Origin of the sequence: Lentzea aerocolonigenes, from assembly GCF_000955955.1 — a bacterium.
Classification (GTDB): Bacteria; Actinomycetota; Actinomycetes; order Mycobacteriales; family Pseudonocardiaceae; genus Lentzea; species Lentzea aerocolonigenes_A.
In genome coordinates this window covers 1-55,523 of record NZ_JYJG01000099.1, presented here as the reverse complement: position 1 = coordinate 55,523, position 55,523 = coordinate 1, and the positions used below count along the sequence as shown (strand labels likewise).

The window sequence follows — 55,523 nt, the reverse complement described above, 5'->3', positions numbered from 1 at the left end:
TGGGCACGGCCGCTCTGGAAGACCCGGAGTGGTGCGCGAAGGCGATCGCGGCGCACGGCGAGAAGATCGCCGTGGGCCTCGACGTCCGCATCACCGAGCAGGGCCACCGGGTGAAGGGCCGCGGCTGGACGTCGGACGGCGGCGACCTCTGGGAGGTCCTCGACCGGCTCGACCGCGACGGCTGCGCGCGTTACGTCGTGACGGACGTGTCGAAGGACGGCACGCTCACGGGCCCGAACCTGGAGCTGCTGAGCGAGGTCTGCGCCCGCACCGACGCTCCCGTCATCGCGTCCGGCGGTGTGTCCACCGTGGACGACCTGGTGGCGCTGGCGAAGCTGTCCCGCGACGGCGTGGAGGGCTCGATCATCGGCAAGGCCTTGTACGCCGGGGCTTTCACGCTCCCGGAAGCACTTGCTGCGGTCCGTTGACGACCTTTTCGATGTGAGCGGCCGCGGCCGCGTGCGTGACTCCGGTGGAGTGCAGCACGCCGGCCGCGGTCCCGTCGTTCTCCAGCAGCAGGCCGAGCAGGATGTGCTCGGTGCCGATGAACATGTGGCCCATGCGCAGGGCTTCGCGCACGGCCAGTTCCAGCGACTTCTTGCAGTGCGTCGAGTACGGCTGCTTCTCCGGGCGCTGCTTGGCCTCGTTGTCGAGCCGGTGCAGCGTCGCGATGCGGGTGCTGCCGTCGCCGGACTCCAGCTTCGCGATGGTCTTGGCCGCGAGCCCGGCCGACTCGTCCAGCAACCCCAGCAGCAGGTGCTCGGTGCCGATGCGCTCGCTGAACCGCGCGTGGTGCCTCGCGAGCGCGATGACCCGGCGTGAGCGCTGGGTGTAGCGCTCCATCGACGGCTTGGTGAGCTCCGGCGACTCCCTCGGCACGAACCGCTTCTGCGCGGCCTGCTTGGTGACGCCGAGGCTCTCGCCGATCTCGGCCCAGCTCGCGCCACCGCGGCGGGCCTCGTCGACGAAGTGGCCGATGAGGTGATCGCCGAGCTCGTTCAGCTGACCGCTCATCTCGACGGCCTTCGCGAGGCGCATCAGGGCGTCGTCGGCCTCCTGGGCGACGGTGACGATGAGGTCCGTCAACTGGATCATGCGTCAACTTTAGGTTGACGGCGTGGATGGGGTCAACCTCGGGTTGACGCTCAACGTTGACAGGTTGACGAGGTTGATCGCGTCAACGTCGCTGCGAGCAGTCCACGTTGAGTCAACATTGACGCGCCCGATCAACATTGACGCGCCCGATCAACGTTGACGGTGACAACGTTGTCATCGACCCCTGCCGGTATTGATCCACGTTGATTTGCGGTGTCGACGTAGAGCGTCAACGTTGAGTCAACATTGATCGGGCGGCGTCAATGTTGACGCTCGTGCTCAATGTTGATCGAGGGCGCTCAACGTTGACGGGAGTGTTGACGGGAATCAGGCGGGCGTGATGCGGATGCCCACCGAGCCGGTCCGCCCGCGGCGCAGCTTGCTGCCGAACACCGTCAACCACCCGATGACGCCGTACTTCCGCATGATCCGAGAGCGGATCTCGTCGCTGGCGTCCTGCTCCAGCAGCACCGCCCGCGCCTTGATCGACGGCCCCTTGGGGTTGCCGCGCACGTCGCACGGCCCGACCTCGACGTCCCCGTTGCGCCGGATCCGCTTGACCTTGCCGGTGTCGACGGCGCTCCAGGCGTAGATCGCGTCGTCGTTCTCGCCGGTCACCACCCAGACCGGGGTGGACACGGGGGTGCCGTCCTTGCGGAACGTCGTCAGCAGCAGGTACTGGCCGCGGCCCAGCTCGGTGATCATGGCGCCGCAGCCTAGCCCGGCCGGTGCGAATTTTGTTTTTCCGCGGACTTTGTAGACAACTGGACCGTCACCAGCGACCTCTCTCTTGAAGGCGCTTCGAAGGGACGGCACGGATGGGCAACGGCTGGATGTTGGCGCTCGGTCTGGTACCGGTCGTGCCCGTCCTCGTCCGCGAGCTCGTCGCGCTTCGCCGCTACCAGGTGCGGAGGAAGAGCATCGAGAACGTCGTGCGGCAGCTCGGCCCCGGAGGCCGCGTCGTGGACCAGGATCCTGGCGGTGCCGTCATCGAGGTGACCGTTGATAGATGGTGACTCAGCCACCTTCGGAGCGTTCTACGAGAGCACGGCGGCCCAGGTGACCGCCACCGTGTGCCGCATGACCAAAGGGGACCGGGATCTCGCCGCGGATGTCGTCCAGGAGGCCTACCTGGCGATGTTCGGGTGCTGGCCGGCACGAGAACGCCTGCACCGGGAGGACAACCGCAGGTACGTGGTGGGCATCGCCGCCAACAAGGTCTGCGACGTCTACCGGCGCCGGCAGAAGCACGTCGAGCTGGACGACGAGCCGGACGTCCACTCGTTCGAGGATGACCTGGTCAGCAGGCTCGACGAGGTCGCAGCACTCGCCGCGGTCAGAGAGCTGATAGAGCGGCAACCACCTCGGCGGCGTGTGGTCGTCGCCATGTACTTCATCGAGGGGATCGAGTACGCGGACATCGCGAAGGCCGTGGACATCACCGAGTCGACGGTCCGGACGCAGGTGGAGCGGTTCTTCAAGCAGCTGAAGCCGCTGGCGGACAGGTTCACCGATCCGCGAGGAGGCGAGCGATGACCGATCGGCACCACGACGCCGCCCGTGACCTGGTCCGGCGCGCCCACGAGGCAGACCCGCAGCACGTCGGGCTTGACACCGCGGCCGGCCTGGCGGCACTCGTCGGACGGACCCGGAGTTCCGCGGAGGCCGAGATCAGGCTGCTCCGCACCGCGGGTGGCGTCCGGTCCATCGCCGCCCACCAGACTCACGGCACTGCGGCAGCGGCACTCGACCACCAGGCACCGCACGACGGCGGCTCACGCTCCGCGCTCGTGCAGGCGTGGGCACGCCGGATGAGTGATGCGGACTTCATCCCGTTGAGCGGCAACGACCTCGTCGAGGAGCTGAAAGCGATGCTCGACGAGCTGTGCGACGTACTGCACGAGTCGAGGTTCGCGGTTGAGCCGGTCGAACGGATCGGCGAGCACCTCGCCGCGCTGAGTGTGGCTCCACATGGTCTGAGGCAGACGACCGAGGTGCTTGGCCAGGGCTTGCCGGTGTTGCCCGAGTTCCAGCCGGCGGGCCAGTACACGGGACGGATCGCGCAGGCGCTCGGCGCGCTCGGCAACGGGTTCGCCACGGCGAGCAGGCAGATCGTGCTCGAGCAGCAGGAGGCCGTGCAGCGTTCGTTGCTCAAGGCGGTGCGCAGCGCCAACTGGCAGCTCAAGGAGGCCGAATCCCGGTTCGACGAGGTGGTCGCGTCGTCGGGGAGCGGGATTCTGATCCTCGGCGTGGACGGGGAGGTGGTGCACGCCAACGACGCCACCGTCGACATCCTCGGTCGCACGATGGGAGAACTGGTCGAGTTCCTCGGCGAGGTGTTGACCCCGCTGCGTGACGGCACGTCCGACCAGATGCGGCAGACGCGCCAGGTGGTGCGCGGGGACGATGACGTGGCAACGGTTTCGCTGACCGCTTCGGTGCTGCGCGGTGAGAACTCCGAGCCCACCAGCTACCTCGTCATGATCGAGGACAACACCGAGCTCGTACTGCTCCAGCGCGCGCTCGCCCGGCAACAGTCGCATGACAGCCTCACCGGCCTGCCGAACCGCGAGCAGTTCCGCGTCAGCCTGGAATCGATGTTGCGACAGGCTGATCCGAGGCGAGGCATCACGCTCATCCACCTCGGCCTCGACTCGTTCGACCTGATGCGCAGCCTCGGCACGCGGGTCGCGGACAGTTTGGTGGTCCACGTCGCCGCACGGCTGCGAGCGGTCGTGGAGCGCTGGAACGCGACGGTGGCGCGGTTCGACGGCGGCGAGTTCGGGGTTCTCGTGCGGAACTCCCAGGAGATGCCGGACATCCCCGCGCTCATGGAGGAAATCAACACAGAGCTTGCCGAACCGGTCTACGTGGACGGCCACGGCCTCGCGGTGTCGGCGAGCGCGGGGGTCGTCCACCGGCCGTCGCACGACATGGACGCCGACGGGTTGTTGCTCGCCGCGGCGCTGACGTTGCACCGGGCCAGGACGGGCAGACGCGGCCAGTGGGAGATGTTCCAACCGGGTTCGGGGGTGGACGAGCTGCGCGACTACGCGTTGGCCGCCGTCATGCCGGGCGCGTGGGAGAGCGGCGAGATCAGCGTGCGCTACCGGCCGGTGCGGCACCTGGAACGCGACGTCGTGACGGCCGTCGAGGCGGAGCTGTGCTGGGACGTCGCCGGACTGCCACAACCGCTGCCGCACGCGAGGTGCGTGGAGCTGGCCGAGCAGACCGGGCTCATCCTGCCGCTGGGTGAGTGGCTGCTGCGGACCGCGGGCGAGGAAGCGCGGTCGTGGCGGCGGTTCGACCTGCGGCTGTCGGTGCGGTTGTCCGCGTACCAGGCGACCGACGCGGATCTCGTCGGCCGGATCGGGCGGGTGATGAACGCGACCGGTGTCGAGGGGCATCGGTTGATGCTCGGAATACCCGCGAGCGCTCTGCCGATCGGGGACGCGACGGACAACCTCGCCGCGTTGGCGGACATGGGTGTCTACACCGTGCTCGACGACTTCGGGCGGGGATCGCTGGACCTGGCCGCCGTGCAGGACCTGCCGGTGAGCTGCGTGCGAGTGGCGTCGAGCCGGGCGTCGCACGCGCTGGCGCTTCTTCCGCTGGTGCGGGAGGCGGGGGTGGCCGTCGCGGTCGACGGGATCGACTCGGCTGAGGAAGCCGGGTGGTGGCGCTCGAAGGGGGCCGAGTTCGGGGTGGGCGGCTTCATCGGCGCGGCGAGCACGCCGCCTGAGCTGGAGAGGCAGCTCGAACTCCGGTGAGCGGCGGCTTGTAGGCTTTCTCGCATGTCAGTGGCTGTGCGCGTCATCCCCTGTCTCGACGTCGACCGGGGCCGGGTGGTGAAGGGCGTCAACTTCACCAACCTCGTCGACGCGGGCGACCCCGTCGAGCTGGCCAGGGCGTACGACGCCGAGGGTGCCGACGAGCTGACGTTCCTCGACGTGACGGCCAGCAGTGGCGACCGCGAGACGACGTTCGACGTGGTCCGGCGCACGGCCGAGCAGGTGTTCATCCCGCTCACGGTCGGTGGCGGCGTGCGCAGTCCCGAGGACGTGAACAAGCTGCTGCGCGCGGGTGCGGACAAGGTCAGCCTCAACACGGCGGCGATCGCGCGTCCGGAGCTGCTCAAGGAGTGCTCGGAGCGGTACGGGGCGCAGTGCATCGTGCTGTCGGTCGACGCGCGGCGCGTGCCCGGCGGCACCGGCTTCGAGGTCACCACGCACGGCGGGCGCAAGGGCACCGGCATCGACGCCGTCGAGTGGGCGGCGCGTGGTCAGGAGCTGGGCGTCGGCGAGATCCTGCTGAACTCGATGGACGCCGACGGCACCAAGGCCGGGTTCGACCTGGAGCTGATCGAGCTGGTGCGCCGCGAGGTCGACGTGCCGCTGATCGCGAGCGGTGGTGCCGGCGCGATCGAGCACTTCCCGCCGGCCGTCGCGTCCGGCGCGGACGCCGTGCTCGCGGCCAGCGTGTTCCACTTCGGACAGTTGCGCATCGGCGAGGTCAAGGACGGCCTGCGCCAGGCGGGTGTCGTGGTGCGATGACGCCGGTCGAGGTGCGGGTGGCCTCGACGGTCGCGCTGGGCGGGGCAGCGGTGTTCTTCGTGGTCGGCCTCGTCCTGTGGCGCGCGACCGGGGACACGGATGTGCTGAAGCTGCCGTCTTTCGTCGCTCTCGTCGAACTGCCCGTGGCGGCGGCTTTGTTGCTGCGGCTGCGGTTCATGCACTACCCGGCGATGGTGGTGTTCATCCTCGTCGCCCTGCTGCACCTGGTGATCGTGCTGGCCGACGGCCCGTCGTGGGCCCGCGTCGCGTCCGGCGTGCTGTCCGCGGTGCACATCTACGGAGTGGTCCTGCTCAACACCGGACCCGCTCGTGAACACCTGGGAGGACCCCGTTGAGCAGCCCGCTCGATCCCGCCGTCTCCGCCCGGCTCAAGCGCACGCCGGACGGCCTGATCTGCGCGGTCGCCCAGCAGCGCGACACCCGTGAGGTGCTCATGGTCGCGTGGATGGACGACGAGGCGCTGCACCGCACTCTCACCACGCGCCGTGCCACCTACTACTCGCGCAGCCGCCAGCAGCTGTGGGTGAAGGGCGAGACGTCCGGCCACACCCAGTACGTGCACGAGGTGCGGCTCGACTGCGACGGCGACACCCTGCTGCTGATCGTCGACCAGGTGGGCGCCGCGTGCCACACGGGTGACCGCACGTGCTTCGACGCGACGGTGCTGCTCGCGGACGGTCAGTCCAGCGAGCCCGTCAGGTAGCGCTGCAGATTCGGGCCGATCGCCTTGACCACGGTCTCGACGTCCACCGACGCCAGCGGTTCGAAGTGGACGACGTACCGGACGATCCCGAGCCCGACCATCTGCGTCGCGCACAACGTGGCGCGCAGCTCGCGTTGCTCGGCGCCGATCTCGGTGAGCAGGTTCTTGAAGATCGCGTTGACGAAGAACGACTTCAGCGCGTTCGCCACCTCCTGCTGGCTGGTGACGCTGCGGATCAGGGCGGCGAACGTGCCGCCGCCGGTCGCGTCCCACACGCCCACGAAGGTGCGGATGATGCGTTCGCCCGCCTCCTCGACCGGGCCGTCCACCAGGCGTTTGAGGATCTCGGCCGGGTCGAAGGGCAGTTGCAGGACGGACTGGGCGAAGAGGCCTTCCTTGCCGCCGAACCAGTGGTTGACCATGGCGGCGTCGACGCCGGCGCGGGCGGCGATCGCGCGGACCGTGGCGCCGTCGTAGCCCTTCTCGACGAACGTCTCGCGCGCGGCGGCGATGAGTGCGGCCCTGGTGTCCTCGCCCGCGGCGCGGCGGCCTCGCCGTTTCTGGTTCACTTGCTCCACGAGGGTCATAGTTCAACAGATGTTGAATTTATGCAACAATTACGCCCATGGTGAGCGTCATCGGGGCTGTGGCCGCCGCTGGTCTTGGGGCCGTGAGTCCAACGCGTGAGGAGTTCCGCGAGCTGGCGGTCAACCGCCGGGTGATTCCGGTGGTGCGCAGGTTGCTGGCCGACGCGGAGACGCCGGTCGGCCTCTACCGCAAGCTGGCCGCTGACCGGCCTGGCACGTTCCTGTTCGAGTCGGCCGAGAACGGGCGCTCGTGGTCGCGATGGTCGTTCATCGGCGTGAGGTCGTCCGCGGCGCTCACGGCGACCGGTGGCGAGGCCTACTGGACGGGCACGCGGCCCGTCGGGCTGCCGGACGGGGGCGACCCGCTGCAGGCCCTGCGCGAGACCATCGAGGTCCTGCGCACTGACCCGTTGCCCGGCATGCCCCCGCTGACCGGCGGCATGGTCGGCTACATCGGCTACGACGCGGTGCGGCGGCTGGAGCGGCTGCCGGTCATCGCCGAGGACGACCTGCAGATCCCCGAGCTGGTCATGTTGCTGGCGACCGACCTCGCCGCTTTCGACCACCACGAGGGCACGGTCACGCTCATCGCCAACGCGATCAACTGGGACGACTCGCCGGAACGCGTGGACGCCGCCTACGAGGACGCGGTGCGCAGGCTCGACGAGATGACGACGGAGCTGCACACGCCCGCGCCGCCGACCGCCGCCGTGTTCAGCAGGCCGAGGCCCGAGTTCCGGCGCCGGCGTTCGCAGGCCGAGCACTTCGCGGCCGTCGAGAAGGCCAAGGAGGCCATCCGGGCTGGCGAGGCGTTCCAGGTCGTCGTGTCGCAGCGGTTCGAGATCGAGACGGACGCGGACGCGCTCGACATCTACCGGGTGCTGCGCGCGACCAACCCCAGCCCGTACATGTACCTGCTGCGCCTCGACGGGTTCGACATCGTGGGTTCCAGCCCCGAGTCGCTGGTCACGGTGCGCGACGGCAAGGCGACCACGCACCCCATCGCGGGCACCCGCTGGCGCAGTGAGGACCCGGAAGAGGACGCGCTGCTGGAGAAGGACCTCCTCGCCGACCACAAGGAACGCGCCGAGCACCTGATGCTGGTCGACCTCGGCCGCAACGACCTGGGGCGCGTCTGCAAGCCGGGTTCGGTGCACGTCGTCGACTTCTTCAAGGTCGAGCGGTACAGCCACGTCATGCACATCGTGTCGACCGTGACCGGTGAGCTGGCCGAGGGCAAGACGGCCTACGACGCGGTCGCGGCCTGCTTCCCGGCCGGCACGCTGTCCGGTGCGCCGAAGCCGCGCGCGATGGAGCTCATCGAGGAGCTGGAACCCACCCGTCGTGGCCTCTACGGCGGCGTTGTGGGCTATTTCGACTTCGCCGGGGACGCGGACACCGCCATCGCCATCAGGACCGCTCTCGTGCGCGGCGGGGTGGCCTACGTGCAGGCCGGTGGCGGCATCGTGGCGGACTCGGACCCGCTGGCCGAGGACAACGAGTGCCTCAACAAGGCGGGCGCGGTGCTGGCCGCGATCGCCACGGCCCAGACGATGCGGCCCGCCGTTGAAAGCTAGTCCACTGTGGATCGCCGCACTCCTGCTCGTGGGTGCGGCGGGTGCCTTCTGGGGTGCGGGTTCCGTGCCGCTGGCGCTGCTGTGCCTCGCGTCGGTCGCGGCGGCCGTCGCGCTCAGCGGCGTGCCGCGCCGGATTCTCGGCGTGTTGCTCGTCGTCGTGGGCGTCGCCGCGGCGTTCAACGGTCACTGGCTCGCGATCGCGGGCGGCGTGCTCGTGGTCGTCTCCGGGGTGCTTCAGGTAGCGCTCGGGGCTCGGATGCCGAAGATCGGGGTGGGCGGGCAGAAGACCCGCGAGCACGACCCCGAGACCGACATGTGGCGCGCTCTGGAGCGTGGAGATGATCCGACCGACGATAAGGCCCCCGGCGGACCTTCCTCGAACGAGTGAAGATCAATCATCCGCATTCACGCATGTGACACGTGCACAGCCTCGGCTAGCTGCGTCGACACTGAACCCCCGGTGGCTGGGGCGTTACTCCGCCGGGGTTAGCATCCCCGTAGCGGGAAGGGGAGCAAGACTGTGACGGTTCTCGAGTCGATCCTCGAAGGTGTGCGTGAGGATCTCGCCGCTCGCGAGGCTCAGTTGTCCTTCAACGACGTCAAGGAGCGCGCGGCCAAGGCAGCCCCGCCGCTCGACGTGATGTCGGTGCTGCGAGGCCCCAACGTGGGTGTCATCGCCGAGGTGAAGCGCCGCAGCCCCTCCAAGGGCGCGCTGGCGGAGATCCCGGAGCCAGCCGAGCTGGCGGCCGCCTACGAGGCTGGTGGCGCGTCGGTCATCAGCGTGCTCACGGAGCAGCGGCGGTTCGGCGGGTCGCTCGCCGACTTCGACGCGGTGCGCAGGACGGTGAAGATCCCCATGCTGCGCAAGGACTTCGTCGTGTCGCCCTACCAGGTGCACGAAGCCCGCATGCACGGCGCGGACCTGGTGCTGCTGATCGTGGCGGCGCTGGAGCAGAACGCGCTGGTGTCGCTGCTCGACAGGGTGGAGTCCCTCGGGATGACGGCGCTCGTCGAGGTGCACACCGCCGAGGAGGCCGACCGCGCTCTCGAAGCCGGGTCGTCCGTCATCGGGGTGAACGCGCGCAACCTCCACACGCTGGAGGTGGACAAGGACGTGTTCGGCAGGATCGCTCCCGGACTGCCCTTCGAGACGGTCAAGATCGCCGAGTCGGGCGTGACCGGGCCGGGCGATCTGATGGCCTACGCCGGAGCGGGCGCCGACGCGGTGCTCGTCGGCGAAAGCCTGGTGACCAGCGGCGACCCCAAGGCCGCCGTGAACAAGCTCGTGACCGCTGGTTCGCACCCCGCGTGCCCGCGGCCCAGCCGGTAGAGGAGCAGTTCGATGGGCCAGTTCTCGCCCACGCCGCACGATCCCGACGAGCGTGGCCACTTCGGCCCGTGGGGTGGCCGGTTCGTCCCGGAGGCCCTGATCGCGGCGGTGGACGAGCTGGCCGCCGAGTACGACAAGGCGCGCATCGACCCGGACTTCGTGAACGAGTTCCAGCGCCTGCTGAAGGACTTCGCGGGCCGTCCGTCGCTGCTGACGGAGGCGCCGAAGTTCGGTGAGCACGCCGGGACGCGCGTGTTCCTCAAGCGCGAGGACCTGAACCACACCGGTTCACACAAGATCAACAACGTGCTCGGTCAGGCGCTGCTCACCAAGCGCATGGGCAAGAAGCGCGTGATCGCGGAGACCGGGGCGGGTCAGCACGGCGTGGCGACCGCGACGGCGTGCGCGCTGCTCGGGCTCGACTGCGTCGTCTACATGGGCGAGGTCGACACCGAACGGCAGGCGCTCAACGTCGCCCGGATGAGGCTGCTCGGTGCCGAGGTCATCCCGGTGAAGTCCGGCTCGCGGACTTTGAAGGACGCGATCAACGAGGCGTTGCGCGACTGGGTCGCCAACGTCGACGAGACGCACTACCTGCTCGGCACGGCCGCGGGCCCGCACCCGTTCCCGCTGCTGGTCCGCGACTTCCACCGGATCATCGGCATCGAGGCGCGCGAGCAGATCTTGGAGAAGGCCGGGCGCCTGCCCGACGCCGTCGTCGCGTGCGTCGGCGGCGGGTCGAACGCGATCGGCATCTTCCACGGCTTCATCGACGATCTTGACGTGCGGCTGGTCGGTGTCGAGCCCGGTGGTTCGGGCGTCGAGTCCGGCAGCCACGGCGCGACGCTCACGGCCGGCACGCCCGGCTCACTGCACGGCGCGATGTCGTACGTGATGCAGGACGAGGACGGGCAGATCACCGAGGCCCACTCGATCTCCGCAGGTCTCGACTACCCCGGAGTGGGTCCCGAGCACTCGCACCTCAAGGACATCGGCCGCGCCGAGTACTTCCCGGTGACCGACGCCGAGGCCATGGATGCGTTCGCGCTGCTGTCGCGGACCGAGGGCATCATCCCGGCGATCGAGTCGTCGCACGCTCTCGCCGGCGCGTTGAAGCTGGGCCCGTCGCTCGGACCGGACGGCCTGCTGGTCGTGAACCTCTCCGGGCGCGGCGACAAGGACATGGACACGGCCGTCGCGTACTTCGGCCTCGGGGACGGGGGACAGGCCTGATGTCGCTGGTGTCTGACGTTTTCGCCTCGGCCAAGGCCGAGTCGCGGGCCGCGCTGGTCGGCTACCTGCCGGCCGGCTTCCCGACGGTCGAGGGGTCCAAGGACTACCTGAAGTCGATGATCGACGCGGGCTGCGACCTGCTCGAGATCGGCCTGCCGTTCTCCGACCCGGTGATCGACGGGCCGACCATCCAGGCCGCGGCTGAGCAGGCTCTCGGTGCCGGGTTCCGGGTGCGCGACCTGTTCGACGTTGTGTCGTCGGTGGCCGACGCCGGTGGCCGTGCGGTCGTGATGACGTACTGGAACCCCGTGCTGCGCTACGGCGTGGACGCGTTCGCGCGTGACCTGGCGGCGGCCGGTGGGCTCGGGCTGATCACGCCGGACCTGGTGCCGGACGAGGCCGACGACTGGATGGCGGCGTCCGAGGCGCACGGGCTCGACCGGATCTTCCTGGTGGCGCCGTCGTCGACCGAGGACCGCATCGACATGACGGCCCGTGCGTCGTCCGGCTTTTTGTATGCAACCGCGGTCATGGGCGTCACCGGTGTTCGCGACGTGGTGTCGTCCGCGGCTCCTGAGCTGGTCGCGCGGGTTCGCGAGCACTCCTCGATCCCGGTCGGCGTCGGGCTCGGGGTGAAGTCCGGGGCGCAGGCCGCCGAGATCGCCGGGTACGCGGACGGTGTGATCGTCGGGTCGGCGTTCGTGTCGGCGGTGAACGACGGTGGTGACGCTGCCGTGCGCGCGCTGGCCGCTGACCTGGCGAAGGGTGTGCGTTCAGCAGCCGCCATCGTGTGATGGCATGGAGTTCCTCCAAGCGCGATCTTGGCTGTATGCGCAAGCCAGCAACCCGCCCGGCGTGCCACACTGGTGGTCGCCGGGCGGTTTTCGGAGGTGATGCTCAGTGGCGGCTCCAGCTGAAGCCAAAACCGAGTTCCTGCTGCCCAACCACAAGGGTCCCTGGACGCTCGAAGACGTCCTCGCGTTGCCGGAAGACAACAGTCAGCGCATCGAACTCGTTGACGGGATGCTCTACGTGAGCCCGCTGGGGAGCTACCGGCATCAGCTGCTGGTGGGCAAGATGTTCGCAGCACTGGACAGTGCGTGTCCGCCGGAGTTCGCGGCGACCGTCGAGCTCAACGTAGAGCTGACCACCGGTCGGCTGTTGATCCCCGACTTCACCGTGATCGAACCGTGTGATGCCGACATCACGTTCCCGGTCTCCAACGTGCTGCTCGCGGGCGAGGTGCTTTCGAAGAGCACCCGGCTGAAGGATCTGGTGGTCAAGCGCCAGGTGTATGCCGAAGCCGGTGTGTCCTACTACTTGATCATCGATCCGGTGAAGGACGTTCCAGAGGCGACCTTGCTCGAACTCGGCGACGAGGGTCAGTACATCGAGATTGCACGGAGCGAGAACGGCGTGCTGACGATCAAGCGACCGTTCCCGGTCACCATCACGTTCTAGCCGTAGAGCCACTCCAGCTGTTCGTGCAGGTCAGCCGAGGTCCACGAGGCGAACATCGCGTTGCGGGCGTCGGCGGCGGCACCGGCCGGGTGGTAGACCTCCCGTCCCATCAACCGTGCGACGTGGTGGACGCGCGCGGTCCTCTCTCCACGCAGAGACACGTACCGGGCAAAAGAGCCACTCACGTCCCGTGGATCGAACACCGACGAGAGGCACACGGCGTCCTCCAGCGCCTGGCACGCCCCCTGAGCCGCGTACTGCAGCACGGGGTGGGCGGCATCGCCGAGCAGCACGACGCGCGAGTCCTGCCAGGTCGCAACAGGTGCACGGTCGCACAGCACCCACGCCCGCCACTCGTCGGCCAGTTCCATGATCCGCGCGGCGTCGTCGCACAACGGCCTGAAGTGCCGCACCACGTCCTCGTGCTCGACGGGCTTGCCGGTCATCGGGTCCGCAGCGCCGTTGTCGGTCGTCGCCACGAGGTTCACATACCGTCCACCGGCGATCACATACCAAACGACGTGGTAGCGCGGCCCGGCCCAGAGCGTGACGACGTTCTCCTTGAGCTCGCGCGGCACGTCCGAGGCCGGAATGACCGCCCGGAACGTCGTGTGCCCGGACACCTGCGGATCGCCGTCGCCCACGAGCTGCCTGCGGATCGCCGAACGCAAACCGTCCGCGCCAACCAACGCCGTCCCGTGCACGCGATCGCCCGACCGCAGCACAGCCGTGACGCCTGCAGAATCCTGTATGTAATCCTCGACGCCGCTGTTGACCCGCAGGTCGACGCGCTCGTCGTTCTGGCACGCGTCGAGCAACGGTGTCAGCACGTCGTTGCGATGGACTACTGCATACGTTCCGAACCGCTCCTGGAAAGCGGAGTCGATGGGTAACGAAGAGATCAGCGAACCGGAGATCCCGCAGCGCAGCCGCAACGAGTCCACGTGCACGGCTCGTGAGCGCACCACGGCCCCCACGCCCAGCGAGTCGAGCATGCGGAACCCGTTCGGCCCGACCTGGATACCGGCGCCGATCTCCTCGAACACCGCCGCGGACTCGAGCACCGTGACGCGATGACCGGCCCGTGCCAGTCCGAGTGCCGTAGCCAGACCACCGATGCCGCCACCGACCACCAGGACCGTCATGCGTCCGAGTATCTCGGCTCGGCGATCACGAACTCACTAAGAACCTCATGCGAAGCTCACCTAGGTCGCGAACCCCTAACGAAGGAGCGTCGCAGGGAGACGCGACCGGGCCCACCGGTACGGTGAGCGCGTGTTGAACGGCATCCTGGCCACGATCCCGAGCCCCGACCAAGGTGTTTGGTACCTCGGTCCGCTCCCCATCAGGGCCTACGCGCTGTGCATCATCGCCGGCATCATCATCGCCATCTGGTGGGGTGAGCGCCGCTGGGTGGCCCGCGGAGGCATCAAGGGCGAGGTGACCGACATCGCCGTGTGGGCGGTGCCGTTCGGCCTCGTCGGTGGGCGGCTCTACCACGTCATCACCGACAACCAGAAGTACTTCGGGCCGGGGAAGAACCCGCTCGCGGCGCTCGAGATCTGGAACGGTGGCCTCGGCATCTGGGGTGCGATCGCCCTCGGCGCGGTGGGCGCGTGGATCGGCTGCCGGCGCAAGGGCATCCCGCTGCCCGCGATGGCGGACGCGCTGGCTCCCGGCATCGTCGTGGCGCAGGCCATCGGACGGCTGGGCAACTACTTCAACCAGGAGCTCTACGGCGGCGACACGACGTTGCCGTGGGGTCTGGAGATCTACCGCCGCGTCACGCCGGACGGACGGGACGACGCGCTGGCCGGTGTCGCGGTCGACCACACGCCGATCCAGATCGTGCACCCGACGTTCCTCTACGAACTGCTGTGGAACCTCGGCGTCGCGCTGCTGATCGTGTGGGCCGACCGCAAGTTCCGGCTGGGTCACGGGCGGGCGTTCGCGCTCTACGTCGCGGGCTACACGGCCGGGCGGTTCTGGATCGAGCTGATGCGCACGGACGAGGCGACGCTGATCTTCGGCACGCGCGTCAACGTGTTCGTGTCGGCGCTGGTGTTCATCGGCGCGGTCGTCTACTTCCTCGTCGCCAGGTCGCGTGGCGAGCGTGAGGACATCATCGCGCTGCGAGCCACCGACAAGCCGGCCGACGGGCAACCTGTCGCCGAGCCCGAGGACGTCGTCGCAAAAGAAGACGTCAAGGACGAGAACGACTCCAAGGAACCCGTCAACTCCACGGAGTCCGTCAAACCGGAGTGATCTGTGCGCGTGCTCGTCGTCGAGGATGACGACCGGGTGGCCAGAGGCCTGCTGACCGCGCTGCGGCACGCCGGCTACGAGGTGCATCGGGTGGCCACGGCCGCCGACGCCCTCAAAGCCGCGCCGGCTGACGTCGTGCTGCTCGACCTGGGCCTGCCCGACGGCGACGGCCTGGACGTGCTGCGTGAGCTGCGGCACCGGCCGGGCACGGCGGTGATCACGGTGACCGCCCGCGGTGAGGAGCGCGAACGCGTGCTCGGGCTGCGGGCGGGTGCCGACGACTACGTGGTGAAGCCGTTCGGCACGTCCGAGCTGCTCGCGCGCATCGAGGCAGTGCTCAGGAGAACCCGCACGCACCGCGCGGGACCGGAGAGCGAGGCCCCGGTCGAGGTCGGGCCGCTGCAGATCATCACCTCGACGCGCACGGTCACGCTCGCCGGGCAGCAGCTGTCGTTGACCCGCAAGGAGTTCGACCTGCTGGCGCTGCTCGCCACCCGCAAGGGCGAGGTGGTGAGCCGCGACTTCATCGTCGACCAGGTGTGGCAGGCGCACTGGGAGGCACCGTCGCGGACGCTCGACACCCACATCGCGGCGTTGCGCGGCAAGCTGGGCGAGCACGTCAAGATCGAGACGGTCCGGGGCGTCGGCTACCGCCTCGCCACGTGACGAGGCTCCAAGAGACATCGACTGACAGTTGCGGAACAATCACCGCTGATGCTCCGCCGACTGCTCGTCATCACCGTTCCGCTGCTCGTCGCCCTGGTCGCGGCGCTCGGCATCCCGTTGGCGTCCGCGGTCGTGCAGCGCGAGACCCAGGTCACCTACCTCGACCGGCTCGGTGACGCGCGACGGTTCGCATCGCTCGCGGAGAGCGCGCTGCAGTCCGACCGGCTGGTCGCGCTGGACTTCGAGATCCAGCGCTACGACCAGCTCTTCGACATCCCGGTCGCCCTGGTCAGCGCGGACAAGCGGCTGCTGCTCACCTCGCGGCGCGGCTTCAACCCCACCAACGATCCCGGCGTCGTCGCGGTGCTGAACGAGGCGCTCAACGGCATCCAGCCGGACACCGACTACGCGGGCTGGCCGTGGCGCACCGGGCCGATGGTCGTCGTGGAACCGGTCGGCCGCGACAGCGAGGCGGTCGCCGCGGTCGTCACCATTTCGCAGACCGGTGCTCTGCGCGCCGAGATCCTGCGCCAGTGGGGGCTCATGGCACTGGCCGGTCTCGCCCCGATGCTGGCCGTGGTCGCGGCCGCCTGGCCCATGTCGCGGTGGGTGCTGCGGCCGGTCCGCAGGCTCGACGAGGCCACCGCGGCGGTCGCGGCCGGCAACCTCGACGTGCGAGCGGACGAAATCGGCGGGCCTCCCGAACTGCGCCGGCTCGCACGCAGCTTCAACACCATGGTCGACGTCGTCGGCAAGGCTCTGAACAGGCAGAAGGCGTTCGTCGCCGATGCCTCGCACCAGCTGCGCAACCCGCTGGCCAGCCTGAGGCTCGCTGTCGACAACCTCTCGCCGCACGTGGAAGGCGAGCACGGCCAGGAGGCGCACCAGATCGCCGTCGAGGAGGCCGAGGAGATGGGCCGCGTGCTCGACACGCTGCTCGCCGCCACTCGCCTGGACAGTGCGCGCAAGACCGAGCCGGTCGAGATCGACCAGTTGCTCGTCACCCACAAACCCTCCTGGCAGGCGCTCGCGAAGAAGTCCGGCGTCGAGCTCAAGATCGAGATCCCGGCCGGCCTCACCATGCAGGAACCGCCCGGCGGGCTCGGCAGCGTGCTGGACGAGCTGGTCAGCAACGCGCTGCGGCTCGCCAACGCCACCGAGGTCCGGATCACCGGTCAATCTGGTGAGCTGCACGTCGTCGACAACGGCGACGGCCTGACCGCCGAGGAACGCGAGCAGGCGTTGCACCGGTTCTGGCGGGCCACGAAGCACCAGAACATCGCGGGCACCGGCCTTGGTCTCGCGATCTGCGCCGAGCTGATCGAGTCGGCGGGCGGCTCGTTGACCTTGCACGACGCCGGGCCCGGCCTCGACGTGAAGGTCGCTCTCAGCGCTTGACGGACCGGAACCAGCGCGCGGCACCGTCGTGCAACGGCACCAGCCCGGTCGCTATCCCGGTCCGGACGTTGATCCGCGCCGCCTCCGGGTGACCGCCCACGATCCGCGCGGTCTCGGTGAACACCGTGCGGGTCACGACCTCGACGACGTCCGCGCTCAGCGACTCGTGCGCGAGCAGCAGGTTCGGCACCGCGAAGGTCTTGTTCGACGGCAGCGCCTCGTAGGTCTTCGCGGGGATCGTCGCCGGGATGTACGGGCCGCGGAAGGTGTCCGCGAACTGGATCGCCTCCTGCGGGATGTCGATCAGCCGGACGTTGCCGCGCAGATCGGTGATCGCGGGCGTCGGGATTCCGGTCAGCGCGAGCATCGCGTCGAGCGAGCCTTCGGCGACCCTGCGCGACGCCTCCGCGTGCCCCATGCGTTCGTCCAATGCGGACATGCCGAAGTGGTTCAGCATCCGCGTGGCGGTGAACTCGGTGCCAGATCCCTTGGGGCCCAACGAGATTCGTTTGCCCGCCAGGTCGCGGAAGTGCTCGATCGGCGACACCGACGGCACCGCGATCTGCATGAAGCTGTCGTAGAGCCGCCCGACCGCGCGCACCTTCTCGGGGGCGTCGATGGGGTCCAAAGAGGACAGGGCGAGCTGGGCCCTGCCGGACGCCAGCAGCGCCAGGTTCTCGACGGACGCCCCGGTGGGCAGCGGGATGACCTTGGTACCGGGCAACTGCTCGGCCAGCGCCTCGGCCAGCGCGCCTCCGACCTCGCGGAACACGGCACCGTCCGGCCCTGTCGCGAGCACCAGCTCAGCGGGTGCCTCGACCTTGCGCTGGGTACACCCGGCGAGACCGAGTGCGGCCCCTACCAGAAGTGTGCGACGGCTGAGCGACACAGAAGAAGACTAGCCGTTACGTCAGAGGTGTCTGAAGTTTCCGTGTGTCGGCTTGTAGGTGACCGTGGCGCGGCTCACCCTCACTCCCAACGCGAAGTTCAAGGAGGAACCGTGGCGACCACGAGCACAGGCCGCAAACCGATCTACAAGCACCTTTACTTCTGGGTGCTGGTCTCCATCGTGCTGGGCGCGGCCGTCGGCTTCCTGTTCCCCAAACAGGCGTCCGAGATGAAGTGGCTCGCCGACCTGTTCGTCAACCTCGTCAAGGTCGTCATCGCGCCGACCATCTTCGCGACGATCATCGTCGGCATCGCGGGTCTCGGAAACCTGGCGAAGGCCGGCGGGCTGGCGCTGCGCACGATTCTCTACTTCACCGCGATGACCACGGTCGCGCTGGCGATCGGCCTCATCGTCGTCAACATCGTGGCGCCGGGTCACCACGGTGGTGAGATCGCGCTGAACGAGGCGGCGGCCAAGGACACGCTGAAGTCCGCGTCGACCGCCGAGACCGGAGTCACCGGCTTCATCCTGAGCCTGGTACCGAAGTCGTTCGTCAGCGCTTTCACGGACGGTCAGCTGATCCAGGTCCTCGTGGTCGCGATCCTCGTGGCCGTCGCGGTCGCCGGCATGGGCGAGCGCGGTGCCAAGGTCGTGTCCGCGATGGAGACGCTCTCCAAGGTCATGTTCGGCATCATCAAGATCGTCATGTACGCGGCGCCGATCGGTGCCTTCGGCGGCATCGCCTACACCGTCGGCAAGTTCGGCGGCGGCATCCTCAGCAAGCTGCTGTGGTTGATGGGCTCGTTCTACCTGACGTGTCTGCTGTTCATCATCGTCGTGCTCGGCATCGTGGCGCGGATCGCGGGCTTCAGCCTGCTGAAGTTCCTGCGCTACATCAAGGACGAGATCCTGATCGTGCTCGGCACCTCGTCGTCCGAGTCGGTGCTGCCGCGCATGATGGTCAAGCTGGAGGCGGCGGGCGCGCAGAAGTCGGTCGTGGGCCTCACCATCCCGACGGGCTACTCGTTCAACCTCGACGGCACGTGCATCTACCTGACCATGGGCGCCATCTTCATCGCCCAGGCCACCGGTCACGACGTGTCGATCGGTGTCCAGATCGGCCTGCTGCTGTTCATGCTGATCGCGTCGAAGGGCGCGGCGGGCGTCACCGGTGCCGGCCTCGTCACCCTGGCCGCCTCGCTGCAGGCGTTCGAGGCGCACTCGGCCATCCCCGCGGTCGGCATCGCGCTGATCGTCGGCATCGACCGCTTCATGTCCGAGGCCCGCGCCATCACCAACGTGATCGGCAACGGTGTCGGCTCGCTCGTGGTCGCCGCCTGGCAGAAGGGGCTCGACAAGGAGCGTCTCACCGAGGTCCTGGACAACCCGGACCTGGTCGACGTGGACGACCTGCTCGAGAAGCAGCACGCCGAGGACAAGCTCGCCGCTGCTCACTAGAGGAACGTCCGTGACCGGGGGCGTCTCTCCCCGTCTCCGGTCACGAGACCAGCAAGCTCCATGAATGCCGAGGTCCCGTTCTCCCCGCATGCGGCGCGGGGTGAACGGGACCTCGGTCTTTTGCACGTGAACGAAAGCCGGTGAACGTCCACTAACTGAGACGGGACGGCGCGGACCAGGCAGAACACTGCGCTACCCAGCGGAACCAGTGTCAAACCGTGATTGTCACGCAGCTCTCATCAGCACAGTCGATGTTGAACGTTCAGTTACGCTTACGCGGCCGTAACGAAGCTCGACGTTCGCTGCAATGTCGCTCAGCGCTGGGAAATCGTTACGCTTCCATGACCTAGATCACCCATTGGCGGGTGTCCCTGGGTTTCGCGGCTGTTAAAGTCGCGTCAACACGCGGGCCATCGTCGTCCCGTGCTCCCACCTGTTGGTTCGAGGTCTGAGCACGAGGACTTTGTTCTTTAGCGAGGACGACGAAGGAGGTCTGCGCAGTGATCTTCTCCGCCATCCCCGGCCCCCAGGGTCTTTACGACCCGGCTGATGAGCGCGACGCCTGTGGTGTCGCCATGGTGGCCGACATCCAGGGCAGGCGTTCCCACGGCATCGTCGTCGATGCCCTGACGGCGCTGGCCAACCTGGAGCATCGTGGTGCCGCGGGCGCCGAACCCACCTCGGGTGACGGTGCAGGCATCCTTCTTCAGCTGCCGGACGAGTTTTTGCGAGCGGTCGTCGAGTTCGAGCTGCCGGAACGCGGGCAGTACGCGGCGGGAATCGCCTTCCTGCCGTTTGAATCCGAAGAACGTGTCGCCGCAATGCAGGACATCGAGCGCATTGCCGAAGAGGAGAACCTCGTTGTTCTCGGCTGGCGCGATGTCCCGGTCGACGCCGAGAAGGCGAACGTCGGCCCGACCGCCATGTCCGTGGCGCCGCACTTCGCGCAGCTCTTCGTGAAGGGCACGCGGGACGAGGCCGGCATCGCCCTCGACCGCCTGGCTTTCTGCCTGCGCAAGCGGGTGGAGCACGAGGGCAGCGTGTACTTCCCGTCGCTGTCCGCGCGCACGATCGTCTACAAGGGAATGCTGACGACCGAGCAGTTGCCGGCGTTCTTCCCGGACCTGCACGACGAGCGCCTCTACACGGCGATCGCGTTGGTGCACAGCCGTTTCTCCACGAACACGTTCCCCTCGTGGCCGCTCGCGCACCCGTTCCGGTTCGTCGCGCACAACGGTGAGATCAACACCGTCCGCGGCAACCGCAACCGCATGCGCGCCCGCGAGGCGTTGCTGGACAGCGATCTCATCCCGGGCGACCTCGCGCGGCTCTTCCCGATCTGCGACCCCGACGGGTCGGACTCGGCGTCGTTCGACGAGGTGCTGGAACTGCTGCACCTCGGCGGCCGCAGCCTGCCGCACGCGGTGCTGATGATGATCCCGGAGGCGTGGGAGAACCACGCCACGATGGACCCGAAGCGCCGGGCGTTCTACCAGTTCCACGCCTCGCTGATGGAGCCGTGGGACGGTCCGGCGTGTGTCACGTTCACCGACGGCGAGCTCGTCGGCGCGGTGCTCGACCGCAACGGCCTGCGCCCGGCCCGCTGGTGGCAGACCAAGGACGGCCGGGTCGTGCTGGCGTCCGAGACCGGTGTGCTCGACGTGCCGTCCGACCAGGTCGTCGCGAAGGGGCGCCTGCAGCCCGGTCGCATGTTCCTGGTGGACACCACGCAGGGCCGCATCGTCGACGACGAGGAGTTCAAGTCGGGGCTGGCCACGGAGAAGCCCTACGACGAGTGGCTGCACGCCGGTCTGCTCGACCTCGCCGACCTGTCGGACCGCGAGCACGTGGTGCAGAGCCACGAGTCGGTCGTGCGCCGCCAGCTCACCTTCGGCTACACCGAGGAGGAGCTGCGGATCCTGCTCACGCCCATGTCGATCACGGGTGCCGAGCCGCTCGCCTCGATGGGCACGGACACGCCGGTCGCGGCTCTCAGCCAGCGTTCCCGGTTGCTCTACGACTACTTCGTGCAGAACTTCGCGCAGGTCACCAACCCGCCGCTGGACGCGATCCGCGAGGAGATCGTCACGTCCGTCAAGCGCGTGATGGGCCCTGAGCAGAACCTGCTCGACCCCGGCCCGGTCTCGTGCCGCCACGTGACGCTGGACTACCCGGTCATCGACAACGACGAGCTCGCCAAGCTCATCCACATCAACGACGACGGCGACCTGCCGGGCTTCGCGTGCACCGTCCTCTCCGGACTGTACGAAGTGGACGGTGGCGGCGAGGCGCTGACCGCGGCGATCGAGCGCGTGCGTCGCGAGGCGTCGGAGGCCATCGCGAACGGTGCTCGCACGCTGGTGCTGAGCGACCGCGACTCCGACCACCGGATGGCGCCGATCCCGTCGCTGCTGCTCGTTTCCGCGGTGCACCACCACCTGGTGCGCACCAAGGAACGTCTGCGCGTCGCGCTGGTCGTCGAGTCCGGTGACTGCCGCGAGGTCCACCACGTCGCCGCGCTGCTGAGCTACGGCGCCGCCGCGGTGAACCCGTACCTCGCGTTCGAGACGATCGAGGACCTGATCAGCCAGGGCGCCATCACCGGTGTCCCGGCGCACAAGGCGATCCGCAACTACGTCAAGGCGCTCGTGAAGGGCGTCCTGAAGATCATGTCGAAGATGGGCATCTCGACCGTCGGTGCCTACACCGCGGCGCAGATCTTCGAGGCGGTCGGCCTGTCCAACGACCTGCTGGACGAGTACTTCACCGGCACGCAGTCGAAGCTCGGCGGTGCCGGTCTCGACGTGCTCGCCGAGGAAGTGGCGCTGCGCCACCGCCGGGCGTTCCCGGACAACCCCACCGACCGCGCGCACCGCAGGCTCGAGGTCGGCGGCGAGTACTCGTACCGCCGCGAGGGCGAGCTGCACCTGTTCACGCCGGAGACGGTGTTCCTGTTGCAGCACGCCACGAAGACGCGCAAGGAGGACGTCTTCCGCCAGTACACGGCGGAGGTCGAGCGCATCTCGCGGCAGGGCGGCACGTTGCGCGGCCTGTTCAAGTTCCGCACCGAGGGCCGCACGCCGATCCCGATCGACGAGGTCGAGCCGGTCAGCTCGATCGTCAAGCGCTTCAACACCGGCGCCATGTCGTACGGCTCGATCTCGGCCGAAGCGCACGAAACCCTTGCCATCGCGATGAACCGGCTCGGTGGCCGGTCCAACTCGGGTGAGGGCGGCGAGGACCGCGAGCGCTTGTACGACCCGGAGCGGCGTTCCGCGGTCAAGCAGGTCGCGAGTGGACGGTTCGGCGTCACGAGCGAGTACCTCGTGAACTCCACGGACATCCAGATCAAGATGGCGCAGGGCGCGAAGCCCGGCGAGGGCGGCCAGCTGCCCGGTTTCAAGGTCTACCCGTGGATCGCGCGCACCCGGCACTCGACGCCCGGCGTGGGTCTCATCTCCCCGCCGCCGCACCACGACATCTACTCGATCGAAGACCTGGCGCAGCTCATCCACGACCTGAAGAACGCGAACGAGCAGGCGCGCGTTCACGTGAAGCTGGTCTCGTCGATCGGCGTCGGCACGGTCGCGGCGGGTGTCGCCAAGGCGCACGCGGACGTCGTGCTGATCTCGGGCTACGACGGCGGCACCGGTGCTTCGCCGATGAATTCGCTGAAGCACGCCGGCACGCCGTGGGAGATCGGGCTCGCCGAGACGCAGCAGACGTTGCTGCTCAACGGTTTGCGCGACCGCATCACCGTGCAGGTCGACGGTGCGATGCGCACCGGCCGCGATGTTGTCGTGGCAGCGCTGCTGGGCGCTGAGGAGTTCGGCTTCGCGACCGCGCCGCTGATCGTCGCGGGCTGCGTGATGATGCGCGTCTGCCACCTGGACACGTGCCCGGTCGGCGTCGCCACGCAGAACCCGGACCTGCGCGCCCGCTACACCGGCCAGGCCGACCACGTCGTGAACTTCTTCGAGTTCATCGCGCAGGAAGCCCGGGAGCTGCTGGCGGAGCTCGGTTTCCGCACGATCGACGAGGCCGTGGGTCACGCCGAGCTGCTCGACAAGGACGACGCGATCGAGCACTGGAAGACCGAGGGCCTGAACCTCGAGCCGGTGTTCGAGGTGCCGGAAACCCCGTACCCGACGGCGAAGCGCAAGATCCGCGACCAGGACCACGGCCTGGACAAGGCCCTGGACCGCACGCTGATCCAGCTCGCCGAGGCGGCGCTGGAGGACGCGCACCAGGTGAACCTGGAGCTGCCGGTCCGCAACGTCAACCGCACCGTCGGCACGCTGCTCGGCGCCGAGGTCACCCGTCGCTACGGCGGCGAGGGCCTGGAGGACGACACGATCCGGGTGAAGCTGACCGGATCCGCCGGCCAGTCGCTCGGCGCGTTCCTGCCGCGCGGCATCACGCTGGAGATGGTCGGCGACGCGAACGACTACGTCGGCAAGGGCCTGTCCGGTGGGCGGATCATCGTCCGGCCGCACGACGACGCGCCGTTCCGCGCCGAGGACCAGGTGATCGCGGGCAACGTGATCGGCTACGGCGCGACGTCCGGTGAGATCTTCCTGCGCGGCCGCGTCGGAGAACGGTTCTGCGTTCGCAACTCCGGCGCTCTGCTGGTGGCTGAAGGTGTGGGCGACCACGCGTTCGAATACATGACCGGTGGCCGGGCCGTGGTGCTCGGGCCGACCGGGCGCAACGTCGCGGCCGGCATGTCCGGCGGCATCGCGTACGTGCTCGACCTGGACCCGTTGTCGGTGAACCAGGAGATGGTGCAACTGCAGCGCCTCAACGCCGAGGACCTGCGTTGGCTCAAGGACGCCATCACCAAGCACCACAAGGCGACGGGTTCCGCCGTCGCCGCGTCGCTGCTCGGTGACTGGACCCGGCGGGCCGGTGCGTTCACGAAGGTCATGCCCGGCGACTTCCAGCGAGTGATGGACGCGATGCGCCTCGCTCGGGCTGAGGGCCGGGACGTCGACCAGGCTGTCATGGAGGCGTCTCGTGGCTGATCCACAGGGTTTCATGAAGTACTCCCGCGCCGACGCGCCGAAGCGTCCGAAGCCGGAACGCTTGCAGGACTGGAACGAGGTCTACCTCCACGAGGAGCCTGCCGAGCGCAACGCCGCCGTGCGCACGCAGGCGACCCGGTGCATGGACTGCGGCATTCCCTTCTGCCACAGCGGAACCGCGGGCTGTCCACTCGGGAACCTCATCCCCGAGTGGAACGACCTGGTGCGCCGCGGCGACTGGGAGCTCGCCTCGGACCGTTTGCACGCCACCAACAACTTCCCGGAGTTCACGGGTCGTCTGTGCCCGGCGCCCTGCGAAGCCGCCTGTGTGCTGGCGATTTCTCACGATGCCGGTGGTGCCGTCGCGATCAAGCGGGTCGAGGAGACCATCGCGGACATGTCGTGGGAGAACGGCTACGTCCAGCCTTCTCAGGCCACGGTGTCTTCAGGCAAGCGCGTTGCTGTGGTGGGTTCCGGTCCGGCTGGATTGGCCGCCGCTCAGCAGCTGACCCGCGCCGGGCACGAAGTCGTTGTGTACGAACGGGATGACCGGCTCGGTGGCCTGCTCCGGTACGGCATTCCCGAGTTCAAGATGGAGAAGAAGGTCCTCGACCGGCGGTTGTCGCAACTTCGCCGGGAAGGAACTCGCTTCGTGACCGGCTGCGAGGTCGGCGTCGACATCACGGTCGAGCAGCTGCGCGCCGAGTTCGACGCGGTGGTGCTGGCCGTGGGTGCTTTGCGCGGCCGGGACGACAAGACGACTCCTGGGCGTGAACTGGCCGGCGTGCACCTCGCGATGGACCACCTGGTGCCCGCGAACCGGGCCGTCGAGGGCGACGGCCCGTCCTCGATCTCGGCTGCCGGTAAGCACGTCATCGTCATCGGCGGCGGCGACACGGGCGCCGACTGCTACGGCACCGCGACCCGTCAGGGCGCGCTGTCCGTGACGCAGCTCGACCAGTACCCGATGCCGCCTTCGGTGAGGGACGACGACCGCTCGCCGTGGCCGGTGTGGCCGCACATCCTGCGCACCTACCCGGCACACGAGGAGGCGGGCGAGCGCCGCTTCACCGTGGCGGTCCGTCGTTTCGTGGGCGACGACGACGGCCACGTGCGCTTCATCGAACTGCAGCAGGTGCGCGTCGAGAAGGACTCGTCCGGCCGCCGCTCGGTGATCCCGGTGTCGGACGAGGTCGAGGTGCTGCCGGCGGACATGGTGCTGCTGGCGATCGGCTTCGAGGGCGTCGAGCACATGCGTTTGCTGGACGACCTCGGAATCTCCCTGACCACGCGCGGCACCATCTCGTGCGGCTCCGACTGGCAGACTTCGGCGCCGGGCGTGTTCGTGTGCGGTGACGCCCACCGCGGCGCATCCCTCGTGGTGTGGGCGATCGCGGAGGGGCGGTCCGTGGCTCATGCCGTGGACAACTTCCTGACGGGGTCGTCGAACCTGCCCTCGCCTGTTATTCCGAACCAGCTTCCGCTCGCTGTGGTCTGACAACGGCGTTCGACCAGCGGAGAGCAGCATGACGCCCCGCGCGACAACGACGTCGCGCGGGGCGTTCGCCTTTCTCTAGCGTGCGTGCATGTGGTTGATCCGAGGCGAGTTCGCCGATCGCGGTTGGGTCGACGTCGCGCAGTGGTTCGCCGAGCTGGATTTCGAGTCGCACCAGCACATGCGGGACATCGTCGCGAGCGTCCTCGGCAGCGGTGTGGCTGACCGGCTGGGCGTCACCACCTCGATGCACGACCTCGTCGTCGTGTCGCTGGATGCGAAGACCTGGTACTACGAGACGATCCGGGTCGCGTCGCCGTCGTCGTTGGTGCCCGTCCGGGACGGGTGCTGCGTGCTGGTCTTCCAGGGTCGCAAGCGCCGCGGGCAGGGCAGCCACGAGGTCCAGGAGCGCCTGGTCGAGGAGGCCGTGCCCGCGTTCTGGGACATGGTGGGTGAGAAGTTCGGCATCCGGCCGTCGCCGTCGTGAACGTGCCTTTCCGTGAAACAGGAATCTCTTTCGGGTGAACCTGCTCCTGGATACGGGCGAACTGAGTTCCGCATATCGCGAAGGTTGTCCAGTTCGGGCGAAACTGGTAGCTGTAGATCAACTCGGTTGGGGGGTGAGCATGCGCAGCGTTCTGCTGGCCGTCGTGATCGCCCTGTGCGCCGTGCTCGCCCCGGCCGTGTCGACCGCGTCGATCGGCGCGCCCCCGCCCAAGTCCAAAACCTCCGTGCCCAAGGAGGAAGCGCCCCGCGAGGAGCGTGAGACGAGCAGGCTGCGCATCAAGGTCGCCGCCGTCGAGCGCATGGCGAGCGTGGCCAAGCCGAAGCTCGTCGCCGAGGTCCCGCCGCACGAAGCGCCGGCGACCATTCGAGAGTCCGCCGCCGAGCCGATAGCGGTTTGGCGCACACCCCCCGCACTGCAGGTGTTCCGGAACTGATCCCGGTTTCCCCACCGTGATCAAAACCGAAAACACCTTTAGCAGTGAGGGATTCCATGGACTTCCATCGCTTTGTTCAGCATGCCCGCGCGCACGCGAAGTCGCGGTCACGCGCCACGGGCAAGAGGCTTGCGGCTGGTCAGCAGCCCACGACGATGTTCATCACGTGCGCCGACTCGCGCATCGTGACGGCCGAGATCACCGGGGCCGAGCCCGGGTCGTTGTTCGAGCTGCGGACCGCGGGCAACGTCATTCCGCCGTACTCGCTCAGCGCGCCGTCCAGTGAGATGGCGACGATCGAGTTCGCGGTGTTGCAGCTCGGGGTCAGCGAGATCGTGGTGTGCGGGCACTCGCACTGCGGTGCGGTCGCGGGCCTTCATGGCGCGAAGATCGACCATCTGCCGGCCATGCGCGGGTGGCTCGGGCCGCGGCATCGGACCAAGCAGCCTGGTGATCCGGCCATGCGGGGCGAAGGGCAGGAGCACGTTCGCCGGCAGCTGCGGATCCTGCTGGCGTACCCGTTCGTCGCCGAGAAGATCGCAGCCGGAGAGCTGCGGGTGCACGGATGGTTCTACGACATCGAGACCGGCGAGGTCTCCGCGTGTTCCGAGCACGCCTTCCTGCCGCTGTAAGGGAAGAGATGAACAGGTATTGGGCCGACCTCGGGGCGTCGGTCGTGGTGTTCCTCGTGGCGCTGCCGCTGTGCGTGGGTGTGGCGGTGGCGTCCGGGGTGCCGGCCGAGCTCGGGATCGTGACCGGGGTGGTCGGCGGGATCGTCGTCGGGCTGTTGCCCGGCAGCACGATGCAGGTGAGCGGGCCGGCTGCCGGGCTCACCGTGCTGGTGGCGGATGCTGTTGGGAAGCACGGGATTCAGGCGCTCGGCGTGATCGTGCTGGGGGCCGGGCTCATCCAGGTCGTACTGGGCTCAACCCGGTGCGGGCGGTGGTTCCGCGCGATCTCGCCGTCCGTGGTGCAGGGGATGCTGGCCGGTATCGGGCTGGTGCTGGTGTTCGGTCAGCTGAAGCACCTGAAAGCCCCGTTGGCATTGGCTCTCGGGCTGCTGACGGTCGTCATCATGCTGCTGTGGCAACGAACTCCGCTGCGCGTCGTGCCGGGCGTGCTGGTGGGCGTAGTGGTTTGCACCGCGCTGGCACTGGCCTCGCCGGTCGCGCGCATCGACGTCGGCACGCTCTCGGCTGACGTGCATCTGCCGGACTTCGGGTTGCTGAACGTCGGAGTGGCCGGCACCGCGGTGGTGTTCGCGCTCGTGGCGTCGGCGGAGAGCATGTTCAGTGCGGCGGCGGTGGATCGGATGCACAACGGGCCGCGCACGCGGTACAACCGCGAGCTGGTCGCGCAAGGTGTGGGCAACACGATCTGCGGACTGCTCGGGGCGTTGCCGATGACCGCGGTGATCGTGCGCAGTGCGGCCAACGTCCAGGCCGGTGCGCGGACGAAAGCCTCGCGGGTGCTGCACGGCGTGTGGTTGCTGCTGTTCGTGGTGCTGGCGCCGGGGTTGCTGACGTTGATCCCGGTCGCCGTGCTGGCCGCGGTGCTGGTGCACGCGGGGTGGAAGCTGCTCGGCCTCAAAGAGCTGGTCTCGTTGTGGCGCAAGGACAAGGCCGAAGGCGCGGTGCTGGTGCTGACCGCAGGGCTCATCGTGGCGACGGACCTGCTGACCGGCACGGTGGCCGGATTGCTGGCGGCGGTGATCAAGACCGCCTGGGACGTGTCCCGGTTGTCGGTCGTGGAGACGCCGGAAGGCGTTGCGCTGAAAGGAAATGCGACCTTCCTGAGGCTGCCGCGACTGCTGGACGCGCTGGACCGGGTCGACCAGGAGCACGTCCGGATGGATCTGAGTGGCGTGCGGCACCTCGACCAGGCCTGCGGGCAGGCGATCGACCAGTGGGTCGACGAGTCGCGCAGGGCCGGGCGGACCGTGGAACTCGTCGGCCGCTAGCCGGCGAGGCTCGGCTGCACGCCGGTGAGCTGCCAGATTCGATCCGACCGGTACCAGTGGTCTTCGGTCATCATCGTCAGGTGCCGCTCAGGCACACCCGTTCCCCGGCCGGCGCCGTCCGGGATCGGGTCGCCGAACATCCGTGCCACGGTCCGCGCGATCTCCCGTGCGGGTTGTGGCTGGGGATGGTTCGCGTGCAGCACAAGCGGTCCGCGCACGTCCATCAGGGCGAGCGCGCCCATCAACGAGCCCAGGGAAGAAGCGGCGATCGTCGAGATCAACGCGCTGCCATCGCCCGGCCAGCCGCCCAGCGTGCGGACGAGGTGCCGCACGGCAGGGGCGAACCACTTGTCTCCCTTGCCGTAGACCAAATGCGGCCGCACGACGACGCCACCGGCGGCAAGCACAGCTTCCTCGGCCGCGAGCCTGCTGCGGCTGAGCGCGGACACCGGTGCCGGCGCCAGAGAACCCTCCGCCGCGTCCCGATGCGGTCCGTTGCCGTAGACCGCCGCCGTGCTGAGGTAGACGAACCGGCGACCGTCGGCGGCACGGACGAGAGCCTCGGTGCCACGGCGGTTGATCGCGTCGCACATCTCCTCGTCCGGCCCGATGTACGACGCAGCGTGCACGACGGCGTCCACACCGTCGCAGGCGGCGGCGAGCGTTGACGGGTGGGTGAGCTCGATCGGGAAACCGGCGCCTGTTCGCACCCCGGAACGGACCGGCGATCCGGTCAGCGCGGTGCGGATGTGACTGCCGATGAAGCCGGTCGAGCCTGTGAGCAGGATCATCGTGGTCCTAAGTCGACATGCCGCCATTGGGAAAAAACCAACCGTACGGTACTTTATAGGTCTGTCCGTGCGGTGAAGGAGCGTGGCCGTGGCCAAGCAACTCAGGGCTGAGTTGACCAGGGAGTCGATCGTCGTCGGTGCTGCCGAGACGTTCGAGCGGTTCGGGTACGGCAGCGCCAGCCTGAGCGACGTGATCGCGCAGGCCAAGGTCACCAAAGGTGCGCTGTACTTCCACTTCAGCTCCAAGGAGGACCTCGCGCGGGCGGTGATCGACGCCCAGCACGAGATGACCATGGCCTCGGTGAAGCAGATCGTCGAGGACAAGGCACCCGCGCTGGACCTGTTGATGAGGCTGTCCCGGGAGATGACCCGGCAGCTGCTGGACGAACCGGTGGTGCGCGCCGGCGTCCGGCTCACGCTGGAGCACGGCACGTTCCGCACGATCAGCGATCCCTACCGCGAGTGGATGGACACGACCGAGCAGCTGGTTCGCCGCGCGCAGGAGGAGAAGGACGTCAAGGAGAGCGTCTCCCCGGAGGAGGTCGCCCGGTTCTTCGTCGCCGCGTTCACCGGCGTCCAGCTCGTGTCGCAGGTGATGACGAACCGCCGCGACCTCGGCCGGCGGGTGCACGAGATGTGGCAGCTGCTGCTGCCCGCGCTGGTGCCGCCCCGCAAGCTGCCGCACTTCCACAACGTCGCCGCCGCCGAACTGGGCGGGTGAGCGGCCCCGGCCGGGACCGCTCACCCCCGCTCAGGCGGCCATGGTCAGCACGGCCTCGGCCGCCACGACCCCGTCCTGGATGGCCTGCACGGACAGCACCGCCACCGACGGGGAGATCCACTTCAGCACCTCGGCGCTGACCAGGCACTCCCGGTCGAGCTCCAGGAACCGCGGGAACGACGCGTCGAGGTCCAGCGGTTGCGCGCCGGGCCTGCCCAGCACCGCGCGGCCCGCCTGGCGCATCGCCTCCAGCGTCACCATGCCCGGCACGTGGTCGAGCGGGTGGTCGAACAGCACCGGATGCCCGGTCCGCACCCGCAGCGGCCACGTCCACCGGCCGGTGGGTTCACCGAGCACCACGTCGTCGACGCTGGTGACCCCCACGATCTCGGGCGTGAGAGGGGTCGGTGAGCAGGCCGGGCCGGGCAGGCGCGGTTCGCCACCCCAGCGCAGCCGCCGGTAGACACCGGGACCGGCGACCCGCACCCAGCCGGAACCGGATGCGATCCGCACCCCCGCGCGCCGGAACGTCATGTCGACCCGCATGCCGTTGATGCCGCGCGCCCGGCGCAGCACGTCCCGTGCCTCGACCTCGATCAGCAGGTCGGCCGGCTCGTCGCCGACGGTCATCTCGTCCTGGTGGACGGCCAGCGTGATCCGGTCCATCAGGAAGCTGTGCCCGAGCGGCACGTCGTAACCCTTGTGCGCGAGCAGGATTCCCGCCTGCCGCACGGTTTCCGCGACCAGCATCGGGTCGTGCCTGCCGTCGCGTGGTGCGTAGAAGCTGTGGCTGCGCGGCCATTGCGCGCCCAGCAGGAACGAGTCCTCCCCGACTCGCGCCCAGTCCGTCAGGAACACCTCGGCGAGCGCCTTGCGGTGCACCAGATCGCGCGACACGCACGAGTTGAACGAGACCAAGCTCGATATGTCCAACGGCCGTTCGACGGTCGTCATCGCAGTTCCCCCATGTCGTCCCCTCGGTCGTTCGGAGCCGACGCTAGCAGAAGAAAAACCGACCGAAAGGTTTCTTGCCCGGCTTGATCCGCCTCAGTTGCCAGTGACCCTCGCCACCTCGGCGGATGCATATGTCCTGAGCTGCGGGCATGACCTGGCTGCAAGTGGAGCAGCGGAACGAGGTGGCTTGCTCAGTTGACAAAACGGGGCGGTTGGTTTGTTATTGAGTCACCGGTGATCGAGCAGGGAGTGGAAGTCATGGATCAGCGCAGGATCGGGGCGAACGGACCGCTGGCGGGTGCCATCGGCCTCGGGTGCATGGGGATGTCGGAGTTCTACGGGCCGTCCGACGAGCAGTCGTCGCTCGACACCATCCGGGCCGCGCTGGACCAGGGCGTCTCGCTGATCGACACCGCCGACATGTACGGCAGCGGGCACAACGAGGAGCTCGTCGGCCGGGCGATCAAGGGCCGTCGCGACGAGGTCGTGCTCGCGACGAAGTTCGGCATCCGCCGCAACGGTCAGGACCCGCGGCTCGGCCGGCTCGTCGACTCGAGCCCGCAGTGGTGCCGCGAGGCCGTGGAGCTGTCGCTGCAACGGCTCGGCGTCGACCACATCGACCTGTACTACCTGCACCGCCGCAACCCGGAGGTGCCGATCGAGGACACCGCCGGTGCGCTGGCGGAACTGGTGGCGGCGGGCAAGGTTCGCCACATCGGCCTGTCCGAGGTCAGCGTGGACACGTTGCGCCGGGCGCACGCCGTGCACCCGATCGCCGCGCTGCAGACCGAGTACTCGCTGTGGACCCGCGACGTCGAGGACGAGATCCTGCCCGCCGTGCGCGAGCTCGGCATCGGCCTGGTCGCGTACTCGCCGGTCGGCCGCGGCTTCCTGACCGGCAAGATCACCGCACCGTCCGATTTGGACGACACGGACTTCCGGCACTCGCACCCGCGGTTCCAGGAAGGAAACCTCGCCCGCAACCTCGCGCTGGTGGACAACCTGCGCAAGCTCGCGGAGAAGTTCGGCTGCACGCCCGTGCAGCTCGCGCTCGCGTGGCTGTTGTCGCGCGGCGAGGACGTCGTGCCCATTCCCGGCACCCGCCGGGTCCGCTACCTGACCGAGAACGCGGCCGCCGCGGATCTCTCGCTCAGCCCCGCGCAGATCGCCGCCGTCGACGAGGCCGTGCCCGCGCACGCCGTGGCAGGACCTCGTTACGACCCGGCCGGCATGCGCACGCTCGGCCACTGAAACCACCCACCGCAGAAAGAGAACATCGTGACCAAGCTCAGCCAGCTCAAGCTCGCCGCCGTCAACATCGACGGCGTCCTGCTCAACGACACCTTCTCGCCGGTGATCTACGACTTCATCGTCAAGCGCGGCGGCACCTACACCGCCGACACCGAGCGGTCGATCTTCTCCCAGCCGCAGCTCGCGGCCGGGCAGGGCATGGCCAACGCCGCGCGCATGCCGTGGACCGCGCAGGAGGCGTTGAAGGTCTACTTCGAGGAGCGCGACGCCTACGTCGTCGACCACCCCGTCCGCCTGCTCGACGGCGCGATCGACCTGGTGCGCCGCCTGCGTGACCTCGGTCTGCAGACGATCTCGTACGGCGGCCTGGGCAAGGAGCACTTCGACCACTTCCTGGCCGACCACCTCGACCTGTTCGACGGCCCGCAGTACGTGTGCACCAACGACTTCCGCCCCGGCATCCGGGAGATCACCACGGAGATCTTCGACCTGAAGTTCGACCAGGTGCTCTTCATCGACGACGTCGCGCGCGTCGCCGAGATCTCCAAGGCGCTGAACGTGCCGTTCATCGGCCACCCCAGCGACTTCGAGCACTCGTTCCAGCCGCAGCTGATGGCCGAGACCGGTGCGCGCTACATCGTCAACGACCTGGACAAGATCGACGAGGCCATGCTGCGCCAGATCGACGCCGAGGCCGCGACCGGCTCCGTCTGGGCCTGATCGTACAAAAGAGGACTGGGGGACAAGGTGATCGTCGGGAAACCGGGCACGGTGCTGCTCGACTTCGACGGGGTGATCAGCCCGAACGCGAGCGAGCTGCTGCTCACCGCGCTGCACGGCGCGATCAACCGGCACACGCCGGTGCCGTTCGAGACGACGGCGTTGCTGTTCAAGGCGATCACCACCTTCCCGGCGCGTGCCGGTCTGGGGATGGTGTTCGACGGGCTGGGCTTGGGCGGCCAGTTCGCCGCGGAGTCCGCCGCGATCTGGCAGGCGACCGACGTCGGCGGCGTGAAATACGCACTGGCAGAGGGGATCCGCGAGTTCTGCGAAGGCAGGACGATCAGGGTCTGCTCCACAATGGACTCGTCAACTCCGCGCCGGGCGATCGTCGACGGGTTGTTCGGAGACGCGGACTTCCTGCCCATCGGGCACCGCTCGAAGGCCGACCCGGCCACTTTCACGGCATTGCAGGACGAACTCGGCGAGCTGCCCCGCCCGTGGGTGCTCGTCGACGACTCACCGCTCGCGCTGCGGGCGGCCAAGCTCGCGGGCCTCACGACCGTGCTGATGCGCGGCAACGTCTTCAGCGTCGAGGACACGGCCCCGTTCGCGACCTTCATCGACGCGGAGGTGGGCTCGTTCGCCGAGCTCGCGCCGCTACTCGAAACCACCGAGGTGTTCTCATGAGTTCAGCTGTGATCGCTGAGCACCCAGTCGTGGCGCGGGCCGGCACGACCCGCACGCTGGCGGCTGTCGCCCTGTCCGCCGTGATGCTGCCGATGGCGGTGACCGGACCCGGTGTCGCACTGGGCGAGCTGGCCTCGTCCGTCGGGGCGTCGGCCGGCGCCGCGCAGTGGGTGCTCAACTCCTACAACATCGCGTTCACCGCGTTCATGCTCGCCGCGGGGTCGCTGTCGGACCTCTTCGGCCGCCGCCGCGCGCTGCTCGTCGGCATCGGGGTGTTCAGCCTCGCGTCGCTCGTCGCGGGTGTCGCGCCGTCGATCCTGGTCGTCGACATCGCCCGTGCGGTGCAGGGCGCCGGTGCGGCCGCGATCCTGACGTCCGGCTCGGCGATGCTGGCGCAGACGTTCAACGGACCTGCGCGGGCCAAGGCGTTCGGCGTGCTGGGCGCGTCGCTCGGTTTCGGCCTCGCGCTCGGCCCGGTGATCTCCGGTGCGCTGCTGGCGGTGTCGAACTGGCACGCGATCTTCCTGGCGAACGTCGTGCTGGGCGTGATCTCGTTCGTGCTCGCCTGGCCGTTGAGCGAGTCGCACGATCCGGGTGCGCGCAAGGTGGACGTGCCCGGGATGGTGCTCTTCACGGTGGCGCTGTTCCTGCTGACGCTCGCGTTCCTGCAGGGTCCGCAGCACGGCTGGCTGAGCGTGCCGACCCTGTCCGTGCTGGCCGGCAGTGTGGTGGCGCTCGCGTTGTTCGGCTGGGTCGAACAGCGCGGTGACCACCCGATGTTCGAACTGAAGCTGTTGCGCCGCAAGACGTTCATCGCGGTGATCATGCAGCCGATGAGCATCGTGTTCACGTTCGCCGCGCTGCTGGTCTACCTGCCGCTGTACTTCCAGGGTGCCGGTGGGCTGTCGCTGGCCGCGTCCGGGGTGATCCTGCTGCCGCTGACGTTGCCCGTGCTGGTGCTGCCGCTGATCTCCGGTGCGCTGGCTGCTCGTGTCTCGCCGCGGGTGCTGCTCGCCTCGTCGCCCGCGATCCTGGCGGTGGCACTGGTGGCGCTCACTCAGGTGCGGCCGGGCGGTTCGCTCGCGTGGCTGATCGGGTCGCTGCTGCTGGCCGGCATCGGCATCGGGCTCGCATTCGGTGTCATGGACAACGCCGCGGTGAGCGTGGTGCCGCCGGAGCAGAGCGGCATGGCATCCGGCATGTTCAACACCATCCGGCTCACCGGCGAGACGCTCGGCATCGCTTCCGTGGGCGGCATTCTGCTCACGCTCACGCAGGGGTCGAGCTCGACCGGGCTGGCGGACGCCGTGGTGCAGGGCCGTTTGGAGACGGCTCGTTCCGGCTTCGGTGAACAGCTGACGCAGCACGCGGTCGACGCATATGTCGGTGGCTGGCACGTGGTGTTCGGCGGCATGGCCGTCCTCGCGGTCACCGGTGCCGCCGCGATCTACCTGATGGTCTCGGATCGCGATCTCGCGAGCTGATCTTTCTTCGTTGGGGGGAAGAAGAAGTGACGATCCCGCACGCCGATTTACAGCCGCGGATGGCGGTTCTGGACCGCACCCGCACGGTTGACCGGACGTTGCTGCACCGCACGCACCTGTCCGAGGTGTTCCTGACCGACGCGGTGGGGGTGGACGCCGACCGGTACCTGACGGCCGCGCACCTGCCTCCCTCGCACCCCTACTACACCGATCACCTGCTGGCGCCGGGAGTTCCGGATCCGCTGCTGCTGCTCGAGTGCACCCGGCAGGCGGAAACCTATGGCGGACACGCGTTCCGCGAGGTGGACCTCGATCGGAAGTTCATCCTGCTGCGCTGGACGCTGGACCTGCCCGGCCTGGTGTCCTCGCCCGCGGGGCACGAGTTGACCATGGTGACCACGACGTCGGGCCGCAAGGGCGCCGGGTCGCGGATCCGGGCGCTGACGTACTCGACGGAGCTGTTCCTCGGTGGTCACCACCTGGGCCGGACCGTGATCGACGTGGGTTACCAGCCTGCGGAGTCGTATCGGTACCTGCGGTCACAGCGCCGGGGAACGCCGCCGCCGATGTCCTCCGCGGAGGGTCTGGCGATCACCACGGGCACGCCGGTCGATCCGCTGGCGGTCGGCCGGGGCCGGACGGACAACGTGCTGCTCGCCGACGTGGTCGTGGCGGGGGACGAGCTCACTGCCGGAGTGCGAGCGGTGACGACGAACCCGAGCATGTTCGACCACGCACAGGACCACCTGCCTGGCATGGTGCTGGTGGAGGCGGCGCGACAGGCGGGCATCGCGGTCGCCGGTGCGACGCCGTCCGCGTTGCTGACCGGAATGGAGCTGGAGTGCTACCGGTACGCGGAGCTGGACGCGCCGTTGACCGTGCACGCTGTTCGTGGCGCATGGACCGGGATTCGGTTTGAACAGAACGGCGAGGTCATCGCGTCCGGCAGTGTCCGGCTGGTGCACTCGTGACGCGCGCGGCCGTGTTGTGCGGCTTGGGTTCCTTCGTCCCGCCGACGGTCGTCGACAACGACGCGCTGTCCGCCGAGCTGGACACGTCCGACCAGTGGATCCGGAGCCGGACCGGTATCTCGCAGCGGCACATCGCATCTGGTCTGTCCACTTCGGATCTGGCGGTGAGGGCTGGTCGCGAGGCGCTGAAGTCCGTGGAGGGCGTCGACGCGCTGGTGCTCGCCACCAGCACGCCGGACCGGCCGTGCCCGGCGACCGCGCCCGCCGTCGCCGCGGAGCTCGGACTCGGTGAGGTCGCGGCGTTCGACGTCGCGGCCGTGTGCACCGGATTCGTCTACGCGCTGGCCAACGCGGCCGGGTTGATCGCGACCGGAGTTGCCGACCGGGTGCTGGTGATCGGCGCGGACACGTTCTCGACGATCCTCGACCCGGCCGACCGGACCACCCGCGCCATCTTCGGCGACGGGGCGGGCGCGGTGGTGTTGCGCGCCGGACGTGCCGACGAACCCGGTGCGCTGCAAGGTTTCCAGCTCGGCAGCGACGGTTCGCGCGCCGACCTGATCACGCAACGCCGCGGCGGCTACTTCGAGATGAGCGGCCGCGAGGTGTTCACGCAGGCCGTGCTGCGGATGGCTGAGTCGGTGCGACAGGTGGTGAAGGAGGCGGACTGGGAGCTGGAGGACGTCACGCACGTCGTGGCGCACCAGGCGAACATCCGCATCCTGCACGCCGTCGCGGACCAGCTGGGGCTGCCGCGCACGTTGATGTTCAGCAATCTCGACCGGGTCGGCAACACCGTCGCCGCGTCGATCCCGCTCGCTCTCGCCGACGCTCGCCTGCCCGCTGGGGCGAAGGTCGTGCTCACCGGCTTCGGCGGCGGGCTCACCTGGGGGTCCACGGCGCTCACGTGGCCCGTTCTCGGAAAGGAATCCGATGTCTGACCTGCACAACCGCCTCGTGACCATGCTGATCGACGACCTGGGCGTCGAGGACCGCGCGGCCGAGCCCGGCATCACGTTCGACGAGATCGACGTCGACTCGTTGCTGCTGGTCGAGTTCGCGCTGCTGATCCGCCGCGAGTTCGGCAAGGAGCTGCCGGAGGGCTCGCTCACCGCCGGCAGCACCGTCGCCGACGTCGTCGGCATGCTGCAGGAGGCCTGATGTTCAACGCGGCGATCACCGGCCTGGGTCTGGTGACCCCGGCCGGGATCGGCGCCGACGCGAACTGGGGACGGCTGAACGCCGGCGGTACGGCCGCCTCCAGAGACGCGGCGCTGTCGGGACTACCTGTCGACTTCTCCTGCCGGGTGCCGGATTTCGACGCTGTGTCGTTACTCGGTAGGGCGGCCGGGCGTCGGTTGGACCGGTTCGTGCAGCTGGCCGTCGTGGCCGCCCGCCAGGCCGTTCGGTCGGCCGGGCTTGATTCGTCCACATGGGATGGTGCTCGGGTCGGCGTGGTGCTGGGCAACTCGCTCGGCGGCTCGGCCACCACCGAGGAACAGCACCGGGCGTTCCTGACCAACGGACCCGCGGACGTCTCGCCGCTGACAGTACCGAAGTCGATGGTCAACATGGTCGCCGGGTACGTGGCGATCGACTGCGGCGCAACGGGTCCGAGCCTGGTCACCGCGACCGCCTGCGCGTCCGGTGCGACGGCCGTGGGCATCGCGCGCGACCTGTTGCGGTCCGGTTCGTGCGACATCGTGCTCGCGGGAGGCACTGAGTCAGCGCTGACCGCGGCGACCGTGACGAACCTGCAGCGGATGGGCGCGCTGACCTCGCGGGTGCACGACCCCTCGTCGTCCTCGCGGCCGTTCGACGCTGCTCGCGACGGCTTCACCCCCGCCGAGGGCGCCGGGATCCTGGTGCTGGAGCGGGAGGAGGACGCCCGTGCCCGCGGTGCCTCGGTGTTCGCCTGCGTGTCCGGCTACGGGGCGGCCTCGGATGCTTTCCACGCCACGCAACCTCATCCGTCGGGTGCGGGAGTCGAACGTGCGTTGCGCGCCGCTCTGGCCGACGCGGGTGTCGAGCCGGCGGACATCGGTCACGTCAACGCACACGGCACCTCGACGCCGTTGAACGACGCCACCGAGGCACTGGCGCTGACGCGGGTGCTCGGTGCGGGGACGCCGGTGACGTCGACCAAGGGCGTCACCGGCCACACGCTCGCCGCGGCCGGAGGCATCGAGGCGATCTACACCGCGCTGTCGTTGCACCACGGCGTGGTGCCGCCGACCGCGAACCTGGAGTCGCTGGATCCGGCGGTCGAGCTGGACGTGGTGTCCGGGGCGCCGCGGGCGTTGCGGATGAGGGCCGCGGCCTCCACGTCGCTCGGCTTCGGCGGTCACAACGCGGCTCTCGTGCTGACGGCTGTGTGAACATCGATCAGGGGGAGAAGTCATGCACGTGTCACCATTTCCGGAGGTGGGCGTAGTCGGTTCGGGACCGGCCGGCCGCCGTCTCGCCGACCTGCTCGCGGCGAGCGGACGCCGGGTCGTCGTGCTGGGGCGCGACTTCACGGCCGATCAGCTCGGCGGGTGCGGGCTCGTGATCGAGGCCGTTCCCGAGCAGGCCAAGCAGTCCGTGCTCGACGCGTTGGACCGGTTGTGCTGTGAGACCACAGTGTTGGCGACCACCGCGGTGCCGGTGCGGGTGAGTCCACCGCGGCCGGATCGGTTCCTGGCCGTGCAGTTCTGCGGTCCGGCGGCCCGCACGGGGCTGTTGGAGATCAACGCTCCGGCTGGTGGGCATCCGGCGCTCACCGCGGTGGCGGACGCGTTCGCCGCCGATCTGTCCCGTGCTGGTCTGAAGGTGCGCTCCGGGACCGGATGTGCAGAGGCGGCCAACGCTGTTGCTGTCGCGATGTTGCGTGATGCCGCAGCGATGGTGGCGGATGGCTACGTCACGGCGGAGGACCTCGACGCGGCCATGCGGGCTGGGGCGGGGATGGCGGTCGGGCCGATGCGGTTGATGGCCGAGATGGGTCTCGGGCCGGGTTCAGCGGGGTCGCGTGGATCCGTGCCGCTGGGCACTCCCCACCCCGTGCGGAAGGTCGCGGTGGTCGGCACCGGCACGATGGCTCGGGGCATCGCGGAGGTCTTCGTCTCCGCCGGCTTCGACACGCTGGTGGTCGGTCGCAGCGCCGAACGCCTTGCCGGTGACGCGTTCGCGGTGAGCACCGACTACACGACGCTGGCAGACCGGGATCTCGTGGTCGAAGCGGTTGTTGAGGACCTCGCGGTGAAGCGGGAGGTCATGGCCCTGATCGACCTGGAGTGCCGGCCGGGTGCGGTGCTCGCCACCACGACGTCCAGTCTGCCGGTGGTCGAGATCGCGCTGGCGACCTCGCGTCCGCACGACGTGGTGGGGCTGCACTTCTTCAACCCGGCGCCAGTGATGGAGCTCGTCGAGGTGGTGCGCACTAGCCACACAGGTGCAGACGTGCTGGCCACGGCGCTGCGGGTGTGCGCGGACCTGGGGAAGTCGCCGGTGGTGTGCGGGGATCGCGCGGGGTTCATCGTGAACCGCCTGCTGTTCCCGTGCCTCAACGCGACGCTCGCGTTGCTGGACGGGCTGAACCCGGGCGACCTGGACACAGCCGTGCGGGCCGCACTCGGGTTGCCGCTCGGGCCGTTGCGGCTGCTGGACGTGGTCGGCACGGACGTCGCGCTGGAAATCCAGCGAAGTCTTCGGCAGGCCACGGGCGATGCGCCGGCGCCGATGCTGGAACGACTGGTCGCGGATGGTGTGCTGGGCAGCAAGAACGGCCGCACCGTGCGGAAAGCACTGGCCGGAGCCCGCGCATGAGCACCTGGACCGCACCGTTGCGGGTGACCGCGTTGCCCGCCAAAGCTCGTCTGGTCGTCTTCCCGCACGCGGGCGCGGGGCCGGGCGCCTACCTGCCGTTGTTGCGCGATCTGCAGCCGCTGATCGAGGTGCGCGGGGTGACGTTGCCCGGACGTGAACGTCGCCGCGGCGAACCGGTCGGTACCACGGCTCAAGCCGCCGTCGAAGGCATCACGGCGGAACTGGCCGCACTGCGCCGGATTCCGACTGTCTTCTTCGGACACAGCCTCGGCGGCACGCTCGCCCTGGCGTGTGCTTCGCAGTGCGACGCCCTGGTGGTGAGCGGATCCGTGCCGCCGAGCACCCGCGAGATCCCGCGGACAGACCTGGCCGCGGCGGATCTGATGCTGGCGCTCGAACTTCTGGCTGAGCACCGCCGGACGGTGGTTCCCGTCCCGTTGACCGCGTTGGCCGGTGCGGAGGACGAGGTGGTGCCGGTGAAGCTGGTTTCGTTGTGGGAGAACCACACGAGCGCACCGTTCCGCGAGGTCGTGCTGCCAGGAGGGCACTTCTTCCCGTTCGTGCCTGCTCGCCGGGACGAGGTGTGCCGGCAGATCGAGCACGCGGCCCTGGTGAGTGCATAGCGAGGTGCCGCGGCCGTGGGGGTCGCGGCCGCGGCACCTCAATTCAGTTGGTCACTAATGAGACGTGAACTGGCCGCGAACCGCTCCACCGGGGAACGGACCGGTGTGCAGGTTCGAGTAGAAGTCCTTCGGCGACTTCTTCAGCGCGTCCAGCGTGGCCTTGTCAGCGGTGGCCGTGCCCGAGACCGCGAAGATGCCCTGCGGGATGGCGGTGCCGAAGAAGGTGATCTTCACCGGGCCGTTCTGGCCGGCGACGCCCTGGTGGACGTGGCCGAGCGTCGGTGCGTCGATGTTCACCCACGCCAGCGAGAAGTCCACGCCGCTACCCGAAGGCTGCACGAAGGTGACGGCCTGGCCGTCCGGGTCGCCTACCTTCGGGCCGTCCTGCACCGGCACCTCGTTGCGGCCGTTGGAGAACGCGCGGACCTTGCCGCCCTTGATGATGTCGAGCGGGTTCACGTTCTTGCCGAGCGGCTTGAGCTGCGCGCGAACGGCGCCGCCGGGCTTCTCGGTGCTGTGCAGGTTCACGTAGAAGCCCGCCGGGTTCCTGCGGATGTCGTCCGCGAGCTTCGCGTCGATCACGGTCTGGCCGGCCGCCGCGGACAACGTCTCCGGCATCGGCGTGCTGAACAGGTTGACCTTCACCGGGCCGTTCTGGCCGGCGTTGCCCTGGTGGATGTGGCCGAGGGTGAGTTGCGAGGTCTTCTTCCACTCGACCGCGAACGTCACGCGGTCACCGCGGACCTCGACCAGTGCCTTCGCTGAGGCGTCCGTGTCACCCACGGCCGGACCACCGGCCGTCGGGACCTCCTGCTTGCCGTCCAGGTCGGCCGAGAAGAACATCGGCTTGCCCTTGACCGGTGCGGGAGCGGGCTGGGTGGGGTTCGGCGCCGGGTTGGAGGGTGCCGGGTTGTGGCCGCCGTGCTCACCGTGTTCACCACCAGCGGCTTTGGTCGCCGTCGGGTTGGTAGCCGAGCCGCCGGCGTCGATGTTCAGCGTCGGCCCGTCGGCGGTGAAGTTCTGGAAGACCGAGCCGCCGTTCTTGACGACGACGCGGACCTCGATCGGTCCCTTGCCGGGCTTCACGGTGAACGAGCGCGACTCGCCCTTCTTCGCGCCGTCCAGGCAACGGCCTTCGAGCACGTCGGCGGCGCAGAAGGTGGCCTCGTACCCGGCCTGGTTGGTGATCTTCACGGTCACGGCGTCCTGGGCAGCGGACGCCGGCGTCACCACGGCCAGCCCGAGCGCGGCGCCCATCAGGCATGCGGCAGCGACAGTTTTGTTGCGGGACATGGGATGTACTCCAAGGCTCCTCAGTGGGAGTCGGGGGGTCTGGCGGACCCGACATGACCAACACGGACCCCGGCCGGATTCGGTTCAAAGAAAGTTCGTCAGTGAACCGGACGACGTCTCCGCACGTGTCGACGGCGGGAACAGGAACGACACTTTGGAGAAGAACATGCGTGCACGTATGGGAATTCTGCTGCTGCCCGCCCTGCTCGCGGGTCTCGCTGCCTGCGGAAACGAGGCGCCGCAAGCAACTCCGCAACAGGTTGCCCCTGCCAACGTCGAGGTGAAGATCGCGCAGTCCGACCTCGGGCCCATCCTGGTCGACCAAACGGGACGGACGCTCTACGCATTCACCAAGGATGAAAACAAGTCCAGCGCGTGCGACGCCGACTGCATCGCGGTCTGGCCCGCGCTCACCGCGCAGTCCGAAGTGGATGCCAAGGACGGCGCGGACATGAGCCTCGTCTCGCGGGTCGACGAGAGCTCGCAGGCCGTGTACGGAAAGTGGCCGCTCTATTACTACGTGGGAGACCAGGTCGCCGGTGACCTGAACGGCCAGGGCGTCGACGACGAGTGGTTCGCGATCGCGCCGGACGGCAAACTGGTCAAGAAGACCTCGTGAACACTGGGCCGTTCGGGTGTATCCGGCTAACGGCCCTGCTACCTCTGTCGACCCTGCAGGTGAACCAGTAGGGGGCGACACATGACCAGCGCAGGTTTTGACGCGAAGTTCCTCGGCACCGCCGCGGGACTCCCGACGCTGACCGAGACCGGGGCCGACGACGCGGTCGAGCTGAACGGCTCGACCACGATCGACTACACGCACTTCTCGCTCGCGCTCAGCAAGTCGCGCAGGTTCGCGATCTGGGTCGCGTGGAACATCGACGGCGGCGAGATGAAGGCGTTGAGCCGCAGCAACATCCCGTTCATCAAGGACCCCAGGGTTCCTGCCGAGTTCCAGACCGGCGACGAGCTCTACCGCGACAACAGGCTCGACCGCGGGCACCTCGCGCGCCGGGCGGACCTGTGCTGGGGCCCGAAGGCAGAGGCGCAGAGGGCGAACAAGGACTCGTTCTTCTTCACGAACATCACGCCGCAGATGGACGACTTCAACCAGAGCACGAAGGAAGGGCTCTGGGGCAGGCTCGAGGACGCGGTGCTCGCGGACGTCGACGTCGACAACCTCAAGGTCAGCGTCTACGGCGGGCCGGTCTTCAACGCCGACGACAGGGTGTTCCGCGGTGTGCCGATCCCGCGTGAGTTCTACAAGGCGATCGCGTTCGTGGTGGACGGCGAGCTGCGCTGCAGCGCGTTCCTGCTCACGCAGAACCTCGTCCTGGCCGAAGCGCTCGACCTCGACGAGTTCCGCGTGTTCCAGGTGTCGGTGGCGGAGCTGGAGAAGCGGGTGAACTTCACCTTCCCGGCCGAGCTGCACACCGCCGACACGGCTGCCGTCCAGCTGCTGGACGAGTCCGAGCGCAAGCCGTTGAACAGCCTCGCCGAGATTCAGTGGTGACCGGCGTCAAGTGGTGATGCGCACGCCTGGTAGCTCCTGACGCAGTTCTTCCAGCCGGGCCAACGATTCCGGCTGGTGCACGACGAGATGTTCCAACGCCGGCAGCACGCGCAGATCTGCTGCCGGCGGCACGCCGAACACCTCGAGCACGGCGATGGCCGGCCACCGTTCCAATCCTGCCAACGAGTAGGGCGGGCGGTGGTCGATCACCAGCTCGCGCAACGCGGGCAATGCCGGCAGCGCGGCCAGCCCGTCGTCGGTGGCCGAGTCACGGATCCGCAGGCGCCGCAGCGTTCCGCCCTCCAACGACTCCAGCTCGACTCGGCTGAAGTGCAGGTGCAACTCGTCGAGGTTCCTCACCGGAGCCAGGTCGATCCGCCCGAGCGGACGGCACCGGCTCAGGTGCAGCTCCATCAGCGATGCCGACAGAGCCAGTGGCGAGAGGTCGCGCATGACCTCGTTCTGCCACAGTTCCAACCGGTGCAGCGCGGGCATCGAGCCCAGCGGGTCGAGCGGGTTGATGTTGCCGATGCACCGCACGTGCCGCAGTTTCGCCAGGTGCATGATGAACTGGATCCGGTGCCAGCCACGCACGTCGACGCGCCGATCGCCGAAGTCCACTTTGGACAGCACAGTTTTGGCGTAGTTCTCGGCATCCGGCGTGTTCCGCCACGCGCGGAGCAGCTCGTCGATCACCATCGCGTGATCCACCGCCGCGAACTCCGCGATCCGCTCCCACGCACCCTCGCCGCCGATGTTCGCCAGCGTCCGCACGATGTACGCGGCCTCCTCGGTCGCCTCTGGGCCGGGCAGCAGGTCCACGACGAACGACCCGGTCTCGGACAACGCGTCGGCGTGCGCGAAGCTCTTCGGCGGGATCAGCGAGGCGGTGCCACGGCATCCGCGGTCGCCCGGCCGATCCGGAACATCTCCACCGCGAGCCGCCGCGCGTACTCCGGCTGCGACCACACCAGTTCGACGACCGCGACACACACTCGCAGCAGCAACGCGTCGTAGACCGCCGTCGCGTGGTCGGACGGCCCGCCGCCCGCCGGATCTTCGCCGACTTGGACATCACGTGGTTCCGCAACGACTCGGGCGTCAGCATCACCCGCAACGCCTCGTCGTCGCGCAACGGCAGCGACGCCTCGAGGGACTCCCGGACCGCGTCGACCGCGGCCTGCCACTCGTGCTGCTCGACCGCGCTCAGCTCACCACGCGCGAGCTCCGCGCTGACCCGCTCGACCAGCGGTCCCGGCCTGGTCAGCTCGCGTTGACGTTTCTTGTCCCTGGAGCCTTTGTGCACGACGTCGAAGAGACCGACCAGAACGCGCTCCAGCACGGTCTCCAGCACCATCAGCAGTCCGGCGGAAAACGGATCGGCCACACTTCCAGTATCAGCACGTGATCACCGGAGTTGGTGAGACTTCATCCGCTGTTCATGCGTGGGCCGCGACCTTGCGGACGTGACCGATGACGAACTCGCGCGTCGACCCGTCCTCGCAGTCCGCGGTCAGCACGCCTTCCAGATGCTTGGCCGGCGTGATCACGTGTGTCTCCAGCTGCCGCGGCCCGCTCGCGTACCTGATCTCGACGGGGCTGCCGTCCACCAGAGCGGACGCCAGGATCAGCACTTCCTCGTCGCGCAGGACGACGTTCTGGTCGCGCAGCATCCGCGCCGCGTTGGCACGCGGGGTGCCCCGGCCGACGGTCGGCCGTTCCTGCTCGACCAGCCTGATCGCGAGCTGGGTCAGCTCCAGGTCGTCCAGCTCGGTCCGCCACCACCGGTCCGGCCTGCGTTCCCCGCGAGCCGGTGCGCTGCGCCGCCCTACATGCTCCACAATGGACTGATCGCCCGCGTCGAGCCCGGTCGGCGCGTATCCGGCCCTGCGCAGGGCCGCCAGCGTCTCCGCCATCGGTTGCGCCGACGCGAGCACGGTCGGTGCCAGGAACCGCAGCTTCAACGACCCCAGCCGCTTCGACTTCACGATCTCCTGCAGCAGCATCGGATCCTCGGCCCGCACGCAGCTCGCCACGTCCGTCACCGTCAGATGGCCGTGCCTGCGCGCCACGTCCTGCACCTGGTACTCGATCACCTGCGGCAACGGTGCGTCCGACACGGCCGCGAGCTTCGCGAGCACATCTTCCGCGGTCAGGCCGGTGTCCAACGCGCGCCGCACCGATCCGGCGGACAGGCGCCACACCCGTGCGGCGTCGTTGTCCTCCAGGTCCGCCACCAGGTTCAGCGTCGCGCTCAACTCCGGCGACGGGAGCCCGTTCACCACCGCGGTCATGTCCGTCTGGAACGCGGCCTTCTCAGCCGCAGGTGGCATCAGTTCGGCTGCCGCAGCGTCGATGTCACCGCTGTTCAGCACTGCGGCACCTAACGGCGTCAGCGCGCCGCCCGCGATCAGCCCGAGCGACTCCATCTCGCCCATCACCGCGGCCGTCGCGCGCAGATCCTGCACCGCCGGCCGCTCCCACACCAGGTCGGCGACAAGTTCGTCGAGGTCGGTGAAGGCTTCGTCGGCCGAGAACCGCTCCAGCGCGGTACGCCTGAGAGCCAGCCCGGCCGCTCCCGTGTAGTCGCGCAACGCCGCCCGTGCCTGGTCCGGCTCCGGCCGCCAGTCCATCCGCTGCCACGCCTTGACCAGCGCCGCGAGCCGCGCACCGGGAGCCGAGCCGAGCCAGGAGTCCGCGTGCTTGGTCGGCAGCAGCCGCGCGCGTTCGATGCCGATCAGTTGCGCCTCGACCGCGAGCTCCAGCCAGAGCCGCAGCACGCCGTCCCCGACCCGCAGGGCCCGCGCGACCCGCCGGATCTCGACCGTCGCGACGCCGCCGGTGTAGCGGGCGTCGAAGCTGTCCTGCTCGCAGTGCGCCAGCAGCCGCGCCACACCGTCCACAGTGGACATGGCGGCGACCACTGGGGACACCCCGGACGCTTTGCGCCGCACCGGCTTCTTCGGCCGCAAGGTGAGCTGGTCGTGCTGCGCGCCGGTCGCCCGCACCGAGTTCACCGCGATGAGCCTGGCCCCGTCCGGCCACGCCAGCGCACGTTCCTTGAGCTGCCCGAAGGCCCGTTCGAAGTCGTCGATGGTGCAGCGCAGATCGGCGCACACCGTGTCGACCGTGCCGGCGTTGCCCTGCGCCACGATCGCGCCGAGCACGTCCACCGCGCCCTGGTCGAGCGTGTCCTCGACCAGGTGCACCGAATCGGCGTCGGTGAGCTGCGTCGCGAGGTCCTTCAACGTGCGGATGTAGCGATCCGCCACGTCCCGGCGGTGCACGAGTATCGCCGCCACCTCGTCCGCCTCGAGTGTGTGAAGCCAGGTCGCGAGCGCGTTGATACGGCGGGCCATTCATCTGATTATGGCCTTGGTTATGTGCACTCAAACGAATTTCACGCGCTTGGGCGATGAAACTAGGCTGACTCGGTGACGTTCACCGGCTTTGGCGAGTACGCCATCGACTTCTACGACGGCCTCGAGCTCGACAACTCGAAGGCCTACTGGGACGACAACAAGGAGACGTACCTGCGGGACGTGAAGGCGCCGATGGAGGCGTTGCTCGCGGACCTGGAGAAGGAGTTCGGCGAGGGCAAGGTGTTCCGGCCGTACCGGGACGTGCGGTTCTCCAAGGACAAGACGCCGTACAAGACCCATTGCGGTGGCGTCATCGAGAAGGGCCGCGGCGGCGGTGCCTACTACACGCAGATCAGCTCGGAGGGCCTCGCGACCGGCGGTGGTTCGTATCACATGGCCCCGGACCAGCTGGCTCGCTACCGCGCCTCGGTGGACGCGCACGGCGTGCTGCTGCGCAAGATCATCGACAAGCTGCTCAAGCAGGGCTGGTCGCTGCACGGTGACGTGATGAAGTCGAAGCCGCGCGGGATCGGCGACGACCACCCGCACCTCGACCTGCTCAAGCACAGGTCGATCTGGGTGCGGAAGGTCTGGGAGCCGGACGACGTGCTGCACGAGCCGGCGTGCCTCGACCGGGTGCGGAAGTCGTGGCGGCAGCTCAGGGACTTCAACGCGTGGTGCGAGGACCATGTCGGCGTGAGCGAATCGCCGAGGCGATAGCCCAGCCGAGGCCGATCCCGGCGACGTCAACCAGCGCGTCGAGCACGTCGCCGCTGCGGTGCAGTGGCGTGATGAGGTGCTGGAGCACTTCCGAAATGCCTGCGTAGGCGACGAGCCAGAGCAGAACGCGAGAAATATTCGCGTATAGGCCTGTGTACGCGAGCAGGGCGAACAGCAGCGTGTGCACCACCTTGTCCGTGCCGGGTGGCGAGCTCGGCACACCTGACTCGGGGGTGAACAACACGACGACGCTGAGCAACGCCGCGATCACGAACGGGAGTACTCGGCCCATTGTCAGAACATTACCGAGTGGTAGTTCGGGATCGGTCCAGGAAGGAGGTCTAGTCTCTACTGACGTGAGTCGACGCGCAAAGATCGTCTGTACCCTCGGTCCCGCCACTGGCACGCCGGACAAGGTCCGCGACCTGGTAGCGGCCGGTATGGACGTGGCCAGGATGAACTTCAGCCACGGCAGCCATGCCGACCACAAGCAGGTCTACGACATGGTCCGTGCGGCAGCCGACGAGTCGGGCCGCGCCGTGGGCATCCTCGCCGACCTCCAGGGCCCCAAGATCCGCCTCGGCCGTTTCGCCGCGGGTCCGGTCGACTGGAACACCGGCGACATCGTCCGCGTGACCGTCGAGGACGTCGAGGGCACGCACGACCGCGTGTCGACGACGTACAAGGAGCTCGCGAAGGACGCCAAGGTCGGCGACCGCCTGCTCGTGGACGACGGCAAGGTCGGCCTCGTGGTCGTCGAGGTCGAAGGATCCGACGTCGTGTGCGAGGTCACCGAGGGTGGACCCGTCAGCAACAACAAGGGCCTTTCGCTGCCCGGCATGGACGTCTCCGTGCCCGCCATGTCCGAGAAGGACATCGAGGACCTCGAGTTCGCGCTCTCGCTGGGCGTGGACTTCATCGCACTGTCGTTCGTGCGCTCGCCCGCGGACATCGACCTGGTCCACCAGGTCATGGACCGCGCGGGCAGCAAGCGCCTCCCGGTGATCGCGAAGATCGAGAAGCCGGAGGCCGTGGACAACCTCGAGGCCATCGTCCTCGCGTTCGACGGCGTCATGGTCGCCCGCGGTGACCTGGGCGTCGAGCTGCCGCTGGAGCACGTGCCGCTGGTGCAGAAGCGGGCGATCCAGATCGCCCGCGAGAACGCCAAGCCGGTCATCGTCGCGACCCAGATGCTGGACTCGATGATCACCAACTCCCGCCCGACCCGCGCTGAGACGTCCGACGTCGCGAACGCGGTGCTGGACGGCGCGGACGCCCTGATGCTGTCCGGCGAGACCTCGGTCGGCCGCTACGCCATCGAGTCCGTGGAGACCATGGGCCGCATCATCGAGGCAGTCGAGACCGAGTCGGTCGTCGTGCCGCCGCTGACCCACGTCCCGCGCACCAAGCGAGGCGTGATCTCCTACGCGGCCCGCGACATCGGCGAGCGCCTCAACGCCAAGGCCCTGGTCGCCTTCACGCAGTCCGGTGACACCGTCCGCCGGCTGGCTCGTCTGCACACGCACCTGCCGCTGCTGGCGTTCACGCCGGAGCCGGCGGTGCGCTCGCAGCTGTCGCTGACGTGGGGCACCGAGACGTTCCTGGTGCCGAAGGTGGAGTCCACCGACGAGATGGTCCGCCAGGTCGACACGTCCATGCTGGAGATCGGTCGTTACACGGCCGGCGACCTCATGGTGGTCGTGGCCGGATCGCCTCCCGGCACCATTGGCTCGACGAACCTCATCCGGGTGCACCGGCTGGGGGAGGACGACCACGCGTAGTGGCTGGCCTCTCAGCCTGATGCGTCGTTGAAGCCGGCCTCGCCCCCTCATACTGGTTGAGGGCGCGGGGCCGCTGCCGTGTCCGACGACGACCGCGCCCATAGGGAGAGTTCTGCCGTGACTGAGGCCGCCCGTGCCGCTGCTTCCTCGCCTTCAGGCCTGAGCGGACAATCCGCAGTGGACGACCTGGTCGCGTTGCTCGACCTGGAACGCATCGAGGAGAACATCTTCCGAGGCGTGTCGCCCGCCGAGTCGCCGGTGCGCGTCTTCGGCGGCCAGGTGGCGGGCCAGGCCCTGGTCGCCGCGGGCCGGACCGTGCCTGTCGAACGTCGCGTGCACTCGTTGCACTCGTACTTCATCCGGCCCGGCGATCCGCGCGTGCCGATCGTGTACGAAGTGGACCGCATCCGGGATGGACGGTCCTTCACGACCCGGCGCGTGGTCGCCGTGCAGCACGGCAAGGCGATCTTCACCCTGTCCGCCTCCTTCCAGCTGGAGGAGCAGGGCAACGAGCACTCGTCCGAGATGCCTCCCGTGCCTTCTCCCGAGTCGCTGCCGACGTGGACCGAGCAGGCAGAGGGCTACCAGCTGCACTCGTCGAAGTTCCCGCGGCCGATCGACGTCCGGTACGTGACCGAGCCGCCGTGGGAGTCGCGTGAGGACGGTCCGGGCGAGGCCGCGTCGCGCGTGTGGATGAAGGCGGACGGCAAACTGCCGGACGACCCGATGCTGCACATCTGCGTGATGACCTACGCCTCGGACATGACGTTGCTGGACGGGGTTTTGGCCAAGCACGGCGTTTATTGGGGCCTGGACAAGGTTCTCGGTGCGTCTTTGGACCACGCGATGTGGTTCCACCGCCCGTTCCGCGCCGACGAGTGGCTGCTGTACGACACCTCCTCGCCTTCCGCCTCGGGGAACCGCGGGCTGGCGACCGGGCGGTTCTTCTCGCAGGACGGTCAGCTCGTGGCGACCGTGGTGCAGGAGGGGCTGATCCGGGTGCTGAATGACCGGTGAGGTCTGGCGGCTGCATCGGGGCGGTTTGGAAATCGCACGGCTCGTGGTGACCGGTGGGGACTTCCCGTGGATGCACGCCCGGGTCGAGACTCTGGCCGGGTTCGAGGAGTTCCGGCCGGTGTTCGCGGAACTGGAGCAGGCGCTCGACGCCGAGGAGTACGAGCGGGCCGACGTGCTCGACGGCCGGGTCCGCTCGCTGTTCACGATGACGTTTCCGGACGGGGAGCCGGTGGCGGAGTTCCTGCTGCGGATCTACGCGGACGGCACGGCCGGGTGGCGTTGGCACGACGAACCGTTCGACTGACGCTCGAACACTGTTCGAGTGATCAAGTCTGGTTCGTGATCGCTCACGCCTGTAGCGGTTGGATGTGTTGCCGCGACAGCTCGATGTGATCAGACGAACCGGAGCGGTGGCGACAGGGCTGTTGGCGGCGGCCGCAGTGGTGGGGTGCAGCAGTGCCGGCGACAGCGCGACTCCCACGCCCGCAGCGCCCACTACCACCACCAGCGTGGCGTCGGACAACTCTGCGCTGGAACAGCAGGTGCGCGAGTCAGGCGTGTGGCGGATCAGCGACTGCAGTTGACCAGGTGCTCACGCTTTGCGGCGCCGATGAGTCGGCCGCAGGTTCGCCGGCGGCGTCAACGCCCGAGTCTCCACCCGCTCCAGCACCACCGAACTCGTCAGGTTCCGCACCTCCGTCCGCGACGCGATCTTGTCCATCAGAAACGCCTGCAGATGCGTCGAATCCGCCACAGCGATGTGAATCAGGAAATCGGCCTGCCCGGACACGTGGAACACCGCCCGAGTCTCGGCCTGAGCCATCACGAACGCCCGAAACGCCGCCACCACGGGCCGAGTGTGAGGCCGCACGTTCACCGCCACCACAGCCTCCAGCGGCAACCCCGTCGTGGCCGGGTCGACAACGGCGTGGCACCCCGTGATCACGCCGAGTTCGCGCAACCGGCGGACCCGTTGCAGGCACGAGGAAGGCGCCAGGCCGACGATCTCCGCCAGTGCGCGGTTCGGCAGCGTCGCGTCGTTCTGCAACTCCTCCAGGATGTGCCAGTCGACCGAATCCAGTTCGGCTTGTTCGCGCATAAGCGAACATCGTACTGACCAGCTGGAATGCCGCAGAACAACGCACGACGATCACCGGCATGCACATCGCGTGGACGTCGTTCCTGGTTGCCCTGCTGATCATCATGATCGTGCCGGGGCCGGACTTCGTGCTGATCATGGGGAACGCGGTGCGCAGCCTCAAGAAAGGCACCGAGGCGGCTCTCGGAGTGATCACCGGGCTGCTCGTCCACGCCACGCTCGCCACGATCGGCCTGTCAGCGCTCGTGGCCGCGGTGCCGACCGCGCTGCTGGTGGTCAAGGTGATCGGCGCGCTCTACCTGGCCTACATCGGGTTCATGACCCTGAAAACAGCCAAAGCAGCGCAGCCGCAAGAACATCAGGGCAACGTGTTCCTGCGCGGCCTGCTGTGCGACCTGTTGAACCCCAAGGTGATGCTGACGTTCCTGAGCCTCATCCCGCAGGCGATGGACCCGAACAGCGCGCCGCTGCCCCAAGCCGCGCTGCTGAGCGCGGTCACGGTGGCGACCTTCGCGCTGTTCTGGGTCATCGTCGTGCCACTAGCGCGTCAGCTGGGGGCCGTCCTGAGCAAGCCCAAGATCCGGGCGACGTTCGAGCGGGTCTGTGGTACCGCTCTCATCGGGATGGCCGCTTCGGTCCTGGCGGCTTAGGACCAAGTCACGGTCAGCTCGTCCCGGGTCCCGAACCGGACCAGGTGCCGTTCCACGACGTCCTGCAGACGAGCCACGTCTTCCTCCGACGAACACACGACACGCATCACCAGGGCGTCGGACGAAGCCTCGAACTCCGCCAGCCCCAGAGAAAAGCGCACGAAGCCCCGAGTGTCCTCCCAGGACCCCTCGAGGTCCTTGTGCGTGAAGTGTTTCACCAGCTGCGAGCCGTACCTGGAGGCGCGGTCGGTCGCCGAGCGTCCCACGCTCGTGAATTCCGTCATGAAAGCCAACTTACGCCTAGCCATACGTACCGGCACGTGACGCGGTTCACCTGGCAAAACGGAGTCTGAGAACACCCTGTGACGTCTCGCGTAAACCTGAAGAACACGGCAGGCTGTCGCGTATGACGGAAGGCAAAGCACGTATCGCGGTCACCGGTCTCGCCACCATGGGCAGCAACCTCGCGCGCAACCTCGCGCGCCACGGCTTCAAAGTCGCCGTGCACAACCGGACGCCCGCGAAGATGAAGGCCCTGCTCGACGAGCACGGCCACGAGGGTGACTTCGTCGGCGCCGAGACGCTGCAGGATCTGGTGGACAGCCTGCAGACGCCGCGCCAGATCATCATCATGGTCAAGGCGGGTGGCCCCACCGACGCCGTCATCGACGAGCTGAGTGACATCCTCGAACCCGGCGACATGGTCATCGACGGCGGCAACGCCCACTTCAACGACACGCGCCGCCGCGAGGCCGCGTTGAAGGAGAAGGGGCTGCTGTTCGTCGGCGCCGGCATCTCCGGTGGCGAGGAGGGCGCGCTCAACGGGCCCAGCATCATGCCGGGTGGTCCCGCCGAGTCCTACAAGCACGTCGGACCGGTCTTCGAGGAGATCGCGGCCAAGGTGGACGGTCAGCCGTGCTGCGTGCACGTCGGGCCGGACGGCGCCGGGCACTTCGTGAAGATGGTGCACAACGGCATCGAGTACGCCGACATGCAGCTGATCGCCGAGGCGTTCGACCTGCTGAGCCGCGTCGGTGGGCAGACCCCGGCCGAGATCTCCGACGTGTTCACGCAGTGGAACTCCGGCGACCTGGAGTCGTACCTGGTCGAGATCACGGCAGAGGTGCTCAAGCACGTCGACGCGAGCGGAACTCCTCTCGTGCAGGTCATCGAGGACGCCGCCGAGCAGAAGGGCACCGGCCGCTGGACCGTGCAGGAGGCGCTGGAACTGGGCGTCCCGGTCACCGGTATCGCCGAGGCCGTGTTCGCGCGCAGCCTGAGCGGCCACACCGACCAGCGCAAGGCCGTGCGCGACGCGTTCGGTGCCCGCGAGGTCGTCGCGAAGCCCGACGCCGAACTGGTCGACGACGTGCGCCAGGCGCTCTACGCGTCGAAGGTCGTGGCGTACGCGCAGGGCTTCGACATGATCCGCGAGGCCTCGAAGAACTTCGACTGGGACATCGACCTCGGCGCCATGGCGACGATCTGGCGTGGCGGCTGCATCATCCGCGCGCAGTTCCTCAACCGCATTCGCGAGGCATACGACGCGAACCCGGATCTCGCGTCCTTGTTGGTGGACAACTACTTCCGCGACGCGGTGCAGAACGCTGAGGCCGCCTGGCGCAGGGTTGTGGTCCGTGCGGTCGAATCCGGTGTCCCGACTCCTGGCTTCGTGTCCGCTTTGGCCTATTACGACGGCCTTCGTTCCGAGCGGCTGCCCGCTGCTTTGGTTCAGGGACAACGGGACTTCTTCGGTGCCCACACGTACAGGCGGATTGATCGTCCAGGTAGCTTCCACACGTTGTGGTCGGGTGATCGATCAGAGGTGGAAGCGTGAAATTTCGAATTCTGGGGGCGGTCGTTGCTGCGGCGACAGGGTTGACCCTGACGTCCAGCGGCGGCGCGGTGGCCGTCGGAAACGAGGCACTGACCCGTGATCTCGACGCGATCCTGGCTGACGGCGGCCTCAAGGGCGCCGATGTCGGAATCACCGTGCGGGACGCGAACACCGGTGAGGTCGTCTACACCAGATCCGGTGGCAGGCGCTCGCAGGTGGGATCGAACCTGAAGGTGCTCACCACGACGTCTGCTCTCGATCTGCTCGGACCGGACTTCCGGTGGAAGACCGAGCTGCAGTCGTCGGGCGCTCAGAACGGGTCGACGCTGAACGGCGACCTCGTCCTGCGCGGTACCGGCGACCCGACGATGTCCGCGGCGCGTTACAAGGCGCTGGCGGACTCGTTGAAGGCCAAGGGTGTCACGTCGGTCAGCGGCGCGCTCGTGCTGGACGACACGGCGTTCGACTCCCAGCCCTACGGACTGGGCTGGGCGTGGGACGACGAGCCGTACGCGTACAGCGCGGTGACCTCGGCGCTGACGCTGTCGCCGGACGCGAAGTTCAGCGCCGGCACGGTGGTCGTCACCGCGTCGCCGGGTGCCTCTCCTGGCGCCCCGGCTCAAGTGAGCGTCTTCCCGCCGAACGACCAGTTGCAGATCGTGAACACGGCGACCACCGGCGACGACGGTGTGTCGATCGAGCGTGACCACGGCACGAACGTGGTCAGGGTCAGCGGTTCGACGACGTCCGACGCGTCGGCGCTCGTCACCGTCACGGACCCGACCGCTGTGGTCGGGTCGGTTTTCCGCAATGCACTGGAGCAGAACGGGATCCAGGTCCAGGGCGGGGTGCGCAAGGGCAAGGCGCCGCAGGGTGCCGCCGTCCTCGCGTCCGACCAGTCCATGACGCTGGGCCAGGTCATGAACCCGTTGCTCAAGAACAGCAACAACATGATCACCGAGGCGCTGGTCAAGACCGCGGGTGGCTCGTTCACCAACGGTGTCAACCAGCTCAGCCGCAAGTGGGCGGGCCTGGGCGTCGACGCGAACTGGGTCGAGATCTTCGACGGCTCCGGCATGTCCAGGATGGACGAGATCGCGCCGGACGACCTCGCGTCGATCTTCGTCAAGGCGAGGACCAAGCCGTGGTTCGGCGTCTGGCAGTCGTCGCTGCCGGTCGCCGGCCGGGACGGCACGCTGGTCAACCGCATGAAGGGCACCAAGGCCGAGGGCAACGTGGTGGCCAAGACCGGTTCGATGTCCGGCGTCTCGGCGCTGACCGGGTACGTCACCACGCAGGCCGGCCGGCAGCTGGTGTTCTCGATCGTGCAGAACAACCTGGTGTTGTGGTTCAACCCCAAGACGATCGAGGACCAGGTCGCTGTGCGCCTCGCGAACGACGGCGGCGCGCAGGTGATGAGCACGCCGACGCCGAAGACCCAGGCGGTGCCGCAGCAGCGCAAGGCTCCTGCGCAGAAGCCCACCAAGGTTCCGGCCAAGGAGCGCTTCGACGTCGAGTGCTCGTGGGTCAACGCCTGCTAGCAGTCCCGCTGGTTTGAGATGAAGGGAACCTTCATCCACGTC

General features: G+C 68.5%; 57 protein-coding genes (1 of these 57 running past the window's edge). 44 read left to right on the top strand and 13 right to left on the bottom strand.

Going from position 1 to position 55,523, the window contains the following annotated elements; translation table 11 throughout:
• Positions 1 to 428, top strand: partial view of a bifunctional 1-(5-phosphoribosyl)-5-((5-phosphoribosylamino)methylideneamino)imidazole-4-carboxamide isomerase/phosphoribosylanthranilate isomerase PriA gene (gene priA, locus UK23_RS16300; RefSeq protein WP_045312370.1) — the 3' portion only. It extends 304 nt beyond the left edge of the window; 428 of the gene's 732 nt are visible here — the last part of the coding sequence; its start codon lies beyond the left edge, outside the window; it ends in the stop codon at positions 426 to 428.
• On the opposite strand, the gene UK23_RS16295 is transcribed toward priA, so the two are convergent.
• Together UK23_RS16295 and UK23_RS16290 are read right to left on the bottom strand one after the other, a co-directional pair.
• On the bottom strand, positions 394 to 1,095 hold the full coding sequence (locus UK23_RS16295; RefSeq protein ID WP_045312369.1) for a Clp protease N-terminal domain-containing protein: 702 nt from the start codon (positions 1,093 to 1,095) through the stop codon (positions 394 to 396). The two genes, priA and UK23_RS16295, sit on opposite strands and share 35 nt — an antisense overlap.
• 327 nt (positions 1,096 to 1,422) lie before the next feature.
• Complete coding sequence (locus UK23_RS16290; protein ID WP_045312368.1) at positions 1,423 to 1,800, bottom strand: PPOX class F420-dependent oxidoreductase; 378 nt, start codon at positions 1,798 to 1,800, stop codon at positions 1,423 to 1,425.
• A gap of 113 nt (positions 1,801 to 1,913) precedes the next feature.
• Here UK23_RS16290 and UK23_RS16285 point away from each other — a divergent pair, with 113 nt between their 5' ends.
• Genes UK23_RS16285 through hisI form a run of 6 tightly spaced genes read left to right on the top strand, consistent with a single transcriptional unit; the run spans position 1,914 to position 6,372 of the window.
• Positions 1,914 to 2,111: a hypothetical protein gene (locus tag UK23_RS16285; RefSeq protein ID WP_045312367.1), complete on the top strand. Its 198-nt coding sequence runs from the start codon at positions 1,914 to 1,916 to the stop codon at positions 2,109 to 2,111.
• Positions 2,098 to 2,631 carry an RNA polymerase sigma factor gene (locus UK23_RS16280; protein WP_082114701.1) on the top strand — a complete coding sequence of 178 codons (534 nt, stop codon included), beginning with the start codon at positions 2,098 to 2,100 and terminating at the stop codon, positions 2,629 to 2,631. The genes UK23_RS16285 and UK23_RS16280 overlap by 14 nt, the downstream gene beginning before the upstream one ends.
• Positions 2,628 to 4,865 carry an EAL domain-containing protein gene (locus tag UK23_RS16275; RefSeq protein WP_231114517.1) on the top strand — a complete coding sequence of 746 codons (2,238 nt, stop codon included), beginning with the start codon at positions 2,628 to 2,630 and terminating at the stop codon, positions 4,863 to 4,865. Before UK23_RS16280 ends, UK23_RS16275 begins: the two co-directional genes overlap by 4 nt.
• A gap of 24 nt (positions 4,866 to 4,889) precedes the next feature.
• A complete protein-coding gene (hisF, locus tag UK23_RS16270; RefSeq protein WP_045312365.1) occupies positions 4,890 to 5,648 on the top strand; it encodes an imidazole glycerol phosphate synthase subunit HisF in 759 nt (252 codons plus the stop codon).
• Positions 5,645 to 6,004 (top strand): hypothetical protein, encoded by a 360-nt coding sequence (locus tag UK23_RS16265; protein ID WP_045312364.1) that lies wholly within the window; start codon positions 5,645 to 5,647, stop codon positions 6,002 to 6,004. The genes hisF and UK23_RS16265 overlap by 4 nt, the downstream gene beginning before the upstream one ends.
• Positions 6,001 to 6,372 carry a phosphoribosyl-AMP cyclohydrolase gene (hisI, locus tag UK23_RS16260; RefSeq protein WP_045312363.1) on the top strand — a complete coding sequence of 124 codons (372 nt, stop codon included), beginning with the start codon at positions 6,001 to 6,003 and terminating at the stop codon, positions 6,370 to 6,372. The genes UK23_RS16265 and hisI overlap by 4 nt, the downstream gene beginning before the upstream one ends.
• Here hisI and UK23_RS16255 read toward each other — a convergent pair.
• Positions 6,348 to 6,959, bottom strand: coding sequence for a TetR/AcrR family transcriptional regulator (locus UK23_RS16255; RefSeq protein ID WP_045312362.1), 612 nt, complete (start codon positions 6,957 to 6,959; stop codon positions 6,348 to 6,350). The two genes, hisI and UK23_RS16255, sit on opposite strands and share 25 nt — an antisense overlap.
• Before the next feature lie 38 nt (positions 6,960 to 6,997).
• Here UK23_RS16255 and UK23_RS16250 point away from each other — a divergent pair, with 38 nt between their 5' ends.
• The 6 genes from UK23_RS16250 to UK23_RS16225 all read left to right on the top strand — a co-directional run bounded on the left by UK23_RS16250 (position 6,998) and on the right by UK23_RS16225 (position 12,560).
• A complete protein-coding gene (locus tag UK23_RS16250) occupies positions 6,998 to 8,536 on the top strand; it encodes an anthranilate synthase component I (protein ID WP_045312361.1) in 1,539 nt (512 codons plus the stop codon).
• Entirely contained in the window at positions 8,526 to 8,924 is a 399-nt protein-coding gene (locus UK23_RS16245) for a Trp biosynthesis-associated membrane protein (RefSeq protein WP_082114700.1), read from the top strand. Before UK23_RS16250 ends, UK23_RS16245 begins: the two co-directional genes overlap by 11 nt.
• A gap of 132 nt (positions 8,925 to 9,056) precedes the next feature.
• A complete protein-coding gene (gene trpC / locus UK23_RS16240) occupies positions 9,057 to 9,866 on the top strand; it encodes an indole-3-glycerol phosphate synthase TrpC (protein WP_045312359.1) in 810 nt (269 codons plus the stop codon).
• Between the two features lie 12 nt (positions 9,867 to 9,878).
• On the top strand, positions 9,879 to 11,099 hold the full coding sequence (gene trpB, locus UK23_RS16235; RefSeq protein WP_045312358.1) for a tryptophan synthase subunit beta: 1,221 nt from the start codon (positions 9,879 to 9,881) through the stop codon (positions 11,097 to 11,099).
• Positions 11,099 to 11,893, top strand: coding sequence for a tryptophan synthase subunit alpha (gene trpA, locus UK23_RS16230; RefSeq protein ID WP_045312357.1), 795 nt, complete (start codon positions 11,099 to 11,101; stop codon positions 11,891 to 11,893). Before trpB ends, trpA begins: the two co-directional genes overlap by 1 nt.
• Positions 11,894 to 11,999: 106 nt before the next feature.
• On the top strand, positions 12,000 to 12,560 hold the full coding sequence (locus tag UK23_RS16225; protein ID WP_045312356.1) for a Uma2 family endonuclease: 561 nt from the start codon (positions 12,000 to 12,002) through the stop codon (positions 12,558 to 12,560).
• Here UK23_RS16225 and UK23_RS16220 read toward each other — a convergent pair.
• On the bottom strand, positions 12,557 to 13,705 hold the full coding sequence (locus UK23_RS16220) for an FAD-dependent monooxygenase (protein WP_045312355.1): 1,149 nt from the start codon (positions 13,703 to 13,705) through the stop codon (positions 12,557 to 12,559). The genes UK23_RS16225 and UK23_RS16220 overlap by 4 nt on opposite strands.
• Before the next feature lie 133 nt (positions 13,706 to 13,838).
• Between UK23_RS16220 and lgt the strand changes: the two genes are divergently transcribed.
• From lgt to UK23_RS16205, 3 genes are read left to right on the top strand one after another with little or no spacing between them, the layout of a single operon-like run.
• Positions 13,839 to 14,825 carry a prolipoprotein diacylglyceryl transferase gene (lgt, locus tag UK23_RS16215; RefSeq protein WP_063778077.1) on the top strand — a complete coding sequence of 329 codons (987 nt, stop codon included), beginning with the start codon at positions 13,839 to 13,841 and terminating at the stop codon, positions 14,823 to 14,825.
• Between the two features lie 3 nt (positions 14,826 to 14,828).
• Positions 14,829 to 15,491, top strand: a complete 663-nt coding sequence (locus UK23_RS16210; RefSeq protein WP_045312354.1) for a response regulator transcription factor — start codon at positions 14,829 to 14,831, stop codon at positions 15,489 to 15,491.
• 48 nt (positions 15,492 to 15,539) lie between these two features.
• Positions 15,540 to 16,889, top strand: a complete 1,350-nt coding sequence (locus tag UK23_RS16205) for a sensor histidine kinase (RefSeq protein WP_045312353.1) — start codon at positions 15,540 to 15,542, stop codon at positions 16,887 to 16,889.
• On the opposite strand, the gene UK23_RS16200 is transcribed toward UK23_RS16205, so the two are convergent.
• Positions 16,879 to 17,778 carry a TAXI family TRAP transporter solute-binding subunit gene (locus tag UK23_RS16200; RefSeq protein ID WP_045312352.1) on the bottom strand — a complete coding sequence of 300 codons (900 nt, stop codon included), beginning with the start codon at positions 17,776 to 17,778 and terminating at the stop codon, positions 16,879 to 16,881. The two genes, UK23_RS16205 and UK23_RS16200, sit on opposite strands and share 11 nt — an antisense overlap.
• Before the next feature lie 111 nt (positions 17,779 to 17,889).
• On the opposite strand from UK23_RS16200, the gene dctA reads away from it, so the two are divergent.
• The 7 genes from dctA to UK23_RS16165 all read left to right on the top strand — a co-directional run bounded on the left by dctA (position 17,890) and on the right by UK23_RS16165 (position 28,656).
• Positions 17,890 to 19,236, top strand: a complete 1,347-nt coding sequence (gene dctA, locus UK23_RS16195; RefSeq protein WP_045312351.1) for a C4-dicarboxylate transporter DctA — start codon at positions 17,890 to 17,892, stop codon at positions 19,234 to 19,236.
• A gap of 500 nt (positions 19,237 to 19,736) precedes the next feature.
• Entirely contained in the window at positions 19,737 to 24,260 is a 4,524-nt protein-coding gene (gltB, locus tag UK23_RS16190; RefSeq protein WP_045312350.1) for a glutamate synthase large subunit, read from the top strand.
• Positions 24,253 to 25,758 carry a glutamate synthase subunit beta gene (locus UK23_RS16185; protein WP_045312349.1) on the top strand — a complete coding sequence of 502 codons (1,506 nt, stop codon included), beginning with the start codon at positions 24,253 to 24,255 and terminating at the stop codon, positions 25,756 to 25,758. The genes gltB and UK23_RS16185 overlap by 8 nt, the downstream gene beginning before the upstream one ends.
• 88 nt (positions 25,759 to 25,846) lie before the next feature.
• Entirely contained in the window at positions 25,847 to 26,242 is a 396-nt protein-coding gene (locus UK23_RS16180; protein WP_045312348.1) for a hypothetical protein, read from the top strand.
• Between the two features lie 139 nt (positions 26,243 to 26,381).
• Entirely contained in the window at positions 26,382 to 26,696 is a 315-nt protein-coding gene (locus UK23_RS16175) for a hypothetical protein (RefSeq protein WP_045312347.1), read from the top strand.
• Between the two features lie 56 nt (positions 26,697 to 26,752).
• Positions 26,753 to 27,328, top strand: a complete 576-nt coding sequence (locus UK23_RS16170; RefSeq protein ID WP_045312346.1) for a carbonic anhydrase — start codon at positions 26,753 to 26,755, stop codon at positions 27,326 to 27,328.
• Between the two features lie 8 nt (positions 27,329 to 27,336).
• On the top strand, positions 27,337 to 28,656 hold the full coding sequence (locus UK23_RS16165) for a SulP family inorganic anion transporter (RefSeq protein WP_045312345.1): 1,320 nt from the start codon (positions 27,337 to 27,339) through the stop codon (positions 28,654 to 28,656).
• On the opposite strand, the gene UK23_RS16160 is transcribed toward UK23_RS16165, so the two are convergent.
• A complete protein-coding gene (locus UK23_RS16160) occupies positions 28,653 to 29,447 on the bottom strand; it encodes an NAD-dependent epimerase/dehydratase family protein (protein WP_052684713.1) in 795 nt (264 codons plus the stop codon). The genes UK23_RS16165 and UK23_RS16160 overlap by 4 nt on opposite strands.
• An 88-nt stretch (positions 29,448 to 29,535) precedes the next feature.
• On the opposite strand from UK23_RS16160, the gene UK23_RS16155 reads away from it, so the two are divergent.
• Positions 29,536 to 30,168, top strand: a complete 633-nt coding sequence (locus UK23_RS16155) for a ScbR family autoregulator-binding transcription factor (RefSeq protein ID WP_045312384.1) — start codon at positions 29,536 to 29,538, stop codon at positions 30,166 to 30,168.
• Between the two features lie 30 nt (positions 30,169 to 30,198).
• Here the strand turns inward: UK23_RS16155 and UK23_RS16150 are convergent, their stop codons facing one another.
• The gene (locus UK23_RS16150; RefSeq protein ID WP_045312343.1) at positions 30,199 to 31,122 is read right to left on the bottom strand and encodes a ScbA/BarX family gamma-butyrolactone biosynthesis protein; all 924 of its coding nucleotides are present in this window, start codon (positions 31,120 to 31,122) and stop codon (positions 30,199 to 30,201) included.
• 258 nt (positions 31,123 to 31,380) lie between these two features.
• On the opposite strand from UK23_RS16150, the gene UK23_RS16145 reads away from it, so the two are divergent.
• Genes UK23_RS16145 through UK23_RS16100 form a run of 10 tightly spaced genes read left to right on the top strand, consistent with a single transcriptional unit; the run spans position 31,381 to position 40,668 of the window.
• Positions 31,381 to 32,373, top strand: coding sequence for an aldo/keto reductase (locus UK23_RS16145; protein WP_045312383.1), 993 nt, complete (start codon positions 31,381 to 31,383; stop codon positions 32,371 to 32,373).
• A gap of 27 nt (positions 32,374 to 32,400) precedes the next feature.
• A complete protein-coding gene (locus UK23_RS16140; RefSeq protein ID WP_045312342.1) occupies positions 32,401 to 33,093 on the top strand; it encodes an HAD family hydrolase in 693 nt (230 codons plus the stop codon).
• Positions 33,094 to 33,120: 27 nt separating this feature from the next.
• Positions 33,121 to 33,783 (top strand): hypothetical protein, encoded by a 663-nt coding sequence (locus UK23_RS16135; protein ID WP_045312341.1) that lies wholly within the window; start codon positions 33,121 to 33,123, stop codon positions 33,781 to 33,783.
• Positions 33,780 to 35,267 carry an MFS transporter gene (locus UK23_RS16130; RefSeq protein WP_082114696.1) on the top strand — a complete coding sequence of 496 codons (1,488 nt, stop codon included), beginning with the start codon at positions 33,780 to 33,782 and terminating at the stop codon, positions 35,265 to 35,267. Before UK23_RS16135 ends, UK23_RS16130 begins: the two co-directional genes overlap by 4 nt.
• A gap of 59 nt (positions 35,268 to 35,326) precedes the next feature.
• On the top strand, positions 35,327 to 36,238 hold the full coding sequence (locus UK23_RS16125; protein ID WP_052684711.1) for an AfsA-related hotdog domain-containing protein: 912 nt from the start codon (positions 35,327 to 35,329) through the stop codon (positions 36,236 to 36,238).
• Complete coding sequence (locus UK23_RS16120; RefSeq protein WP_045312340.1) at positions 36,235 to 37,179, top strand: beta-ketoacyl-ACP synthase III; 945 nt, start codon at positions 36,235 to 36,237, stop codon at positions 37,177 to 37,179. Before UK23_RS16125 ends, UK23_RS16120 begins: the two co-directional genes overlap by 4 nt.
• Complete coding sequence (locus UK23_RS16115; protein WP_045312339.1) at positions 37,172 to 37,399, top strand: acyl carrier protein; 228 nt, start codon at positions 37,172 to 37,174, stop codon at positions 37,397 to 37,399. The genes UK23_RS16120 and UK23_RS16115 overlap by 8 nt, the downstream gene beginning before the upstream one ends.
• Complete coding sequence (locus UK23_RS16110; protein WP_196777759.1) at positions 37,399 to 38,616, top strand: beta-ketoacyl-[acyl-carrier-protein] synthase family protein; 1,218 nt, start codon at positions 37,399 to 37,401, stop codon at positions 38,614 to 38,616. The genes UK23_RS16115 and UK23_RS16110 overlap by 1 nt, the downstream gene beginning before the upstream one ends.
• Positions 38,617 to 38,662: 46 nt before the next feature.
• Positions 38,663 to 40,045 (top strand): 3-hydroxyacyl-CoA dehydrogenase NAD-binding domain-containing protein, encoded by a 1,383-nt coding sequence (locus UK23_RS16105; protein ID WP_052684710.1) that lies wholly within the window; start codon positions 38,663 to 38,665, stop codon positions 40,043 to 40,045.
• Positions 40,042 to 40,668, top strand: coding sequence for a thioesterase II family protein (locus UK23_RS16100; protein ID WP_045312338.1), 627 nt, complete (start codon positions 40,042 to 40,044; stop codon positions 40,666 to 40,668). The genes UK23_RS16105 and UK23_RS16100 overlap by 4 nt, the downstream gene beginning before the upstream one ends.
• Before the next feature lie 54 nt (positions 40,669 to 40,722).
• Here UK23_RS16100 and UK23_RS16095 read toward each other — a convergent pair whose 3' ends face one another.
• Positions 40,723 to 41,961: a CHRD domain-containing protein gene (locus UK23_RS16095; RefSeq protein WP_082114694.1), complete on the bottom strand. Its 1,239-nt coding sequence runs from the start codon at positions 41,959 to 41,961 to the stop codon at positions 40,723 to 40,725.
• A gap of 166 nt (positions 41,962 to 42,127) precedes the next feature.
• Between UK23_RS16095 and UK23_RS52670 the strand changes: the two genes are divergently transcribed.
• The gene (locus UK23_RS52670) at positions 42,128 to 42,580 is read left to right on the top strand and encodes a hypothetical protein (protein ID WP_196777758.1); all 453 of its coding nucleotides are present in this window, start codon (positions 42,128 to 42,130) and stop codon (positions 42,578 to 42,580) included.
• An 81-nt stretch (positions 42,581 to 42,661) separates the two neighbouring features.
• Entirely contained in the window at positions 42,662 to 43,474 is an 813-nt protein-coding gene (locus UK23_RS16085; RefSeq protein ID WP_045312336.1) for a DNA/RNA non-specific endonuclease, read from the top strand.
• Between the two features lie 6 nt (positions 43,475 to 43,480).
• Here UK23_RS16085 and UK23_RS16080 read toward each other — a convergent pair whose 3' ends face one another.
• Positions 43,481 to 44,443, bottom strand: coding sequence for a hypothetical protein (locus UK23_RS16080; RefSeq protein ID WP_156213145.1), 963 nt, complete (start codon positions 44,441 to 44,443; stop codon positions 43,481 to 43,483).
• A gap of 59 nt (positions 44,444 to 44,502) precedes the next feature.
• Between UK23_RS16080 and UK23_RS16075 the strand changes: the two genes are divergently transcribed.
• On the top strand, positions 44,503 to 44,751 hold the full coding sequence (locus UK23_RS16075; protein WP_045312334.1) for a hypothetical protein: 249 nt from the start codon (positions 44,503 to 44,505) through the stop codon (positions 44,749 to 44,751).
• Positions 44,752 to 44,913: 162 nt separating this feature from the next.
• Here the strand turns inward: UK23_RS16075 and UK23_RS48695 are convergent, their stop codons facing one another.
• Positions 44,914 to 46,833 (bottom strand): helicase-associated domain-containing protein, encoded by a 1,920-nt coding sequence (locus tag UK23_RS48695; RefSeq protein WP_052684708.1) that lies wholly within the window; start codon positions 46,831 to 46,833, stop codon positions 44,914 to 44,916.
• Positions 46,834 to 46,908: 75 nt separating this feature from the next.
• Here UK23_RS48695 and UK23_RS16065 point away from each other — a divergent pair, with 75 nt between their 5' ends.
• The gene (locus UK23_RS16065) at positions 46,909 to 47,556 is read left to right on the top strand and encodes a DUF2461 domain-containing protein (protein WP_045312333.1); all 648 of its coding nucleotides are present in this window, start codon (positions 46,909 to 46,911) and stop codon (positions 47,554 to 47,556) included.
• On the opposite strand, the gene UK23_RS16060 is transcribed toward UK23_RS16065, so the two are convergent.
• A complete protein-coding gene (locus tag UK23_RS16060) occupies positions 47,504 to 47,848 on the bottom strand; it encodes a VanZ family protein (protein ID WP_045312332.1) in 345 nt (114 codons plus the stop codon). The genes UK23_RS16065 and UK23_RS16060 overlap by 53 nt on opposite strands.
• 64 nt (positions 47,849 to 47,912) lie before the next feature.
• Between UK23_RS16060 and pyk the strand changes: the two genes are divergently transcribed.
• From pyk to UK23_RS16045, 3 genes are all read left to right on the top strand, one after another.
• Positions 47,913 to 49,337 (top strand): pyruvate kinase, encoded by a 1,425-nt coding sequence (gene pyk / locus UK23_RS16055; RefSeq protein ID WP_045312331.1) that lies wholly within the window; start codon positions 47,913 to 47,915, stop codon positions 49,335 to 49,337.
• Positions 49,338 to 49,454: 117 nt separating this feature from the next.
• Positions 49,455 to 50,354, top strand: a complete 900-nt coding sequence (gene tesB, locus UK23_RS16050; protein WP_045312330.1) for an acyl-CoA thioesterase II — start codon at positions 49,455 to 49,457, stop codon at positions 50,352 to 50,354.
• Complete coding sequence (locus UK23_RS16045; RefSeq protein WP_045312329.1) at positions 50,344 to 50,658, top strand: hypothetical protein; 315 nt, start codon at positions 50,344 to 50,346, stop codon at positions 50,656 to 50,658. Before tesB ends, UK23_RS16045 begins: the two co-directional genes overlap by 11 nt.
• A gap of 288 nt (positions 50,659 to 50,946) precedes the next feature.
• Here UK23_RS16045 and UK23_RS16040 read toward each other — a convergent pair whose 3' ends face one another.
• Positions 50,947 to 51,453, bottom strand: coding sequence for an Lrp/AsnC family transcriptional regulator (locus tag UK23_RS16040; protein WP_045312328.1), 507 nt, complete (start codon positions 51,451 to 51,453; stop codon positions 50,947 to 50,949).
• A 59-nt stretch (positions 51,454 to 51,512) separates the two neighbouring features.
• On the opposite strand from UK23_RS16040, the gene UK23_RS16035 reads away from it, so the two are divergent.
• Positions 51,513 to 52,103 (top strand): LysE family translocator, encoded by a 591-nt coding sequence (locus UK23_RS16035; RefSeq protein WP_045312327.1) that lies wholly within the window; start codon positions 51,513 to 51,515, stop codon positions 52,101 to 52,103.
• Here UK23_RS16035 and UK23_RS16030 read toward each other — a convergent pair.
• Entirely contained in the window at positions 52,100 to 52,387 is a 288-nt protein-coding gene (locus UK23_RS16030; RefSeq protein WP_045312376.1) for a DUF2218 domain-containing protein, read from the bottom strand. The two genes, UK23_RS16035 and UK23_RS16030, sit on opposite strands and share 4 nt — an antisense overlap.
• Before the next feature lie 122 nt (positions 52,388 to 52,509).
• On the opposite strand from UK23_RS16030, the gene gndA reads away from it, so the two are divergent.
• Positions 52,510 to 53,940 carry an NADP-dependent phosphogluconate dehydrogenase gene (gene gndA / locus UK23_RS16025; protein WP_045312326.1) on the top strand — a complete coding sequence of 477 codons (1,431 nt, stop codon included), beginning with the start codon at positions 52,510 to 52,512 and terminating at the stop codon, positions 53,938 to 53,940.
• Entirely contained in the window at positions 53,937 to 55,481 is a 1,545-nt protein-coding gene (dacB, locus tag UK23_RS16020; protein ID WP_196777757.1) for a D-alanyl-D-alanine carboxypeptidase/D-alanyl-D-alanine-endopeptidase, read from the top strand. Before gndA ends, dacB begins: the two co-directional genes overlap by 4 nt.
• Positions 55,482 to 55,523: the final 42 nt, after the last annotated feature.

What these genes read in the sequence shown, in the direction of transcription:
- UK23_RS16295 (WP_045312369.1), bottom strand. Translation starts at nt 1,095, where the DNA reads ATGATCCAGTTGACGGACCTCATCGTCACCGTCGCCCAGGAGGCCGAC.
- UK23_RS16290 (WP_045312368.1), bottom strand. Translation starts at nt 1,800, where the DNA reads ATGATCACCGAGCTGGGCCGCGGCCAGTACCTGCTGCTGACGACGTTC.
- UK23_RS16285 (WP_045312367.1), top strand. Translation starts at nt 1,914, where the DNA reads ATGGGCAACGGCTGGATGTTGGCGCTCGGTCTGGTACCGGTCGTGCCC.
- UK23_RS16275 (WP_231114517.1), top strand. Translation starts at nt 2,628, where the DNA reads ATGACCGATCGGCACCACGACGCCGCCCGTGACCTGGTCCGGCGCGCC.
- hisF (WP_045312365.1), top strand. Translation starts at nt 4,890, where the DNA reads ATGTCAGTGGCTGTGCGCGTCATCCCCTGTCTCGACGTCGACCGGGGC.
- UK23_RS16265 (WP_045312364.1), top strand. Translation starts at nt 5,645, where the DNA reads ATGACGCCGGTCGAGGTGCGGGTGGCCTCGACGGTCGCGCTGGGCGGG.
- UK23_RS16255 (WP_045312362.1), bottom strand. Translation starts at nt 6,959, where the DNA reads ATGACCCTCGTGGAGCAAGTGAACCAGAAACGGCGAGGCCGCCGCGCC.
- UK23_RS16250 (WP_045312361.1), top strand. Translation starts at nt 6,998, where the DNA reads ATGGTGAGCGTCATCGGGGCTGTGGCCGCCGCTGGTCTTGGGGCCGTG.
- trpB (WP_045312358.1), top strand. Translation starts at nt 9,879, where the DNA reads ATGGGCCAGTTCTCGCCCACGCCGCACGATCCCGACGAGCGTGGCCAC.
- trpA (WP_045312357.1), top strand. Translation starts at nt 11,099, where the DNA reads ATGTCGCTGGTGTCTGACGTTTTCGCCTCGGCCAAGGCCGAGTCGCGG.
- UK23_RS16220 (WP_045312355.1), bottom strand. Translation starts at nt 13,705, where the DNA reads ATGACGGTCCTGGTGGTCGGTGGCGGCATCGGTGGTCTGGCTACGGCA.
- UK23_RS16205 (WP_045312353.1), top strand. Translation starts at nt 15,540, where the DNA reads ATGCTCCGCCGACTGCTCGTCATCACCGTTCCGCTGCTCGTCGCCCTG.
- UK23_RS16180 (WP_045312348.1), top strand. Translation starts at nt 25,847, where the DNA reads ATGTGGTTGATCCGAGGCGAGTTCGCCGATCGCGGTTGGGTCGACGTC.
- UK23_RS16175 (WP_045312347.1), top strand. Translation starts at nt 26,382, where the DNA reads ATGCGCAGCGTTCTGCTGGCCGTCGTGATCGCCCTGTGCGCCGTGCTC.
- UK23_RS16170 (WP_045312346.1), top strand. Translation starts at nt 26,753, where the DNA reads ATGGACTTCCATCGCTTTGTTCAGCATGCCCGCGCGCACGCGAAGTCG.
- UK23_RS16165 (WP_045312345.1), top strand. Translation starts at nt 27,337, where the DNA reads ATGAACAGGTATTGGGCCGACCTCGGGGCGTCGGTCGTGGTGTTCCTC.
- UK23_RS16160 (WP_052684713.1), bottom strand. Translation starts at nt 29,447, where the DNA reads ATGATCCTGCTCACAGGCTCGACCGGCTTCATCGGCAGTCACATCCGC.
- UK23_RS16150 (WP_045312343.1), bottom strand. Translation starts at nt 31,122, where the DNA reads ATGACGACCGTCGAACGGCCGTTGGACATATCGAGCTTGGTCTCGTTC.
- UK23_RS16145 (WP_045312383.1), top strand. Translation starts at nt 31,381, where the DNA reads ATGGATCAGCGCAGGATCGGGGCGAACGGACCGCTGGCGGGTGCCATC.
- UK23_RS16130 (WP_082114696.1), top strand. Translation starts at nt 33,780, where the DNA reads ATGAGTTCAGCTGTGATCGCTGAGCACCCAGTCGTGGCGCGGGCCGGC.
- UK23_RS16125 (WP_052684711.1), top strand. Translation starts at nt 35,327, where the DNA reads ATGGCGGTTCTGGACCGCACCCGCACGGTTGACCGGACGTTGCTGCAC.
- UK23_RS16115 (WP_045312339.1), top strand. Translation starts at nt 37,172, where the DNA reads ATGTCTGACCTGCACAACCGCCTCGTGACCATGCTGATCGACGACCTG.
- UK23_RS16110 (WP_196777759.1), top strand. Translation starts at nt 37,399, where the DNA reads ATGTTCAACGCGGCGATCACCGGCCTGGGTCTGGTGACCCCGGCCGGG.
- UK23_RS16100 (WP_045312338.1), top strand. Translation starts at nt 40,042, where the DNA reads ATGAGCACCTGGACCGCACCGTTGCGGGTGACCGCGTTGCCCGCCAAA.
- UK23_RS16095 (WP_082114694.1), bottom strand. Translation starts at nt 41,961, where the DNA reads ATGTCCCGCAACAAAACTGTCGCTGCCGCATGCCTGATGGGCGCCGCG.
- UK23_RS52670 (WP_196777758.1), top strand. Translation starts at nt 42,128, where the DNA reads ATGCGTGCACGTATGGGAATTCTGCTGCTGCCCGCCCTGCTCGCGGGT.
- UK23_RS16085 (WP_045312336.1), top strand. Translation starts at nt 42,662, where the DNA reads ATGACCAGCGCAGGTTTTGACGCGAAGTTCCTCGGCACCGCCGCGGGA.
- UK23_RS48695 (WP_052684708.1), bottom strand. Translation starts at nt 46,833, where the DNA reads ATGGCCCGCCGTATCAACGCGCTCGCGACCTGGCTTCACACACTCGAG.
- UK23_RS16060 (WP_045312332.1), bottom strand. Translation starts at nt 47,848, where the DNA reads ATGGGCCGAGTACTCCCGTTCGTGATCGCGGCGTTGCTCAGCGTCGTC.
- UK23_RS16045 (WP_045312329.1), top strand. Translation starts at nt 50,344, where the DNA reads ATGACCGGTGAGGTCTGGCGGCTGCATCGGGGCGGTTTGGAAATCGCA.
- UK23_RS16040 (WP_045312328.1), bottom strand. Translation starts at nt 51,453, where the DNA reads ATGCGCGAACAAGCCGAACTGGATTCGGTCGACTGGCACATCCTGGAG.
- UK23_RS16035 (WP_045312327.1), top strand. Translation starts at nt 51,513, where the DNA reads ATGCACATCGCGTGGACGTCGTTCCTGGTTGCCCTGCTGATCATCATG.
- UK23_RS16030 (WP_045312376.1), bottom strand. Translation starts at nt 52,387, where the DNA reads ATGACGGAATTCACGAGCGTGGGACGCTCGGCGACCGACCGCGCCTCC.
- gndA (WP_045312326.1), top strand. Translation starts at nt 52,510, where the DNA reads ATGACGGAAGGCAAAGCACGTATCGCGGTCACCGGTCTCGCCACCATG.